This window comes from Mycobacteriales bacterium, assembly GCA_035533475.1.
Taxonomy (GTDB): Bacteria; Actinomycetota; Actinomycetes; order DATLTS01; family DATLTS01; genus DATLTS01.
The window spans coordinates 1-56857 of record DATLTS010000020.1; the positions used below are offsets into that span (position 1 = coordinate 1).

The 56857-nt window shown below is 69.2% G+C and carries 61 protein-coding genes, 1 tRNA gene and 1 other RNA gene; 40 read left to right on the forward strand and 23 right to left on the reverse strand.

Features of this window, described 5'->3' with window-relative positions:
- Together VNG13_03940 and VNG13_03945 are read right to left on the reverse strand one after the other, a co-directional pair.
- Nucleotides 1-2709: hypothetical protein (locus VNG13_03940; protein ID HVA59674.1), on the reverse strand; the 2709-nt coding region annotated here is incomplete at its 3' end.
- Nucleotides 2710-3181: 472 nt separating this feature from the next.
- Nucleotides 3182-3475, reverse strand: a complete 294-nt coding sequence (locus tag VNG13_03945; GenBank protein ID HVA59675.1) for an SIMPL domain-containing protein — start codon at nt 3473-3475, stop codon at nt 3182-3184.
- Between the two features lie 574 nt (nt 3476-4049).
- Between VNG13_03945 and VNG13_03950 the strand changes: the two genes are divergently transcribed.
- Genes VNG13_03950 through prfB form a run of 8 tightly spaced genes read left to right on the forward strand, consistent with a single transcriptional unit; the run spans nt 4050 to nt 8960 of the window.
- Nucleotides 4050-4418 (forward strand): hypothetical protein, encoded by a 369-nt coding sequence (locus tag VNG13_03950; protein HVA59676.1) that lies wholly within the window; start codon nt 4050-4052, stop codon nt 4416-4418.
- Nucleotides 4418-5278 (forward strand): type II secretion system F family protein, encoded by an 861-nt coding sequence (locus tag VNG13_03955; protein HVA59677.1) that lies wholly within the window; start codon nt 4418-4420, stop codon nt 5276-5278. The genes VNG13_03950 and VNG13_03955 overlap by 1 nt, the downstream gene beginning before the upstream one ends.
- Complete coding sequence (locus VNG13_03960) at nt 5275-6213, forward strand: type II secretion system F family protein (protein ID HVA59678.1); 939 nt, start codon at nt 5275-5277, stop codon at nt 6211-6213. The genes VNG13_03955 and VNG13_03960 overlap by 4 nt, the downstream gene beginning before the upstream one ends.
- Before the next feature lie 46 nt (nt 6214-6259).
- The gene (locus tag VNG13_03965) at nt 6260-6460 is read left to right on the forward strand and encodes a hypothetical protein (GenBank protein ID HVA59679.1); all 201 of its coding nucleotides are present in this window, start codon (nt 6260-6262) and stop codon (nt 6458-6460) included.
- Entirely contained in the window at nt 6445-6831 is a 387-nt protein-coding gene (locus VNG13_03970; GenBank protein ID HVA59680.1) for a TadE/TadG family type IV pilus assembly protein, read from the forward strand. Before VNG13_03965 ends, VNG13_03970 begins: the two co-directional genes overlap by 16 nt.
- On the forward strand, nt 6828-7310 hold the full coding sequence (locus tag VNG13_03975; protein HVA59681.1) for a hypothetical protein: 483 nt from the start codon (nt 6828-6830) through the stop codon (nt 7308-7310). The genes VNG13_03970 and VNG13_03975 overlap by 4 nt, the downstream gene beginning before the upstream one ends.
- A gap of 14 nt (nt 7311-7324) precedes the next feature.
- On the forward strand, nt 7325-7798 hold the full coding sequence (locus tag VNG13_03980) for a pilus assembly protein TadG-related protein (protein HVA59682.1): 474 nt from the start codon (nt 7325-7327) through the stop codon (nt 7796-7798).
- A 52-nt stretch (nt 7799-7850) separates the two neighbouring features.
- Nucleotides 7851-8960, forward strand: a complete 1110-nt coding sequence (gene prfB / locus VNG13_03985; GenBank protein HVA59683.1) for a peptide chain release factor 2 — start codon at nt 7851-7853, stop codon at nt 8958-8960.
- Between the two features lie 33 nt (nt 8961-8993).
- Here the strand turns inward: prfB and VNG13_03990 are convergent, their stop codons facing one another.
- On the reverse strand, nt 8994-9182 hold the full coding sequence (locus tag VNG13_03990) for a hypothetical protein (GenBank protein HVA59684.1): 189 nt from the start codon (nt 9180-9182) through the stop codon (nt 8994-8996).
- A 154-nt stretch (nt 9183-9336) separates the two neighbouring features.
- Between VNG13_03990 and ftsE the strand changes: the two genes are divergently transcribed.
- The 8 genes from ftsE (at nt 9337) to VNG13_04030 (ending at nt 14668) form a co-directional block, all read left to right on the forward strand.
- Entirely contained in the window at nt 9337-10026 is a 690-nt protein-coding gene (ftsE, locus tag VNG13_03995; protein ID HVA59685.1) for a cell division ATP-binding protein FtsE, read from the forward strand.
- A gap of 82 nt (nt 10027-10108) precedes the next feature.
- Nucleotides 10109-10984 (forward strand): permease-like cell division protein FtsX, encoded by an 876-nt coding sequence (ftsX, locus tag VNG13_04000; protein HVA59686.1) that lies wholly within the window; start codon nt 10109-10111, stop codon nt 10982-10984.
- Nucleotides 10985-11009: 25 nt separating this feature from the next.
- On the forward strand, nt 11010-12182 hold the full coding sequence (locus tag VNG13_04005; GenBank protein ID HVA59687.1) for a S41 family peptidase: 1173 nt from the start codon (nt 11010-11012) through the stop codon (nt 12180-12182).
- Nucleotides 12183-12215: 33 nt separating this feature from the next.
- Complete coding sequence (smpB, locus tag VNG13_04010; protein HVA59688.1) at nt 12216-12695, forward strand: SsrA-binding protein SmpB; 480 nt, start codon at nt 12216-12218, stop codon at nt 12693-12695.
- A gap of 77 nt (nt 12696-12772) precedes the next feature.
- Nucleotides 12773-13134: a transfer-messenger RNA gene (ssrA, locus tag VNG13_04015) on the forward strand.
- Nucleotides 13135-13225: 91 nt separating this feature from the next.
- Entirely contained in the window at nt 13226-13438 is a 213-nt protein-coding gene (locus VNG13_04020) for a hypothetical protein (GenBank protein HVA59689.1), read from the forward strand.
- Nucleotides 13439-13531: 93 nt separating this feature from the next.
- Nucleotides 13532-13882 (forward strand): hypothetical protein, encoded by a 351-nt coding sequence (locus VNG13_04025; protein ID HVA59690.1) that lies wholly within the window; start codon nt 13532-13534, stop codon nt 13880-13882.
- Between the two features lie 45 nt (nt 13883-13927).
- Nucleotides 13928-14668 carry a hypothetical protein gene (locus VNG13_04030; GenBank protein ID HVA59691.1) on the forward strand — a complete coding sequence of 247 codons (741 nt, stop codon included), beginning with the start codon at nt 13928-13930 and terminating at the stop codon, nt 14666-14668.
- 78 nt (nt 14669-14746) lie between these two features.
- Here the strand turns inward: VNG13_04030 and VNG13_04035 are convergent, their stop codons facing one another.
- Together VNG13_04035 and VNG13_04040 are read right to left on the reverse strand one after the other, a co-directional pair.
- Entirely contained in the window at nt 14747-15265 is a 519-nt protein-coding gene (locus tag VNG13_04035) for a hypothetical protein (protein HVA59692.1), read from the reverse strand.
- Nucleotides 15262-16071: a DNA methyltransferase gene (locus VNG13_04040; protein HVA59693.1), complete on the reverse strand. Its 810-nt coding sequence runs from the start codon at nt 16069-16071 to the stop codon at nt 15262-15264. The genes VNG13_04035 and VNG13_04040 overlap by 4 nt, the downstream gene beginning before the upstream one ends.
- 598 nt (nt 16072-16669) lie before the next feature.
- Between VNG13_04040 and VNG13_04045 the strand changes: the two genes are divergently transcribed.
- Nucleotides 16670-17680 (forward strand): hypothetical protein, encoded by a 1011-nt coding sequence (locus VNG13_04045; GenBank protein HVA59694.1) that lies wholly within the window; start codon nt 16670-16672, stop codon nt 17678-17680.
- 370 nt (nt 17681-18050) lie between these two features.
- On the opposite strand, the gene VNG13_04050 is transcribed toward VNG13_04045, so the two are convergent.
- Nucleotides 18051-18971, reverse strand: a complete 921-nt coding sequence (locus tag VNG13_04050; protein HVA59695.1) for a toll/interleukin-1 receptor domain-containing protein — start codon at nt 18969-18971, stop codon at nt 18051-18053.
- A gap of 3732 nt (nt 18972-22703) precedes the next feature.
- Nucleotides 22704-22979, reverse strand: a complete 276-nt coding sequence (locus tag VNG13_04055) for a hypothetical protein (protein HVA59696.1) — start codon at nt 22977-22979, stop codon at nt 22704-22706.
- A 351-nt stretch (nt 22980-23330) separates the two neighbouring features.
- Between VNG13_04055 and VNG13_04060 the strand changes: the two genes are divergently transcribed.
- Nucleotides 23331-23954 (forward strand): nucleotidyltransferase domain-containing protein, encoded by a 624-nt coding sequence (locus tag VNG13_04060; GenBank protein HVA59697.1) that lies wholly within the window; start codon nt 23331-23333, stop codon nt 23952-23954.
- A gap of 57 nt (nt 23955-24011) precedes the next feature.
- Entirely contained in the window at nt 24012-24398 is a 387-nt protein-coding gene (locus VNG13_04065; GenBank protein ID HVA59698.1) for a hypothetical protein, read from the forward strand.
- Nucleotides 24399-24669: 271 nt separating this feature from the next.
- Here VNG13_04065 and VNG13_04070 read toward each other — a convergent pair whose 3' ends face one another.
- Nucleotides 24670-25320: a helix-turn-helix domain-containing protein gene (locus tag VNG13_04070; protein HVA59699.1), complete on the reverse strand. Its 651-nt coding sequence runs from the start codon at nt 25318-25320 to the stop codon at nt 24670-24672.
- 80 nt (nt 25321-25400) lie between these two features.
- On the opposite strand from VNG13_04070, the gene VNG13_04075 reads away from it, so the two are divergent.
- From VNG13_04075 to VNG13_04090, 4 genes are all read left to right on the forward strand, one after another.
- A complete protein-coding gene (locus VNG13_04075; protein HVA59700.1) occupies nt 25401-27074 on the forward strand; it encodes an MFS transporter in 1674 nt (557 codons plus the stop codon).
- A gap of 35 nt (nt 27075-27109) precedes the next feature.
- Nucleotides 27110-27589: an alpha/beta fold hydrolase gene (locus VNG13_04080; protein HVA59701.1), complete on the forward strand. Its 480-nt coding sequence runs from the start codon at nt 27110-27112 to the stop codon at nt 27587-27589.
- Between the two features lie 114 nt (nt 27590-27703).
- A complete protein-coding gene (locus VNG13_04085; GenBank protein HVA59702.1) occupies nt 27704-27892 on the forward strand; it encodes a type II toxin-antitoxin system HicB family antitoxin in 189 nt (62 codons plus the stop codon).
- 656 nt (nt 27893-28548) lie between these two features.
- On the forward strand, nt 28549-29112 hold the full coding sequence (locus VNG13_04090) for a dihydrofolate reductase family protein (protein HVA59703.1): 564 nt from the start codon (nt 28549-28551) through the stop codon (nt 29110-29112).
- A gap of 506 nt (nt 29113-29618) precedes the next feature.
- Here VNG13_04090 and VNG13_04095 read toward each other — a convergent pair.
- Genes VNG13_04095 through VNG13_04105 form a run of 3 tightly spaced genes read right to left on the reverse strand, consistent with a single transcriptional unit; the run spans nt 29619 to nt 32748 of the window.
- Nucleotides 29619-31472, reverse strand: a complete 1854-nt coding sequence (locus VNG13_04095; protein ID HVA59704.1) for an FtsX-like permease family protein — start codon at nt 31470-31472, stop codon at nt 29619-29621.
- Between the two features lie 5 nt (nt 31473-31477).
- Nucleotides 31478-32221 carry an ABC transporter ATP-binding protein gene (locus VNG13_04100; protein ID HVA59705.1) on the reverse strand — a complete coding sequence of 248 codons (744 nt, stop codon included), beginning with the start codon at nt 32219-32221 and terminating at the stop codon, nt 31478-31480.
- Nucleotides 32218-32748: a PadR family transcriptional regulator gene (locus VNG13_04105; protein ID HVA59706.1), complete on the reverse strand. Its 531-nt coding sequence runs from the start codon at nt 32746-32748 to the stop codon at nt 32218-32220. Before VNG13_04105 ends, VNG13_04100 begins: the two co-directional genes overlap by 4 nt.
- A 160-nt stretch (nt 32749-32908) precedes the next feature.
- Here VNG13_04105 and VNG13_04110 point away from each other — a divergent pair, with 160 nt between their 5' ends.
- Together VNG13_04110 and VNG13_04115 are read left to right on the forward strand one after the other, a co-directional pair.
- Nucleotides 32909-33319, forward strand: a complete 411-nt coding sequence (locus VNG13_04110; protein ID HVA59707.1) for a nuclear transport factor 2 family protein — start codon at nt 32909-32911, stop codon at nt 33317-33319.
- Nucleotides 33320-33490: 171 nt separating this feature from the next.
- Complete coding sequence (locus VNG13_04115; protein ID HVA59708.1) at nt 33491-35251, forward strand: dihydroxy-acid dehydratase; 1761 nt, start codon at nt 33491-33493, stop codon at nt 35249-35251.
- A 244-nt stretch (nt 35252-35495) separates the two neighbouring features.
- Here the strand turns inward: VNG13_04115 and VNG13_04120 are convergent, their stop codons facing one another.
- The 6 genes from VNG13_04120 to VNG13_04145 form a co-directional block, all read right to left on the reverse strand.
- Nucleotides 35496-35750 carry a hypothetical protein gene (locus VNG13_04120; protein HVA59709.1) on the reverse strand — a complete coding sequence of 85 codons (255 nt, stop codon included), beginning with the start codon at nt 35748-35750 and terminating at the stop codon, nt 35496-35498.
- A 29-nt stretch (nt 35751-35779) separates the two neighbouring features.
- The gene (locus VNG13_04125; protein HVA59710.1) at nt 35780-36214 is read right to left on the reverse strand and encodes a hypothetical protein; all 435 of its coding nucleotides are present in this window, start codon (nt 36212-36214) and stop codon (nt 35780-35782) included.
- Nucleotides 36215-36292: 78 nt separating this feature from the next.
- Entirely contained in the window at nt 36293-36580 is a 288-nt protein-coding gene (locus VNG13_04130) for a glycosyltransferase family 39 protein (GenBank protein HVA59711.1), read from the reverse strand.
- 359 nt (nt 36581-36939) lie between these two features.
- Entirely contained in the window at nt 36940-38439 is a 1500-nt protein-coding gene (locus VNG13_04135) for a DUF885 family protein (protein HVA59712.1), read from the reverse strand.
- Nucleotides 38440-38528: 89 nt separating this feature from the next.
- Entirely contained in the window at nt 38529-38876 is a 348-nt protein-coding gene (locus VNG13_04140; protein HVA59713.1) for a Rieske (2Fe-2S) protein, read from the reverse strand.
- On the reverse strand, nt 38873-39880 hold the full coding sequence (locus tag VNG13_04145; protein ID HVA59714.1) for an NADP-dependent oxidoreductase: 1008 nt from the start codon (nt 39878-39880) through the stop codon (nt 38873-38875). Before VNG13_04145 ends, VNG13_04140 begins: the two co-directional genes overlap by 4 nt.
- A gap of 345 nt (nt 39881-40225) precedes the next feature.
- Here VNG13_04145 and VNG13_04150 point away from each other — a divergent pair, with 345 nt between their 5' ends.
- The 4 genes from VNG13_04150 (at nt 40226) to VNG13_04165 (ending at nt 44331) form a co-directional block, all read left to right on the forward strand.
- The gene (locus VNG13_04150; protein HVA59715.1) at nt 40226-41551 is read left to right on the forward strand and encodes an FAD-binding oxidoreductase; all 1326 of its coding nucleotides are present in this window, start codon (nt 40226-40228) and stop codon (nt 41549-41551) included.
- Between the two features lie 77 nt (nt 41552-41628).
- Nucleotides 41629-42876: a class I SAM-dependent methyltransferase gene (locus VNG13_04155; GenBank protein HVA59716.1), complete on the forward strand. Its 1248-nt coding sequence runs from the start codon at nt 41629-41631 to the stop codon at nt 42874-42876.
- Between the two features lie 10 nt (nt 42877-42886).
- Nucleotides 42887-43420 (forward strand): YqgE/AlgH family protein, encoded by a 534-nt coding sequence (locus VNG13_04160; GenBank protein ID HVA59717.1) that lies wholly within the window; start codon nt 42887-42889, stop codon nt 43418-43420.
- Entirely contained in the window at nt 43417-44331 is a 915-nt protein-coding gene (locus tag VNG13_04165) for an aldose 1-epimerase family protein (protein ID HVA59718.1), read from the forward strand. The genes VNG13_04160 and VNG13_04165 overlap by 4 nt, the downstream gene beginning before the upstream one ends.
- On the opposite strand, the gene VNG13_04170 is transcribed toward VNG13_04165, so the two are convergent.
- Nucleotides 44332-44583, reverse strand: a complete 252-nt coding sequence (locus tag VNG13_04170; protein HVA59719.1) for a hypothetical protein — start codon at nt 44581-44583, stop codon at nt 44332-44334.
- Between the two features lie 55 nt (nt 44584-44638).
- Here VNG13_04170 and VNG13_04175 point away from each other — a divergent pair, with 55 nt between their 5' ends.
- On the forward strand, nt 44639-46273 hold the full coding sequence (locus VNG13_04175; GenBank protein ID HVA59720.1) for an AMP-binding protein: 1635 nt from the start codon (nt 44639-44641) through the stop codon (nt 46271-46273).
- Here the strand turns inward: VNG13_04175 and VNG13_04180 are convergent, their stop codons facing one another.
- Genes VNG13_04180 through VNG13_04190 form a run of 3 tightly spaced genes read right to left on the reverse strand, consistent with a single transcriptional unit; the run spans nt 46274 to nt 49142 of the window.
- A complete protein-coding gene (locus VNG13_04180) occupies nt 46274-46843 on the reverse strand; it encodes an isochorismatase family protein (protein ID HVA59721.1) in 570 nt (189 codons plus the stop codon).
- Entirely contained in the window at nt 46840-48162 is a 1323-nt protein-coding gene (locus tag VNG13_04185; protein HVA59722.1) for a nicotinate phosphoribosyltransferase, read from the reverse strand. The genes VNG13_04180 and VNG13_04185 overlap by 4 nt, the downstream gene beginning before the upstream one ends.
- Complete coding sequence (locus VNG13_04190) at nt 48159-49142, reverse strand: EamA family transporter (protein HVA59723.1); 984 nt, start codon at nt 49140-49142, stop codon at nt 48159-48161. Before VNG13_04190 ends, VNG13_04185 begins: the two co-directional genes overlap by 4 nt.
- A gap of 69 nt (nt 49143-49211) precedes the next feature.
- Here VNG13_04190 and clpS point away from each other — a divergent pair, with 69 nt between their 5' ends.
- The 9 genes from clpS to rdgB all read left to right on the forward strand — a co-directional run bounded on the left by clpS (nt 49212) and on the right by rdgB (nt 54935).
- A complete protein-coding gene (gene clpS, locus VNG13_04195; protein ID HVA59724.1) occupies nt 49212-49523 on the forward strand; it encodes an ATP-dependent Clp protease adapter ClpS in 312 nt (103 codons plus the stop codon).
- 3 nt (nt 49524-49526) lie between these two features.
- A complete protein-coding gene (locus VNG13_04200; GenBank protein HVA59725.1) occupies nt 49527-50102 on the forward strand; it encodes a DUF2017 domain-containing protein in 576 nt (191 codons plus the stop codon).
- 9 nt (nt 50103-50111) lie between these two features.
- Nucleotides 50112-50543: a M67 family metallopeptidase gene (locus VNG13_04205; protein HVA59726.1), complete on the forward strand. Its 432-nt coding sequence runs from the start codon at nt 50112-50114 to the stop codon at nt 50541-50543.
- A 72-nt stretch (nt 50544-50615) separates the two neighbouring features.
- Nucleotides 50616-50891, forward strand: coding sequence for a MoaD/ThiS family protein (locus tag VNG13_04210; protein HVA59727.1), 276 nt, complete (start codon nt 50616-50618; stop codon nt 50889-50891).
- A gap of 38 nt (nt 50892-50929) precedes the next feature.
- On the forward strand, nt 50930-51877 hold the full coding sequence (locus tag VNG13_04215; protein HVA59728.1) for a cysteine synthase: 948 nt from the start codon (nt 50930-50932) through the stop codon (nt 51875-51877).
- 47 nt (nt 51878-51924) lie between these two features.
- Complete coding sequence (murI, locus tag VNG13_04220; protein HVA59729.1) at nt 51925-52737, forward strand: glutamate racemase; 813 nt, start codon at nt 51925-51927, stop codon at nt 52735-52737.
- A complete protein-coding gene (locus VNG13_04225) occupies nt 52737-53483 on the forward strand; it encodes an MBL fold metallo-hydrolase (GenBank protein HVA59730.1) in 747 nt (248 codons plus the stop codon). The genes murI and VNG13_04225 overlap by 1 nt, the downstream gene beginning before the upstream one ends.
- Before the next feature lie 19 nt (nt 53484-53502).
- Nucleotides 53503-54261: a ribonuclease PH gene (rph, locus tag VNG13_04230; GenBank protein HVA59731.1), complete on the forward strand. Its 759-nt coding sequence runs from the start codon at nt 53503-53505 to the stop codon at nt 54259-54261.
- Entirely contained in the window at nt 54258-54935 is a 678-nt protein-coding gene (rdgB, locus tag VNG13_04235) for an RdgB/HAM1 family non-canonical purine NTP pyrophosphatase (protein ID HVA59732.1), read from the forward strand. Before rph ends, rdgB begins: the two co-directional genes overlap by 4 nt.
- On the opposite strand, the gene VNG13_04240 is transcribed toward rdgB, so the two are convergent.
- Complete coding sequence (locus VNG13_04240; protein HVA59733.1) at nt 54853-55557, reverse strand: glycosyltransferase family 2 protein; 705 nt, start codon at nt 55555-55557, stop codon at nt 54853-54855. The genes rdgB and VNG13_04240 overlap by 83 nt on opposite strands.
- On the reverse strand, nt 55554-56621 hold the full coding sequence (locus VNG13_04245) for a UDP-glucuronic acid decarboxylase family protein (protein ID HVA59734.1): 1068 nt from the start codon (nt 56619-56621) through the stop codon (nt 55554-55556). The genes VNG13_04240 and VNG13_04245 overlap by 4 nt, the downstream gene beginning before the upstream one ends.
- An 18-nt stretch (nt 56622-56639) precedes the next feature.
- On the opposite strand from VNG13_04245, the gene VNG13_04250 reads away from it, so the two are divergent.
- Nucleotides 56640-56712: transfer RNA gene (locus VNG13_04250), tRNA-Leu, on the forward strand.
- The last annotated feature ends 145 nt before the right edge of the window (nt 56713-56857 follow it).

A 56857-nucleotide genomic window follows, 5' to 3' on the forward strand; every position in this document is an offset into this window, starting at 1 on the left:
GACCACGTTGAGGTTCGAGCTGTTCGGTCCGCGGGTGTCTCCGGTCGGGTAGGCCGACAGATAGCTGATCGAACTCACGTCCGTCGCGGTCAGGTTGAGCGTGACCGCGTTCACCCCGCTGGCCGGCAGCCCGCCGACCCCAGCGACGGTGAGCATGACTGTGCCGTGCGGGCCGACCTTGGCCCGGGGCGCTCCCAGCCCGTAGCGGGTGTCCAACGCCCGGTAGGGCGCCACCGCGTGATAGGTCGCCGGGCCACCGGGCGGCGGACCGAGCACCGCCAGGTTGTGCCAGAAACTGGCCGCGACTTGCGTCGCCGTACCGTTCCCGGGCAGCGACACGAGCACCGGCGTGTCGCTTTGAGCGCCCACCTGGCCGTCGCCCAACTGAGCGTCCTCGTTTCGGCCCCAGGCATAGACCTGCCCGGTGTCGCTGAGCGCCAGACTGTGCCCGTTGCTGGCGACCACCTCGCTGATCGCTACCCCTGCTGGCAGCTCAGCGTAGGCGGGGGCGGAGCCCGACTGGTTCGTCCCGTCGCCCAAGTCGCCCCAGTAGTTGTAACCCCACCCGATGACCTGCCCGGTGGAGGTCACGGCAAGTACGTACAGGTCACCGGCGGAGATCTGGGTAAGACTCACCCCGGCTGGAAGAACGATCTGGACGGGGGTGGTCGGATCGCTGGCTGGCGCCTGCCCGAGGAACTGGGCGGCCCCCCACGCGTACAACTGCCCGGTCGAGGTGAGTGCGTAGCTGTCCTGCCAGCCGGCGCTGACCTGGGTTACGCTCACTCCGGCCGGCAGTTGCACGAGGACCGGGGAGGCCCTGGACGTGGTCGAGCCGTCCCCGAGCTCGCCGGAGGCGTTGTCCCCCCAGGCATAGACCGTGCCGGCGCTGCTCAGCGCCAGCACATGATCGAGCCCCACAGAAGCTTGCACGATCTGTACGCCCGCAGGGAGTGCGACCCGAATCGGGACGGGCTGGTCATCGGTGTTGGCGTTACCGAGCTGACCCGAGGCGTTGTCCCCCCAGGCGTAGACGCTGCCGTCGGTCATGACGGCGACGCTCGTGTTGCCGGTACCCAGCTCCCGACTGGTGTCGGCGAGCGGATCGGTGGCCACCTGATGCACCTGCGCGCCGGCGGGTAACGCCACCGGCACCGGTTGGCTGTTCGCGGCGAAGGTCCCGTCGCCCAGTTCGCCCTCGTTGCCGTAGCCCCACGACCAAACCGAACCGTCGCTCGCCAGCGCCACTGCATGCAGGAACCCGGCCGCGGCCTGTACCGGTCGTAGACCGGCGGGGAGCGGGGAGAACGCACCGCTGGTTTGCGGCGACGGCGCGCTTGCCGGCGTCGGCGTGAAATACGGCTCCCCCCAGGTCGCGACGCCGCTGGGTGGGGTCGTGTTGCCAGCCGAAGCGATCGTCAGGACGACCGCGTCAGTGCTGGTGCCGGCCGAGTTGCTGGCAGTGACGGTGAAGGAGAAGCTTCCCGCAGCCGACGGTGTGCCGGAAAGAGTCCCGGCGGTGGACAGCGACAGGCCGTCGAGGTTGCTACTCGATGCGGTGCTGTAGGAGGGACTCGGCTCCCCGCTCGCGAGGAAGGGGTAGGAATACCCGCTGCCCGTGACACCGACCGGCGGAACCCTGTCGAGAAACACCGGAGCGGCTGCCGCCGTCCCATCCACCAACAGCGTGTCGTCCGCACCGGCGACAACCCCCACCGGCGACAGACCCGCCGGCTCGGCCACCGGGGTGGGCAGATCGCGGTCTCCCTGGGCGCCGTCTCCCAGCTGACCCGCGTACCCGCTGCCCCAGCCATAAACCACCCCGGACGAGCTCAGGGCCCCTCCGTGCGCGCTACCGGCCGCAATATCGGTGATCAGCGCGCCGGAGGGGAAGAGGACCTGCGTCGGCTGTGTGCTGATCGCCGAGCTGACGGTGCCGTTGCCGAGCTGTCCGTGGCTGTCCGCTCCCCAGGCGTAGGCCTTGCCGTCTTGGGTTCGTACTAGACCCACGCCCCCATAAGCCACCTGGACCGCGAGTTCCCCCGTTGGCAGCGGCACGGGGCTCACCGTCCCGGTTTGCCAGCTGTAGAGCCCCCCGGCAGAACTCACGGCGAAAAACGGCGCGACCTGAACGATCGTGACGTCCGGGGGAAAGACGATCGGCACCGGTGTGGCGGACTGGCCGGTCGGCTGCGTCGGCACCTGCCCCCAGGCGTAGACCGTCCCGTCCGCGGCAAGTGCCACCGCCTCGCCCAGGTCCGCAGCCACCTGCGTGATCGTCGCGGCGGCGGGGAAGCTGACCGGCGTCGGTACGTTGGATGCCCCCGATCCCCACTGGTACAGCGATCCGTTGGTCGCGGTCGCGTAGCTTGCGCCGTTATCCGCCGCCACCCCGGTCGCGATCACGCCGCTGGGCATCTCCACCTGAACCGGACTATCTGTGTCGGCCGTCTCGCCGTCACCGAGTTGACCCGAGCCGTTCAACCCCCAGGCGAAAACGCTACCGGTCGAGGTCACCGCCAACCCATGATCGAGATTGACCGCGGCCTGGCGTACCGCAGTTCCAGCCGGCAATGACACCGGCACCGGACTGTCGGCCGGCATCGTTCCGCCCGTGCCGAGCTGTCCATTGACCCCCTCTCCCCAGGCCCAAAGCGCTCCCGCGGAACTCGCCGCCTGTGCCGCGGGAACTTCCGTGGCCGTCGTCACGACGGCTAGCACAAGGCTGCCAGCACTCAGAGCAATCCCCAGCGCCCGCGCGCACATTCCCAAGCCGACGCCGAGTTCACCGCGCTCCTCGGCATGGTCTCCGCTGGAGAACAAAGCGCGGGCTCCCAACTCTCGGCGGGCTGAGCCACGGTACCTACCAAGCTGGCAGCCTGTTCAACAATGTCCCACCCCGACCGTACTGGGCCGCGCGTCCCGGAAAATGCTGACACGGAAACCGGTTATCTCCGCAGCCAGGAGTCCGCTCGTCTCGCCGTCTGGTGGCGGAAGAGGGTGGTGTACGAGAGCCGCGCTGACCGCTGCCGCGACGAAGAACGGCGCGCTGTCCCCCCGCGCCGCCTGGATCGCGAATAGTTACTGTAGCTATTCCGCCCGCGCGGGCACCCCTCGAAGACGACCGGTCAGCTGCCCGAGCTCTGGTGCTTGGTGTGCCCCAGCCGCGGGGAAGGTATGGCTAATCGGTAAGTTGCCACGTCGCCAAGACGTGCGCCGTCAACTCGAATTTGCCGGCTTCAACCGGCATCGAAGCGGTCGGAGCCCGAGACGACATGGCGGCTCGGACCGGCCCGCCCACGTCGCGGGACACCTCGCTGAGATCCAGCAGACCCCCGAGGCGCAGCACGCCCAGACCAGCGTACTGGTCAGCCCGTGCCTGCGCGTCGGTGAAGGCCAGCTCCCGGGCCGTCACCTCGGCCGGGCCGCGATCAGCGACCACCAGGCCCCGCGGGACGGACGACTCCCGCCTCACCGGTAGCGCCGAGCGCGGCCGCCGCGAGATGCCCGGCGGCATCCAGATCCGGGCTACGCACCCGCAGCGTGCTTCGGCGACGTAGCCGAGATGGCGCCGTCCGTCCGGCCCGTGATCAAACTCCGGACCCACCCTGAGCTGGCCAGACTGCACAGCGGTCGCGTCGCGTCGACCCCGTGGCCACGCACCGCATCGATGACCGCTCGCCTCGTAGCGGCGCGCGACTCCAGAGCCTCGCCCGGGCGCTCACCCCTCGTCTGGACACCCAGGGTGAGAACCGCAACGTCGGGCGCGATGGGCACGCTGCCCGCCCCGACCACGGTCACGCGGCGAATGGCTGCCTTCGGCACACCGGCGACGATAGCCGCCGCGACACGCCCTGGCGCCCGGCCAGCAGCCGGCATGCGCTTTAAGGCTGGCGTCGGGCCGGCCCCGGGCAGCGCGCCCCCGATCGGTTACGGATGGCATCAGGGCTCGTCCTTCAGCGTGAAATGCACGCTTGCGTCGGTTACCCCGGAGGCATTGACGCGAATGCCTCGATCTGCTGATCGCGCTGAACTCCGGGATCCCGGGCATGTGCACGATCCATGCGAACTCGGCCCGGGAAGCGATCACGAAGATGTGCACGTTGCCGTTGCTCGCCGGGGAGAACGTCGGTTACCAGTTCGTCGTCCCGACCGTCGCGGCGAGCGTCGACCTCGTCGTGCACATGGAGAGCGACCCGCACGGCCGGCGGCGCGTCCGGGAGATCGTGGGCGTGCCGGGTCGCGTCGAAGGCGACGTCGTGGAGTCTGCGGAGCTGTTCACGACTCGCGGGGGTCGTCTGGTGCGTGGCGACGGGTGGCCGCCTCGGCGGGATCGGTTCGAGTTGGCCGGCATCGATCTCGGCCGGTTGCTGTCACCGCTGGACACGTCCGTGCGGCCGGACCCGGCGGTGCCGTGATGGGGGCGTTTCTCGGGCTGGTGCTGGGGGTCGGCCTGGTCCTGATCTGGTGGTCCGGACCGCGCCGCCGGCCGCCTCGGCACCCACCGGGCCGGCCGGTAGCCGACCGGCTCGCGGAGTTGCTCACCCAGGCGGGATACCCGGGCATCTCGCCGAACCGGCTGCTGGCGCTTAGTGCCGCGCTGGGCGGTGGCGGGTTCGTCCTGGTCGCTGGCGTCTCCGGCTCGGCGCCGATCGGCCTCGCCTTCGCTGGCTTCGCCGGGTATGCACCGCTGGCGTTGGTCCGCGCCCGGCGACGTCACCGGCGGGTCGAGCTGCGTGAGCTGTGGCCCGAGGTGGTGGACAACCTGGCATCGGCGGTCCGGGCCGGGCTCAGCCTGCCGGAGGCGCTATCCGCGCTCGCCACCCGGGGCCCCGAACCGCTCCGCCCGACATTCGCCCGGTTCGGTGAGGATTACCGGGCCACCGGGCGTTTCGGCGACAGCCTCGACCGGCTGAAGGCTGCCCTAGCCGACCCGGTGGCCGACCGGATCGTGGAGTCGCTGCGGATGGCCCGCGAGGTCGGCGGCAGCGACCTGGGCCGGTTGCTGAGGACCCTGGCCCAATTCCTCCGCGAGGATGTGCGGACCCGGGCGGAGATCGAGACCCGGCAGGGGTGGACCGTCAACGCCGCCCGGCTCGCGCTGGCCGCACCCTGGCTGGTCCTCGGCCTGTTTTCGCTGCGACCCGAGGCGGTACGGGCTTACAACTCGCCGTCCGGAGTGGTCGTGCTCGCCGTCGGGGGTGGCGTGTCCCTTATCGCCTACCGGCTCATGATGAGGATCGGGCGCCTGCCGATCGAGGATCGGGTCTTGCGGTGAGCCCGGGCTGGGTGGGCGCCGGGCTTGGCCTCCTCGCCGGGCTCGGAATCGTCGGCGCGGTCGCCGCCAGCCCGCCGCTGCGCCGACCGCGCCTCGACGCACGGCTAGGTCCCTACCTGCGAGACTCGAACCGGCCCTTCCGGGCGCCCGCGGATCCCCCAACCCGAACGCCGTTCCCTACGGCCGAACGGCTCCTCAGGCCGTACCTGGATGGTCTCGCTCGGGGCGTCGATCGGGCGGTGGGTGCCAGCCCCTCCGTGCGGCGTCGGCTCGACCAGGCCGGCCGGGGCCAGAGCCTCGAGCAGTTCCGTGCCGAACAGGTGCTCTGGGGTGCCGCCGGCTTCGGAGTCGGGTTGCTCGTGGTCGGGCTGGCCGCGATCCGCGGCCAGGGCAACCCGGTTGCGCTCCTCCTGTTCTGCGTTCTGACCACGACTCTTGGCGTTCTGGCGCGTGACCGGTGGCTCAGCCGCGAGCTACGCCGGCGGGAGAGCCGAATGCTCACCGAATTCCCGACCGTGGCCGAGCTGCTGGCGCTCGCCGTGTCAGCCGGAGAGAGCCCGCTGGCTGCCCTCGCCCGGGTGAGCCGGCTCTCCCGCGGAGAACTGGCCCAGGAACTGGCCCGGGCGCTCGCGGACGCCCGGGCCGGCGCGCCTCTCGTCGTCGCGCTCGAAGGGGTCGCCCGGCGGACCTCGTTGCCGTTGCTTGCGCGCTTCGTCGATGGAATCGCGATCGCGTTGGAACGTGGAACGCCGCTCGCCGACGTCTTGCGGTCCCAGGCCGCGGACGTCCGGGAAGCCGGCAAACGCACCCTGCTCGAAGCCGGGGGCCGCAAGGAAATCGCCATGCTCGTGCCGGTCGTGTTCTTGGTCTTGCCGGTCGTCGTCCTGTTCGCGCTCTTCCCGGGGTTCTACACGCTGAATCTCACCGTCCCCTAACCCACGGCGGGGCCCGTCCGCCGCCTAGACGAAGGAGCTGGTCGCCGTGTTTACGCGACTCCTCGGCGCAGTTTGCGCCGCCCACGCCCGGCTGGCCGCCGGTGGCCGCGACCGGGGCGACGTCCCCGGCTGGGTCATGATCACCCTTATGACGGCCGGCCTCGTCGTGTTGCTCACCGGGTTGGCGACGGCGGCATTCGGCAACATCTTCGACAAGGCCGTGAAGTCGGTGTGCTCGAGCTGTTGAGGTCGGCCCGGGGCTCGGCAGCGGTCGACTTCCTGCTCGTCGGCACCCTCGTCACGGCGATGTTCCTCGGGCTGCTCCAGCTCGGTTTCGACCTGCATGTCCGCAACGTCCTCGCCGCGGCCGCCGCGGACGGTGCCCGGTTTGGCGCCAACGCGGACGCCACCCCACAGGACGGTGCGGACCTGGCGAACAGCCTGATCCGTCATGCGCTCGGGCCGCGCTACGCCCAGGCCGTCGTCGTGTCCGGGCAGGCGATCGACGGGGCGCAACTCGTGACGATCCGGGTAACTACCCAGCTGCCGTTGCTCGCCGGGTTTCTCCCTGCCCTTCAGATCAGCGTCGTCGGCCGCGCCCTGGCCGAGTCGCGATGAGCCGGCGGGCGCCGTGGCGACGGTTCGAGCGCGCGATCCCGGAGGACGGCAGCGCCCTCGTTGAGTTCGTCGGCTTGGCTGTAGTGCTGATCGTGCCGGTCTTCTATCTCGTTCTCGTCGCCGGTCGAGTGGAAGGCGCGGCTTTCGCGGTCTCCAGCGCCGCCCGGGCAGCCGGCCGGGCCTACGTCACGGCTGGTTCCGATGCGGTGGGGCGGCTCCGGGCGGAACTGGCAGCGGAGCTCGCGCTGGCTGACGACGGAATCTCTGCCGGCCCGGCGACGACGACCATCGACTGCGGGACATGTACCTACGCCCCCGGCTCCCCGGTGACCGTGACGATTCGTGTCGACGTGCCGCTGCCGGGACTCTCGGCCGCCTTCTGTGGCGGAGGGCATTGCGTGGCCGCAGTTCCGGTCACCGCTCGCCACGTGGAGCAGATCGGCTGCTTCGTCCCCGGCGGCGGGCCATCGGCGTGCTGAGCCGGCTGTCTCGGGTGCACGACGCGTCGGGGCAGGTGACCCTGCTCATCATCGCCTACATGATCATTTCGCTGTGTTTCGTCTTGACCGCGATCGACGCGGCCGAGGTCTTCCTGGCGCAGCGGGCGTTGGCCAATTTGGCCGACGGCGCAGCCCTGTCCGGTGCGCAGGCCGTCGACCGGTCGGCGCTGTACGCCGGGACCGCCGGATGCCGCCTGCCGTTGTCCCCGTCCGGGGCGGTTGCGGCCGTCGAGGGCTATTTCGCCACGGGCGGCCTGCCGGCCGGCTACGGAGACGTTCTCCCGGCTGGGGTCACGGTCGACCCCGCGTCGGACACGGTGACCGTCACCCTCGTGCATCGGGTCCGGCTGCCGTTGCAGGGCATCCTCGGCGGGATCGTCTCCCAATGGGCCGGCGGCGTTCCGCTGACCGTTTCGGCGAGTGCCCGGTCGCCGCTCATCTCGGCCGGTGGCGCCGCGGGCTGTTGACCGCTCAGGCTGTCGGCCGCCCGCGTCTGTGCCGGCGGTTACCCTCGACCCCATGGCCACTGATCCGCTCGAGGAGGTGAAGGCGCTCGACGCGACCCTGACGAGCATCGAGACCGTCCTCGACCTCGACCGGATGCGCCGGCAGGTCGCGGAACTCGAGCGGCAGGCGGCAGCCCCGGACCTTTGGGACGACCAGGTCCGGGCCCAGCAGATCACCACCCGGCTCTCCGTCCTTCAGAGCGACATCGCACGGGTCGAGGCCCTTCGTCGCCGACTGGACGACCTGCCGGTGCTCTACGAGCTCGCCGAAGCCGAGGCCGACGAGGTGGTCCGCGCTGAGGCCGATGCCGAACTCGCCGACTTACACCGTCTGGTCGGCGAGTTCGAGGTCCGCACGCTGCTGTCCGGCAAGTACGACGAGCGGCAGGCGCTCGTCACGATCAACTCCCAGGCCGGGGGCGTCGACGCCGCGGACTGGGCGCAGATGCTGCTCCGGCTGTATCTGCGCTGGGCCGAGCGACGCGGCTACCCGACCGATGTCTACGACATTTCCTACGCAGAGGAAGCGGGGATCAAGTCGGCGACCTTCGCGGTCAAGGCGCCCTTCGCCTACGGGACGCTGACCGGCGAGCACGGCGTTCACCGCCTCGTCCGGATCAGCCCCTTCGACAATCAGTCCCGCCGGCAGACCTCGTTCGCGGGGGTCGACGTGACCCCCGTCGTGGAAGCCAGCGACCACGTAGAAATCGACGAGGGCGATCTGCGGATCGACATCTTCCGATCCAGCGGCCCGGGCGGGCAGGGGGTCAATACGACGGACTCGGCGGTCCGGATCACCCACCTGCCCACCGGGATCGTGGTGACCTGCCAGAACGAGCGGAGCCAGCTACAGAACAAGGCGAGCGCGATGACCGTCCTTCAGGCCAAGCTGCTCGAGCGCCGGCGCGCGGAGGAGCGGGATCGCATGCAGGAACTGCGCGGGGAGGCCACGTCCAGCTGGGGGAATCAGATCCGCAACTATGTGCTGCACCCCTACCAGTTGGTGAAGGACCTGCGGACTGAGGTCGAGACCGGCAACGTGCAAGCCGTGCTCGACGGGGAGATCGACTCGTTCATCGAAGCGGAGATCCGTTGGCGGCAGCGGGCTGCGGGCACCGGCTGAGCCCCGCCCGGTGCGGCAAGCTGACGAGCGCGCTCAGCCGCCCAGATGTAGGGCCGCCAGCGCGGCGAATGTCGCGAGCAACAGGGCGAGCAGTGTGATCGCCTGCGTCGAGAGTGGGATGCCGTGGCGATGCAGGTTGGTGCGGGCGGCGCGGCAGCTTGGGCATCGTCCCTCGACGACCGGGGCCGCGCACTGGGCGCACACCAGGTGCTCGCACGACATACGGCCGTCCCCTTCCCGGTAGCGCGCCGTCGGGTGCGCGCCTGTCTTTCAACGTCTCGGCACCGATCATTGTGCCCTGGAATTCCGACCGGATACACCTGGGTGGCCCCGGGTGGGGTTCCGAGCCGGTAAACTGGCGTCCCGTGATGTCCCCGTGATCCGGTTCCAGGCCGTAACCAAGGTCTATCCCACGAGTACCCGCCCCGCCCTGGACGCGATCAGCCTCGAGGTGGAAAAAGGGGAATTCGTCTTCCTGGTCGGGCAGTCCGGGTCGGGCAAGTCGACCTTCCTACGGCTCGTGCTCAAGGAGGACAAGCCCAGCTCCGGGTCGATCCACGTCGCGGGAAAGGACCTGAGCCGGCTCACCTCCTGGAAGATCCCGACCCTCCGGCGGCAGATCGGAACGGTGTTCCAGGACTTCCGACTGCTGCCCAACAAGACGGTCAGCGAGAACGTCGCTTTCGCCCTGGAGGTCATCGGGCGGCCGAAGGCGACGATCGACAAGGTCGTTCCCGAGGTACTGGACCTGGTCGGCCTCACCGGGAAGGGCGCGCGGATGCCGCACGAGCTCTCCGGCGGTGAGCAGCAGCGGGTGGCCATCGCTCGCGCCTTCGCCAACCGGCCGATGATCTTGTTGGCCGACGAGCCCACTGGCAACCTCGACCCGACGACCAGCGTCGGGATCATGAAGTTGCTCGACCGGATCAATCGAACAGGCACCACCGTGCTGATGGCGACGCACGACGCGGCGATCGTCGACTCGATGCGCCGTCGGGTGATCGAGCTCGACGGCGGGAAGCTGATCCGCGACCAGACCCGAGGCGTCTACGGCTACTCGCAGTAACCGATCGAGGTCGACCGGCGAGATCTTGACGCAACGGTCACGAGGGTGTGGGGCCGTGCCCCGCTCCAGATAGGCAGGGCAGATGCGCGCGCAGTTCGTGGTCTCCGAGGTCGCGATCGGCCTGCGGCGCAATCTCACTATGAGCATCGCTACCGTCATCACCGTCGGGGTGGCGCTCGTCCTTGCCGGGGTCGGGTACTTCATGTACGACACCGTGCAGCACACGAAGGCCTACTACGACACCCAGCTCGACGTGCAGGTCTACCTCACCAGCGACGTCACCCAAGCCGACCGGGACGCCATCGGCGCGAAGCTGGCATCCCTGCCCGGCGTGGAGTCGGTGCACTACGTCTCCCAGCAGGAGGCGTACCAGATCTTCGTGAAGGACTTCGCCGGCGAACCCGAGCTGGTTCACGCCACCGTGCCGTCCTCGTTGCCAGAGTCGTTCGACATCAAGCTCCAGGACCCGAGCCGGTTCGACATCATCGTGAGCGCAATGCAGAACCAGCCCGGAGTGCAAGAGGTCGCCACCCAGTCGAAGGTGCTCAAGCAGATCTTTCGGCTGTTCAACGCGCTGGAACTGTCCTCCTGGATCGTCGCCGCCCTCGGCCTGCTGGCCGGCATCTTGTTGGTGTACAACGCGACACGGGTGGCGGCGTTCAGCCGACGGCGCGAGACGGGCATCATGCGTCTCGTCGGGGCGTCCAACGCCTACATTCAGCTCCCGTTCGTGCTCGAGGGAGCCCTCGCCGGCGCGGTCGGCGCGCTTCTGGCCGACGCCGGTCTGGCTCTCGTCAAGGCACAGCTGCTGGATCGGGTGCTCAAACCCTCGCTGAAATTCATCATCTTCTTCGATTGGGGTGCCGTAGCCGGGACGGCGGTGTTCCTCCTCGTCTTCGGCGTCGTCTTCACGTCGCTGGCCTCGGCACTGTCACTCCGCCGCCACCTCGCGGTCTGACGCCGACGCCACCTATCCTTCGGGGATGCTTCGGATGCCGAGCCCGGCGCGGACCCGGCGGGTTGCCGGGCTCGTTGCCGTTGTCGCACTTGGCTACGTCGGCGGGATCCTCACGATGACGCTGGCCCGACCCTCCGGGCGCGCGCTCGACCCGCTGGTCGCCCAGGCCGAGCGTCAGATCGCCGCCGACGCCGGGCGGCCGATCAGTCAGGCCGTGCTGGACCGGGCTGCCGTCCAGGGCATGCTGGCGGCGCTGGACGATCGGTGGGCGAGCTACTACTCGCCGAGCGCCTACCGGCAGTTTCAAGGGATGCTCGCCGGCCATTACAGCGGAGTCGGGATCTGGGTCGGGCGGGACGCCCTCGGGGTGGTCCGGGTGGTCAGCGTGCAGCCGGGATCGCCGGCGGCCGGGCAGGCGGTCGCCGTCGGGGACGTGTTGATCGCGGTGGCCGGGGAGCCGGTGGCCGGCCGGTCGATCGCCGACATCGTGGCCGGATTGCGGGGGGACCCGGGGACGAAGGTCGTGCTGCTGATGGAGCGGTCCGGCGTTACGCGTCGGGTGACGCTGCTCCGGGCCCCGGTCATGGATGATGACGTCTGGGCCCGCCAGCTCACGCCGGGGGTGGAGCTGCTCCGGATCACCGCCTTCACCGGAGGCGTCGGCCGTTGGGTGCGCGATCAGATCGCCTCCGCGCACGCACACCATGTCTCCGGGATCGTGCTCGACCTGCGTGACAACCCCGGCGGCCTGCTCGACGAGGCGGTGGAGACCGCGTCGGTTTTCCTCGACGGGGGCCCCGTCGTGTCCTACGTCCACCGGGGATCCCCGCCGCAGGTGCTCGACGCGCTGGGCGTCGGGGACACCTCGATCCCCCTCGTCGTCCTGGTCGACGGCGGAACGGCGAGTGCCGCTGAGATCGTTGCCGGCGCGCTCCAGGACCGGGGTCGGGCGGTCATCGTCGGTTCGCGGACGTTCGGTAAGGGATCGATTCAGCGGCCCACTGAGCTGCCCGACGGTTCCGGCTTCGAGGTCACGGTGGGGCAGTACCTCACGCCGAGCGGCCGGGCCCTCGACGGTGTGGGCATCGAACCCGATGTCGAGGTGGCGGGCAGCGCGGCGCCTGGCGTTGCCGAGCAGCGTGCCGTCCAGGTGCTCTCCGGCATGGTCGCGGACACCGGGTCGAGCGGCGGGGGCTGATCGTCGGGCTACCGTGGCCCGGTGGCCAAGGATGTGCAACGGGACGGTGGGCGCAAGCTGATTGCCCAGAACAAGCGGGCGCGACACGATTACCTGATCGAGGATGTCTACGAGGCGGGCCTCGTGCTAACCGGCACCGAGGTCAAGGCGCTGCGCGCCGGCCGCGCCTCGCTCGTCGATGGATATGCGCGGGTCAAGGAGGGCGAAGTCTGGCTCGAGAACGTCCACATCCCGGTCTACGCGCTCGGCACCTGGACTAACCACGAGCCGAGACGTCCCCGAAAGCTGCTCCTGCACCGCGGGGAGATCCTTCGACTGATCGGGAAGACCAAGGAGGGCGGACTCACGCTCGTCCCGCTTTCGCTGTATTTCAAAGACGGCCGAGCCAAGGTCGAGATCGCGCTCGCTCGCGGACGGCGGGCTTACGACAAAAGGGCAGCGCTCGCGGAGCGTCAGGCCGGCCGCGAGATCGCCCGGGAACTTGGCCGTCGGGCTAAGGGGCGGCCCAGATGATCGGCCGGTCGGCCGCGGTTTCGACCGACCCCGGACTGTGGGAGAATGCCGGTGGAAGATCGCTGGGATCTTCCAGAGGGGGTGACAGGTTTCGACTTCGGATGTTGATGCAGGGGAAGCGGGCCGAGGAAGGCGACGATGATCTCGTTAACCACCCGTCGCACAACAAATAAGCGCCAATAACAACGCGCACGCTCTCGCTGCCTGATAGGTAGCTAGGGCTGTCAGCCCGGGATGCTCCCGACCCGGAATCTGGCATCGACAGGGAGCTCACCGGAAGACCCGGCTGCGGGGTCGTCCGGAACATCTCACAGCAGCTGGGCCCGTCACCGGCTCGCCTGCGAGACCGGTGGGGCCGAGAAAAGCACAGCAGGATGCGCCCGGAGAAGCCCTGTTTTAATGCCGAAGGACGCGGGTTCGATTCCCGCCACCTCCACATGATGTGACCCATTACGAACCGGTGTCCCGTTGGCCCGGTCTTGTGAGGGTTTCGATAGTTGCCCGTCCGGCATGGGGACTCTGTAGAACGGGTGCGCCTGCCGGTCCGGGCCGATGTCGACGCGGTCGATGAGGGCGCGCAGGAGTTGCTTGATGGTGTCGCGGGAGCCTTCAGCGACGGCTTCTCGGATGGCGGTCCCGATGGCGTGCAGTTCGTCGCGGCTGGGCAAGGTGGGTGTGGTGGTGGCGAGTTGGACGGCGAGTTGGTCGCGGTGGGCGTTGAGTTCGTCGCGGCGGGCGGCTAGTTCGGCGACTCGCGGTGCGCACAGCGTGTCGGGCATGCTGCCGGCTTCGAAGGCTTTGAGGTAGCGGTCGATCGCGGTGGTGGCCTCGCGCAGTTGTGCCTCGGTGCTGGCGAGTTCGGCTTCGATTTGGGGTCGTTCGTCGTCGTGATGCCGGTAGGCACCGGTGATGGCTTCTTCGAAGAGGTCGACGTCGTCGTAGAGGGTGAGCAAGCCGGCGACGACGGCTTCTTCGAGGTCTTCGGCGGGGACGGGTTGGCTGTGACAGCCGCGGGCGCCTCGGACCTGGCGGGTGCGGCAGGCGTAGTAGCGGTACTGGCCGCCCCGTCCGTGCGCGCTGACGCCGAGGTAGGCGCGGCGGCAGGTCAGGTAGCGCAGCAGCCCGGTGAGCAGGTAGTCCGAGGTGCGGGGGGTCGCCGCGGCGGCGTCGGCGCCGCGTTCGTCTAGCAGGGCTTGCGCGGCGGCGAAGGTGGCCGCGTCGACGATCGGTTCGTGTTTGCCGTCGTGCACCTGGTCGTCGTGGCGGATCTTGCCGACGTATGTGGGGTTGCGCAGCAGCCGCAGCACGGCCTGGTTGCTCCACAGCCGGCCGTTGCGGGAGCGCCGGCCGGTGTCGTTGAGCCGGTGCGCGATGGCGGTGGCGCCAAGGCGCTCCTCGACGTAGGCGGCGAAGATGGATTGCACGACGGCGGCTTCCTCGGGATCGGGGAGCAGGGTTTTGCTGGCCGGGTCGTGGGTGTAGCCGTAGGGGCCGGGGCCGGTGAGCCACTCGCCGCGGGCGGCCTTGCGGGCGAAGCCTTTGGTGATCCGGTCGATGAGCAGACCGCGTTCGAACTCGGCGAAGATGCCGAGCAGTTGCAGCAGCATCCGACCGACCGGGCCCTGGGTGTCGATCGGTTCGGTGGCCGAGCGCAGCGCGAGCCCGAAGCCGTCGAGGTCTTCGACGATGGACATCAGCCCGACGATGGAGCGGGTGAGCCGGTCGATGCGGTAGACCAGCAGCACGTCGAACTAGCCGGCCCGGGCCGCGGTCAGCGCGGCCTGCAGGCCGGGGCGCGCCAGGGTGGCGCCGGAGGCTTGGTCGACGAAGCGGTGGCTGATGACGTGGCCGGGCTGGGAGGCGACGAAGGCGTCCAGTCCGCTGGCTTGGGCTTCCAGCGAGTAGGGCTGGTTGACCTCGTCGGTGGAGATCCGGGTCAAGGTGGCGACCCGCACCGGCCCGGGCCCGGCTAGGCTCGGCCGGGCCGGTGCTCGGCGTCGGGTGTTGGCTGGCATGGGCTGGCTCCTGGGCTTCGCTGGCGTCGGTCGGGATCAAGGAGCGCTCGATCCGGCTGCGAAGTCAAGGCCGGCCGCCGGCCGGCCCCGGCGGCGCGTCCGCGGCGCAGGTAAGGGATGAGTAGCGCGCGCAACGCGGCGACCGCGCGGGCCCGCTCCTCGGCGCCGAGCGGCACGTACTGCGGCGGGTGCACGACCAGCGGAGGCCGCGACGCCGGGGTCGGCCGGCCCGGTGGCTGGCCGTGGACCCTGTCTGCCTGGGGATCGCTCACCGCTTCGGTGGTGGCGGTCCGGCCGGCACGGCCGGCTCGGCGTCGAGGCGGCCTTCGACCCGGGCCAGCCGTTCCCGCACACCGCCGACGGCGACTCGACCCGGCCGATCGCGGTCTCCATGCGCCAGCCTGCCTGCCCGAGCAGGTTCACGGTGGCGGCCAGCCCGGCCAGGTCGGTGCGTTCGCCTTCCCGCCGGGCCGCGCGGGCGTTGGTGTAGGCGAGCAGCGCGGCCAGTGTGGGCGGGGTGGCGCCGACCGCGGCGGCGAGCACGGCCGCGCTCATCGCCGTCTCCACACCACGACGTCCTCGTGCCCGACGACCTGGCGGGGCAGGCCGTTGGCGCGGGCCCGGCGGACCTGGTCGAGGGCGAAGAACGACACCCGGGGGACGAGCGCGTCGTCGCGCAGCCCGGCGAGCAGCGCGACGTTGCGCTCGTAGAGCACCAGCCCGGCGTCCTCGCCGACGCGGGCGAGCAGGCCGGGCAGGTCGACCAACTCGCCGGCCCGCCAGTACGGCCGCACCGTCATCGCGACCACCCCGCCGGGACGCAGCAGCTTGGTCGATCCGGCGAGCACGTCGCGCATCGCGGCGAGCAGCGCGCCGAGGCCGACGTGGGCGAGGTTGGCCGGGTCGCTGCTGTAGCGCCAGTGCGCCTTGCGCACCCCGGCGCCGGGGCGGGTGGTGACCTGGCCGTGCACGCTCGGTCCGTACGGTGGGGAGGTGAATACGAGCGCGGCGAGGCCAGCCACCGCCGGGTCGAGCAGTCCCGGCAGATGACGGGCGTCGCCGCAGACGACCTCACCGTGGCCGCTGGCGCCGTGCTCGCGGGCGCGCTCGACGTTGGCCCGGGCCAGCTCGGCCCACACCGGCTCGTACTCGACACCGATCCCGTCCCGGCCGAGGTGGACAGCTTCGACGACGGTGGTACCGATCCCGCACATCGGATCGACGACGAGGTCCCCTGGCTTGGTGTAGGCGGCGACGACGGCGCGGGCGATGGCCGGCAGCATCTTCGCCGGGTGCCGGCCGGAGACGGCCAGGTAGCGCTCGGCCCGTTGGGCTCGGGCGGTGTGCTGGGCGGTGCCCACACCGAGATTCCTAGCTCGACGCTCACCGGCCCACCGCCGCGCTCGGGCGCAGGAACGCGCACACGTCCTCGTGCACGACGAGGTGGGCGGGCTCACCACGGGCGCGGGCACGGCGAGCCTGGCACCTGTTGTGACCGCTACCGCACAGCGTCAGAGCAGGCCCCGAATCGAATCCCGGGGCGCCGCAGACGTCCGGGCGTTCATTCGACGATCGCCGGCGAGCCACCCGGCGTGACATTGTCGACCTATGAGTCAGGCAGAGGAAGGGGCCGTGCCAGAACCGTTGGGTTGGCCGTTCGGTATGGGCGACGTGGCGGACGGACAGCCGGGCGCGCCAGAAGACTTGTGGTCGGGCCCGGGAACGGTGGAGCTACCGCCGGCGAAGCCAGGCGATCCCATGGTGGCTTATACCTCCAACATGACGCTTCAGAGGCGATGGTCAAGGGATGCCGATCTGCAACTCACATCAGTGGGAGATCAGCCCTGGACCGGCGGTCCTCGAGACACGAGCGGGCTCCCCAGCATCGACGGAGGCACACTCGTTGACCCCACGTGTTGGCGGGTCTCCGGTCACGCGCCTACCACCCGGATATTCACGGTGAGTGAGGTCCTGCTTGGCGACACCAACGCTGTCGCCACGGCCGTCCGCTTCGGGCTCGCCAACTGGGTCCACTACGTCGGCGGCCCTGTCCAAACCGATACGCGGTCATACGCCTCGCGCCTTGAATTAACTGCTGGCGCGCACAGACTGCGCCTCGATCAGGTGGCAGACGATTGGACGCCCGACTGGCAAGAAGTCGGCTACAGAGCGGGCATTACTCACATTGGAGAACTTACTCGGGCGGACGGCACGGTCATGAGCTACGCCGAGGCCAGGGGGATGTTAGAAGCGATCTTCTTCTGGGCGAGCCTGTTGCGGGGGGCTTATTCGGCACCGATCACTGCCATTGGCCGCGGCCCGGACTCAGAGGCATTGTGGACGCAGCACGCCGCCTGGCACGTCGACCCCTGGTCGAACGATCATGGCGCTCTACCTTGGCCAATTGCAACCGAGCTTGACGAGTCCAAGCCGACCGTGGAAGCACTCGGTAGGTCGCTCAACAGGGTCGCCAAGCTATTGGAAGACGAGCAGTGGAAAGAGACGCTGGGTCGAGCAATCTTGTGGCTGTGTACCGCCAACACCGGCCAGACGGATGGCGACTTGATCCTTGCCCAGGCAGGACTAGAACTGCTTGCCTACGTCATCGGCACGCGCCGGGGTCTTCTCACAGACGAGGCGTTTACGAAGCTCACTGCGGCCGACACGATCCAGCTGGCACTGACGACGCTGGGTATCTCTCTTGACATCCCCGTCGCAATGCAGCAACTCTCGACGTACGCAGCGGGTCGACAACTCAATGCTGCCCAGGCTGTCGCACAGATCCGAAATACGGTCGTTCATCCCCCGACGAGCCAGAAACAGCGGCACAAGGACCTGCGAGATCACCGGTTGAAAATCCAGGCCAAACGGCTGGCGTTGACACTTCTCGAACGTGCCCTTCTGAGGATCTGCGACTACGACGGTGCCGTCTGGGACCGTGCCGTTGGCCGAGCGACCGTGTCCTGGTGACGTCCAGCCGGGCGTAGTGCACGTGATCGTTGGGGGCGGTGGCGAGGTGATCCTTTAGCGAGGGCCATTGACATGCGCGGGCGTTCAGGCCGTCGGACATTGTGGCTGGTCATTGCCCTATCGGGTAACTGAACCCCACGGGCGGGGAAAACCGTGCCATTACGACGACGACGGTCTGTACCTACATGCTGCGGTGCTTGGAGTGGAGGTGCTTCGGGCCCCGGAGAGTACCTGCGTCGGCGCTCGCCGGGGGAACCGGGCTGAGCGGCTACCTGGCAGAACCGTCGCAGCCGGTCTCCGGCAGACCGGTAATTGATGACGGCAGTTTCTCGGTCGCGCCGGCTGCTAGCACGGGAACTCTGGTGACTCGCTACTCGGCCTCGTCGAACCGGAGGCGCTCGGCTATCTCGCGGATCTGTCGGTCGTGCTCGGCCGCGGCTTGCTCAGCGGCTTCGGCACGCGCGCGTTCGGCCCGCAGGTGCTGTGCAGTCGTTTCGTTGAGCTGCCGTACGACCAGCTGGAGCGTCTGGAGGTGGTAGCGCTCCAGTTCATCGATGGTCGTACTGTCGAGCACGATCCGATCGCCATGTACCGAGGCAATACCGGGCCGGTGCATGGATGTCCACGCAGGCGGCGAGTTCCAAGCGTCGGCGAACCTCGCCGACCACACTTCAGGCGGGACTCTGTTGAGCACCAACGGAACCCGATAGAGCCCGCTGCCTCGCGTCACGTCGTTTCGCGGACGACCGACGCCCTCGGTGTCCACACCGACGATCCGGACCGGCTCGTCGTTACTCACGACTCGCGCTGCCGCCGTCCAATCACGGCTACTGCGGCGGGCGCCGTGCCCAGGCGTTGGAGGTGCTGCGGTAAGCCCAAGATGCCGCGCCGCATCCTTGACAACTCGCACCGCGCAATGATCGAGAGCCTCCGGGTCGAGTTGCAACCAATTCACGTCGGCGAGCGACGGCGGCATCGCGACGTCCGCAACGCGCAGTGGCAGCACCGTCACCCGCCGAGGGCGGCGCCGCAGTTGTTTGCTCATGGCTAGCGCCCTCTCCTTGCGGCACCAGTTCGACTCCACCGATGCCGGACTGACGAGTGCCGCGACAAAGTCGAACTCGGCAATCGCTTCGGAGATCCGGTCGATGAGCGAATCGCCAATCAGCAATTCACCCTGGTCCAACCAGACCCGGGCCCCCGCCGCCTCAAGTGCCGCTGCCAACGCATGCGCGAGGCCGGCGTCCTCGTGCGCATAGCTGATGAAGATCGAAGGCTGCAGGTCTGCCATATCGTCACGGTAACCGGCCGCCACTCGAGATGTTCGGTGATTTGTCCTGACTCGACAGCGTCCGCGGCACTCAGCCCGTCCACCCGGTCACCCTGCCCTCCAGCAGCGCGCTGATCCGCCGGAGTCGGTTCAATACCTGCTCAAGGTTGCGGCCGGCGAGCACCGCACCGGACACGGATTGCTGCGCCGGCACCAGCCCGTCGGAGACGCGCTGCTCCAGGCCGGAGACATCCGGCAGGCCGCACGCGCGGGCTGCGCCCCTCCGAGTAACGCGCACACGTGACGGGAGTGGGCGGAGAGCTTCGCGCTCAAGCCGTTCGCGAAGGCCACGACGTTGTGCGAGCCCACGCATAGAAACTAGTGCCTGCTGAACACGCCCGCCTCGGCTCAGTCCAACCTCGCTACGGAGAGGATGAGCATCCGACGCTGTCCGAGGACATCGCTCGCCACCTTGGCGGTGGGACGTTGCGTGAGCGGACGCGCGCTGTCCGTGATCCGTGCGGGCGTGGCCCGGCATGTTCACTGACGTGAGAATCGGCGGGTGACCAGCGGTTTCGCCCTCGTCGGCGTTGCGCATCGGATCCACTTCCAGCCGCAACCGGTCCCCGCCATCCCGATCGTGTGCTCCACCCATGCCGTACTCCCTTCTGCTCACGACGCTCGCCACCGGCACCATGCCGGCGGCGCAGGCACACCGGCGGACGGCTCGCCCGGCGGCGTGGTGACGCAGGCAGCGCGAAGCCGCGTTCCGGGATCCGGCCGCGACACGCGCCACGACACTCGTTCGGTTACCTCGGTCAGCCGCCCTCGCGGCGTAGCTCGGTGGTTACACGGGGACGCTGGACCGTCGATGGACGCTCCATCTCGCCGCGAGGTCAAGGGCGTCCTATAACGGTTTGGTAACGGCTCCCCCGACTCGGCTGGCGCCCGGTCACGGTTTACGGCCCGCCGGGTCTTCTACACGACATAGCTGTTTCACCGGCGCAGCGCTGGGGCGGCCCTCATGACGCTGCGCTGGTGCTACCGGAGGGGAGAACTCTGATGGGCTGGACTCGGAGGATGAGCGCGATCGGCGTCATTGCGACGGTCGCCGTCTTTGCGTGCTCAGTGGCGGTACTGCCCGCATCGGCTTCGACTGGTGATACCGCCACGCCTCCGCAAGGCGGCAGCCTGACCGGTAGCACTGTGAGCCTGATTGTCCCGGGGCTTTCCGCGACTTGCACTGTGTACCAGCAGGGTCATGGGTTGGTCACGGTGTACACGAACGCGAACGTTCAAGAGGAGTCCCTGAACAACTCCTGGTCTACCTGTGGTTCGTTCCTAACGCGGCTGGTGACATTCGCCGAAGTGGAAAACCTCAACCCTGTGTACTACCGCGCTGCGTCCAATTCGAAGACAGGGTCCGGAGATGGTCCGGTGTCTGTGGTTGCCAGTACCAACGTCCCAGCGACCTTCTACGGCCCCTCGTTGCGATTCACCTGGACCACGAACGCATATTTCTCGAACGGAACATCGCTCAGAATCTGCCAACAAACCACGACGAACGTGGCCTTGGAAGCTACTTCATATACCGCCTCGTGTTGATGATTCGTCTCAGCCGTGGGAGGTCTTTACGGCCATAGAAAGGTTCGACTATGAAACGAAGGATCTAGGCCTTGGTGGGCGTTGCGTCGCTGCTCGTCGCGGCCGCCTGTGGTAGTTCGCTTGATACCGCCAAGGTCACCACTGACAAGAGTTCATACAACCTTGGGCAACCGGTGGTTTATACATTGCAAGTCATCGCGGCGGGGACCCCGGCGACAATCACCTACTACGCCACCGCGAGCGACACATGGCAAATCAGTTGCTACTCGATCCTGTTCATACACGAGTGCAACAACGCAGAATTCGACTTCGCAACGAACGTGCCCATTGGCCCCATGACAGTCCCCGGCTTCGGGGGGCAGATTGTCCTAACTGTGGCCGAGCACTCCGGGCCTCATGAAGCTGGCGAGGACATCACGTCATGTCAAGTCGACAGCGGGACGCAGAAATGTGTGGTGAGCGGAAACAGCACGGATCAAAGTGCCTTCGATGTATCCTCGACTGGCATTGGTGGAGGATCCGTGGTCCAGTTGGGTGTGCACGTTTCTACCTCGGGGGAAGCACGGGTGACCTCGAGGCCTGGGCGCAGTTCGGGGAACTAGCGTGACGAAGAGGGACCGGGCGGTCGGCTTCGCCGTCGCGATGTGCGGGGCGCTTTTGCTCGCCGGTTGTGCCTCATCGTCGGGCACCAAGGGGGGAGCGACCCCCGGCACCACGGCTCGGCCTGCACACTCGTCCGTTCGGGGCGGCAGCAAGGTCGCTCAATCGGCGACGGCTTCCCAGTTGGCGGCGCCGGATGGAACGAACGGATCGGGCAATTCGTCGCAGGCATGTTCCTCCCTTCTCTGTGATCGCGTGATCGCCCCTTCGACCACAGCGGACATACACGGTTGGGCTGAGGGATTCCTAGGTCAGGGATGGGCACGAGCCACGGGTGCGGAATCAGGTTCGTTCGGTGTTCCACGGTTTTGGAACAGCTCTTATTCCGAGGCGACACACGAAGTGGACTTCTCGGGGACCAACTCCAATGGCTCGTCCATGGGATTCGGCATCGAGTTGAATAATGCTGGTGCCGCTCTTTTTGAGGGCTTCTTTGTCACCGTGCCCTATTCGCCTCCGCAGGGTGGCGGCGGGTCAATCACCTATACGTTTACGACTGTGGCAGCTGCTCGTTTCCTAGGCGCTCCGGTCGGCTCGAACTGGCAGTCCCCAACGCAAGACCACCGATATCTCGTCACCCTCCAGCACCCGAATAGTGCGGAGTGGGAAATGTCAATTCGGCCAAACCCCGGAGGCCCGGGACCACAGCCCGAGTTGACCAGCGGTTCTTTAAGTCTCTCAACCTCAAGTGTTCGCCCGCCGTGGTCCGAGGTTCAGATGCAACTGACAGCTCGCTCGCCGTATGGGCTGGTGCAGGGCTCGGTAAAGCTAAGTCGACATAGCGGCCCGTTTACCTACACCACGAAGACGTCCTCGTCTGCCAGTCCATAGTGTTCACTTCAGCAGGGTGGGCCATTGCGGCGCGTGCGGGGTAGGCGGGGGCGTTGGCTTGCGGGAGCCGCCTTCCTACTATTGGTCATTTTTGGCGGGCTGATCCTGCGCACGGTCTTGCAGGATAACCAGCGGGCGTCTATTACTGCGAACACCCTTATAGCGTTGGCTCGGCACGCAGGCCACGTGCAAGTCGTCGCGAACCAACACTATGTTGGCACCAATAGTGATGGCCTGTCTGGGCCGGGGGGACAATATTGCTTCTTCTTTGCGAACGTAAGATTCCGGACATCGACATCGCGCGCGAGCCTAATTGACGGGGTAAACGCGCAGATCCGCCAGGGCCTTGCCAAAGCCGGGTACCTGGTCAGCGCCGCCGCCGTGCAAATCGCCCCTGACTTGATTGAGCTGGAGGGCGTCGGCATTGGATCTGGTGGTCGCTTCGACCCGCGATGCTGGTAGCGGCCCGACAGGTCCGCTAGCACCTCCGCTCCGATTCCGTTGCCCATGGAGATCATCGGACCCCTGACCAACGGACGGCGGTTCGGATTGCGACACCAGGACCAGGAGGGCCGTTTTTCCCGGCCGGTATGTCGCGAGTTACCGGACATCCGATATTCGGCACGTCCGGACGGGTTGGTTCGGCGACACCGCGCTTCACGATGGGTGACGGAAATCTTGGTGCAAGCTCTCGGGGTCGCAGGAGGTGCTGAGGTTAGACAGGTCCGCGCCCACGAGCCGAAAGCCCTCCCTGCCGACCCGTTCGAGGCGGACGAACGGTCGCCGGACCGGCTCCTCTTTCATCCGCTGCATCGTCTTGAAGGCGGTCGCCTTGGCGTACGCAGACCCGGCCGTGACCATCTCGGCGTGAACCTCGCGGACGGTGAAGGTTTCCGCGCCGGTGCGCGCGCGCAAGGTCTGCAGCGCGGTCAAGACGGCCTCACGGCAGGTAGGCGCTGACCATCTGTGCCGTCCCAGGCGCAGACGGTCACCGGGGAAGCTGGGACGGCGGTTCGTATTCGGAGGCATCATCACCACCGTTGATCATGCCTTTGACATGGGCGTACGCGAATTTGTCCGTTTCGGCGGTAAGACCACGGTGTGGCCACGGGGCACACGCCGGCGCCGTCCCGGGCAAAGTGCCTGGTCAGGGGCACCGGCGCTGCCGGTAGTGGAAGTGCGGTTTCCCGCCACTGTGGTGTGACCACCGTTCCCGCCACTGGCGACTTGGGTATCGTGATCAATACTTGAGTATTGTGCACAGTACTACGGTATCGTAGCTCGGTGGACGTTTCTGATCCTGGTCGTGCGCTCGCGACCGGCTTGACCATGCCGATCTTGCGGGCGATGTCGTCCCGCTCGAACCCGACGACCGCGGCGCAGATCTACCGGGTGATGCAGCAGGGGACGGAGGCGGGGGTTCGGCGGGCGATTGAGCGCCTAGCGGCTCAGGGTGTGGTGCTCGGTGAGCCGGTGGGGGATCGGACGGTCTATTCGCTCAACCATGACCACGTCCTCGACCGGGCCATCCGAGCGCTGCTGCGGGCGCCCGAGGAGCTGCCGCGACGGCTGCGCGTGGAGCTGGCCGACTGGAGTATCCAGCCGGTCTCCGCTGCCTTGTACGGTTCGGCGGCACGCCGTGACGGGGACGCGGACAGCGACATCGACATCCTGCTCGTGCGTCCGGTCCTGGGTCGGTCCGCGACACGGGACCAGTGGGTGCGGCAGGTGCATCAGCTGCGTGAGGCGGTGCGCCGTTGGACGGGTAACCGCGTTCAGATCACCGACCGCTCCAGAACGACGCTTCGGCGGTTGGCCGCGGCGCGCGAGCCGATCGTTGACCAGTGGCTCACCGATGCAGTTGTGATTGCCGGCCAGCCGCTGGATGAGCTTGTTGACGTGGCATGAGTCCGGCTGGGCGGCGCCAACGATGCAATACCAACGACGCCCGATTGCGGCTCGCGCATGCCCGGGCGTACCTGGAGGACGGCGAAGCTGATAAGCGGCGACCCGGCGAAACCCGAGGAGGTCGACTTCAACCATGTCGCAGCCGGTAATGCTGTGCTCGCGGTGATCGCGGCCGGTAACGCGCTGTGCTGCCGTCTGCTCGGGGAACGAGCGCGCGGTCAGGACCACCGGGAAGCCGTGCGCCTGCTCGAGCAGGTCAGGTTCGGCCCAGGGGCGGCGACGGAGCAGACGCGCCGAAGCCACGCCTTGGCTGCCGCACTGGCCACCGCCTTGGACCTCAAGGACGATTCCCACTACGGCACCCTCATGGTCGGCGCGGCAGAGCTGCGTCGCCTGATCCGTGCCGCGGACAAGCTGGTATCCGCCGCAACATCGGTCATGTAACCCGCGCCCGCTGACGAGAACGGCCGCCGTGGCATGCTCTTCTGGGCGGGTGAGGCGCTGTCAAGATCGGTGCTTCGGTGTGGCCTGTGGCCACACCGAAGCACCCCGAATGCGTCCGAGAGGCGGTGAAAGCAGCCGAGTTCCTTGATACTTTGAGCGGGCGCGGCGCCAAGAGCGTGAATCCGTGGGGTTCGATTCCCGCCACCGCTACCGCCACCGCCACCGACGAATTGCGACAAATTATTTCCGCCAACTTATCGCTACCCGGCGACTAGTTACCGGCAAGATTCGGGACGCGGAATCGCAGACGGCGCAGAACTGTCGTCGAGCCCTCGGTTCGCAGCCCGAGCTGGCGGGCGTCCGCCAGCTTGAGCATGCCCGACAGAACGCCGAGGACCATCGGGGGGTCGCCGTCCAGAACGAGGTCGGGCGACGGCGCGGTGCCGAGGTGCGTGGTGATCGCGCCGCCGCCCACCTCGATGACGACGGGCTGGTCCCCGGTCCGGACCTCGATGGTGGCGGGCGGGCCGTCGGGCTCGCCGTCTTGCAGGAACTGCGACACCGGGAAGGCGAGCCAGTGACTTCGAAACACCTCGTTGCCCGTGGGGTCGGGCATGAACCTCACTCCCCAGCCCCCGAGCGCCTGCAGCACCGGTTCCAGCTCGCGGCCGGCATCGGTCAGGTCGTACAGGGTCGTCGCTACGGGAGGCGGGACCGCCTCCCTGCGCACCAGTCCTTGCTCCTCGAGCTCTTTGAGGCGCTGGCTGAGCAGGTTGGTGGCGATCCCGGGCAAGCCGTGTTGAAGATCGGTGTAGCGGCAGCCGCCTTGGAGCAGCAGCTCTCGGACGATGAGCAGAGTCCACCGGTCGCCAACTACGTCAAGGGCCTTGGCCACTGAGCAGTACTGGCCATACGAGCGCATCTCGGCAGCGTAGCCGCCCCCCACTGGAGTTTCAATAGTTGTAGCTTGACTTTCTAAAGAGCCTGGGTTAAAAACGCGGCATGCGCACCAAGCCCCTGATCCTTGCTTCGCTCCTCCTGGCCTCCTTCGCCATCAACCTGGACACGACCATCGTGAACGTGGCCCTGCCCACCCTGGTGCGGGAGCTACACGCCACCACCACCCAGCTCCAATGGGTGGTGGACGCCTACAACCTGGTCTTCGCCGCTCTGCTCCTCACCTCAGGGAGCCTGTCGGACCGCTTGGGTCGCAAGGGGATGCTGCTCGGGGGCCTGGCCGTGTTCGGGCTGGCCAGCCTGGCGGGCGCATTCACCACCATGCCGTCGGCGCTCATCGCTGCCCGGGCCGTGATGGGCCTCGGGGCGGCCATGATCTTCCCGGCCACGCTGTCCGTCATCGCCAACGTCTTCACCGAGCGCCGGGAGCGGGCCCTGTCGATCGGCCTGTGGGGCGCCAGCGCCGGCGTGGCTATCGCCGTTGGTCCCATCGTGGGGGGTTTCCTGCTGGAGCACTTCTCGTGGGCGAGCATCTTCGTGTTCATGGCCCCGGTGGCCGCTGTCGGCGCGCTGCTGGTGGCGCTCAGCGTGCCAAGCTCGAGGGACCCAGCCGCGACGCGTATCGACGTGCCCGGCTTCGCCATGTCCACCGCCGCAATGGCAGTCGTGGTCTTCACGATCATCGAGGCTCCCGACGTCGGCTGGTCCAGCGGGCGCAGCGTGGCCGGCTTCGCCGTCGCCGCCGTGTTGTTCGCGCTGTTCATCGGGTGGGAGCGCAGAGTCGAGACGCCCATGTTGGACGTGCGAATGTTCCGCAACATGCGCTTCACCGCCGCCAGCGGGTCGGTCACCATCGCCTTCTTCACGCTGTTCGGCTTCATCTTCCTGATGACCCAGTACTTCCAGTTCATCCAGGGCTTCAGCCCGCTATCCACGGGCGTGCACTTGCTGCCCGTGGCGGCCTCGGTGGCGGTGAGCTCGGTGATCGGCACCCGGCTGGCGGTGCGCGCCGGGAGCAAACTCGTGGTCGCGATCGGGCTTCTCGCCATCACCGCCTTCTACGTGTGGGTGGCAAGCGTGATCACCGCTCATACCACCTACGGGGTGATCGCCGCCCAGATGGTCCTCTACGGCGTTGGCATGGGCTTCACCTCCGCGCCGGCGACCGAGTCGATCATGGGGGCGGTGTCGATCCACAAGGCCGGGGTGGGCTCCGCTGTCAACGACTCGACCCGCCTGCTCGGTGGCACCCTCGGCGTGGCAGTGATCGGCAGTGTGTACGCCTCGCTGTACGGGTCCAAGCTCACCGCCGGCCTGCCGGCCCGTCTCCCCTCGGGCCTGTCCGCTGTCGCCCACCAGTCGGTCGGCGCCGCCATCGCCGCGTCGAACCGCCTGTCCGCGGTCGGCCTGACCCACGTCGGTGCCGCCGTGCACCGGGCCGCCTTCGACGCCTTCCTGCACGGCATCAGCGTGGGGTGCCTGGTGGCAGGCGGCGTGGCCGTGCTGGGTGCCCTCATTGCCATCGCCTTCCTCCCCGCCCAGCCAGCTTCGGCAGCCGCGCCCGAGGCGAGCGGGGTGCTCGAAAGGGCGAGCCAGATCGCCGTCGGCTCGTCTTTCCTGTCGTTCGAGCCGCTGCCTGTCGCAGCGGGTTCCGGGGGGGCTGCCCTCGGAACCGCGAGCCCGGTCGGCCCGACCGCCGGAGGGTGCACCGATGTCTGAGCGATCGAAACACCGAGGTCATGGCCGACACGAAGATGCCTGTCGGGCGACCGGCGTGGGTTGATGCCGAACTCTTCCCCTTTCAGAGCCGTTTCGTTGACATCGATGGGCACACCGTCCACTACGTGGACGAAGGATCGGGGCCGACGCTGCTGTTGCTTCACGGCAACCCGACCTGGTCGTTTGTGTACCGCGACGTGATCCGCACGTTGCGGAACGAGTTCCGCTGCATCGCCCTCGACTACCCCGGATTCGGGCTGTCGACCACCGTCCCGAGCCGAAAGAACAGCCAGCGCCGCCACTACCTCATCGCGGCAGGAACTACCTGCAGGCTCCCGTCCGCCCAGTCCATGAAGCCGGCTGCTTTGCGCGCCCGCCTGATGGCGGGGGCTTTCGCGAACGTCGCTTTCGTCGATGCTCAGCGCCTCGTCGAGGCCCTCGGGTTCGAGCGGCTGCGGGTGACGGGCAGCCACCATGTCTGTGCCCGACCCGGCATCCCCGAGCAGCTCAACTAGCAGGACCGACGCGGGCAGGCGAAGCCTTATCAGCTTCGTCAGCTGGTGGCCCTGATTCGCCAGTACGATTTGGGCATCGAGGAGGACAGGCCGTGACTCCGGGATCCGATCAACGTGTTCTGGAGCGACGAGGACACGGCATGGGTGGCCGATGTCCCCGACCTGCCCTACTGCTCGGCCCTGGGCGATAGCTCGCACGAGGCCGTGGCGGAGGTCGAGGTGGCGATCAAGGCGTGGCTCGACGCGGCTCGGTCCAGCGGCCGGCAGGTTCCTCCGCCGTCGGCTCGAGTAGCGCAGGCATGAATGTCCTGTCCCCGACCGGCATGGGTGATCGCGGCCACCACCGCTGATTACGCGGAACCAAGACCGATCACAGGGCCGACAAGCAGCGGGTAGCGGTTCGGATTGTGTGACATCAGGACCACATGTGATCATGGCCTGAGCATGGCGGTCGCAAATTTGTCCGGTTCGGCGGTGTGACCAGGGTGTGGCCTCGGGCCACACGGCTGTGGGGTCTGGTGCCAGGTGCCTGGTCAGGTGGTGTCGCTGCCGAGGCCGGAAAGCGGTTTCCCGCCGCTGTGGTGTGACCACCGTTCCCGCCACTGGCCGCGTGCGCATCGGCCGGCCGCTGGATGAGCTTGTTGAGGTGGCATGAGTCCGGCTGGGCGGCGCCAACGGTGCAACACCAACGGCGCCCGATTGCGGCCTGCGCACGCCCGGGCGTACCTCGAGACGGCGAAGCTGATCAGCGGCGACCCGGCGAAACCTGGGGAAGTTGACTTCAACCATGTCGCAGCGGGTAATGCTGTACTCGCCGCGATCGCGGCCAGCGACGCGCTGTGCTGCCGTCTGCTCGGGGAACGAGCTCCCGGTCCGGACCACCGGGAAGCCGTACGCCGGTTCGCGCCCCGACCACGGTCGGGTAGTCGGGCCGCGTTTCCCTACCTATGCTCGGGGTCGTGGGCAGACTCCTCTACTCGGCGATCGCATCGCTGGACGGTTACGTGGCGGACGACAACGGAGACTTCCAGTGGGGCGCGCCCGACGAGGAGGTCCATGGCTTCGTCAATGACCTCGAACGGCCCATCGGCACGTACCTGTACGGCCGGCGGATGTACGAGGTGATGCGGTTTTGGGAGGACCCGGCGGCAGGGGGGCGCTCGGTGGTGTCTCGGGACTTCGGCGAGGTGTGGAGGGCCGCCGACAAGGTGGTGTTCTCGCGGACCCTGGAGGTGCCGTCGACAGCGAAGACGAGGCTCGAACGGAGCTTCGATCCAGCCGCGGTACGGGCCATGAAGGCAGATGTGACGCGGGACCTCACCGTGGGGGGCCCGTGCCTGGCCGGCGAGGCCTTCCGGGCCGGACTGGTGGACGAATGTCATCTGTTCCTCACGCCCATCCTGGTTGGCGGCGGCAACAGCGCCCTTCCCGATGGCGTGCGGACGGACCTGGAGCTGCTAGGCGAGCGACGATTTGCGAGTGGAGTTGTCCACCTCCACTACCGGGTGAACGGTCTCGCCTGATCACTGCGGAGCTGCGCAGTGCCCTCGACGGTCAGAATCACCCCGGAGACTTACGAGACTCCAGTCCGTCGGGTGGCTGTGCGGGCTTGCTCGCTCCGTCCGCCGTGGTTGTCTGCTCGATGCCCTGGAGGCCGTGCTTCCGGAGGTAGGTGACGAAGGGCGCTCGTCGGGCTGCGACGGCGCGGGCTCGCCTTCTGCACTCATTGGTGCGACCCCAGGCGGAAGGACGACCAGCGGCGATACGCGCTTCACCCTCGGTCGCTAGAGCTGGCGCTGGAGCTAGCCCTAGCGCCGCCGGCACGGCCGTGCTGGCCTTCGACTCCAACGCGCGTGGGGTTGCTGGCTACCGCCGAACCGCCGGCGTGCTGGATGTGCTTCACATAGACACCCACGCCGCAAGCCGCGGTCAGCGAGGCGATTGCAGCGAGCGGGACCAGCCGGACGGGAGTCCGGGTCGGAGGTGCCGTCGTTGGAGGGCGCCAAGGGGCGTACTCCGCGTGGGGCGGTCACGCCGCCTCCGCCTGGAGCACTTCAGCGACGGGACGACGCGCGCCGATGCGGGTGGCGATCGTCGTCAGCACGGCTATGACCAGCAGCGTCAGGACGATCAACGCGAGAAACCACAACGCGGAGGGGAGTGTCATGGTGCCGGGGCCGCTCTTGACGGCGGCGTAGATACCGATCCCGCCGGGTATGCCGAGCAATGCTCCGAGCAGGGCAGGGACCAGCTGGGCCCCTGATAGGCCGGCGGTGATCTGCCCAGGCGTGGCCCCGAGCGCTTGCGCGAGCGCCGCTGAGTGCCGAACGTCTAGCGCGGTCGTCCAGGCGATGAAGACGGCGTTGACGGCGGCCAGGACGACGAGCATGACCGAGATGATGGTGGTGGCATCGGCCAGGCGGGGACCCAGGGGCCAGCCGGTTGCGGTTGCATGCTGGATCAGTATGGCGACAAGAACGAGACCGCTTGTGGTGACAGCGATGCTCAAGACGCTCAGTAGGAGTCGTCGCGGGCGGCGAGCCAGGAGCCTTGTGCCAAGCAGCAGCGGTGCCGGCAAGCGCGTGGAGAACCGGATAACCCACTCGCGGCGCCGTGGGCGCGGTGCCGAGTCGTTGAGCGCGGCAACCGTGCTCTGACGAGCGGCGCGAACCGCTGGCACCAACGTTGCGATAATCGCCACCCCGAGTGCCAGAGCGGCTACAAACGCGACCGTGGTCCCTGTCACGCTGGGGGCGCCAGCGGCACCCAGGAGACCAGCGGCCGGACCATCGATCAACGGCGCTGCTAGCCATCCGACGACGAGCCCGACGAGGGCGGCGCACAGACCTACTACTACGTGCTCGAAGAGGAGCACGGCGGCGACTAGCCAGGGGGTGCCCCCGACCGCCTTCAACAGACCGACGCGGCGGGTCTGCTCGGCCATTCGTCCACCGACAAGGACGGTCACGCTCGCGAGCGCCAACAGCGCCAAGAACCAGCTGCCCGTCAGTAGTACCGTCCGGATCTTGGCGAGTGTCTGGGCGTCCCCATCTTGGATGTTCTGCCAGGAAACGAGGACAGGAGCGGTGGGCGAGTTACTTGCGTTGTAACGGTTGACGAACGTCGGAGCAACCGCAGCGTCGCGTAGCTTCAGGTTCAGGAAGTAGGCATCGGGGCCGAAGGTCCCCGTGAGCTGCATGACGTCGGCTTGAGTGGCCCAAACCAACCCCGGGTCGTGCGAGGCCACCCCGTTCGCCAGAAAGCAGCCTTCTGCCTGACCGCAGGTATTGGGGTAGGAAGGGATAGCTGCGGTGACCGCCGTCCCTACGACACGGAAGCTGATGCTTCCAAGGTTCAGCAGAGAGCCGACGTGGACGTCGAGTGCGCTCGCGAAGCCGGCCTCGACGACTACGCCGCCGGGGCGAACCCAGCTGCCTTGCAGCAGCCTCGGTTGATCGACGGAGGCTGTTGTGGCGCTTCGGCCTTCGACCTCGGCGCTTCCAGTGGTGCGCCCCGTTCGCAGCAGCCTCCACGTCACCGGGAACGGTCCGCTGTGCGCGACGACGCCCGGAGCGTCCGTAAGAGGTGCGAGGGCGGCGGCATTCGCTTGATCGTTCCCGGCCGTCGGATTGCTAACCCCCGGCGTGGCCGAGGCCACTGGCCCGGCGGGCGAGCCGCCCTGGAAGACGGTGGCGACCACGTCCGGTCCGTTCGTGGCCGCGCGGGTTCTTGCGTAGGGACTGTCGGTCGTGCCGTGAACCGCCAGGCTCAGGGTCAGCGTCGCGGCTCCGGCCGAGATCGCGATCAGCAGAAGAATCGCCTGGGCCGGACGGTGGCGAAGGTCTCTCATTCCGAGCCGGCAGACGAGGAGGAAGCTACCCATCGCGGTCAACCGCCCAGGCCGGCGATGTCCGCGAGATTCCCCTGGGTGCCACCGACCAGGCGGGTCTCGTCGATGAATGCGCCGTCCCGCATCGAGATGAGCCGATCGGCGGTGGCCGCGATCCGCTCGTCGTGGGTGGCGATGACCAGCGTGAGACCAGAGGCATGAAGGGCCTCGAACAGGCGCATCACCTCTAAGGTGGCGGTGCTGTCGAGGTTGCCGGTCGGCTCGTCGGCCAGCACGATTTGTGGTTCATTGGCGAGCGCGCGGGCCACAGCAACCCGTTGACGCTGCCCACCCGAGAGCATCGACGGGAGATGTCCGGCGCGATCGCCGAGGCCGACCTGTTCAAGCAGCTGCCCGGCGCGCCGTCGAGCTTCCTGGGGTGAGCGTCCGGCGAGCAGGGCGGGCAGCTCGACGTTTTCCTGGGCGGTCAGCTCATCCATCAGATGGAACGCTTGGAAGACGAAACCGACCTCATGGCGACGCAGGTGGGCCAGCGCCCGTTCGGAAAGCTGGTCGATTCGCCGTCCGGACAGCCACACCGCGCCGGCAGTCGGCCGGTCCAGCCCGCCGAGCAGGTGCAGCAGCGTGGATTTCCCGCAGCCGCTCGGCCCCATCACAGCGACTGTCTCGCCGCGGGCGAGATCCAGGTCGACATCGTCCACGGCACGGACCAGGGCTTCACCGCTGCCGTAGTCCTTGCGCAGACCTCGGGAGGAGACCAACGTTGCCCCGGACTCGTTCATCGCCGTGCCTTCCTGCGGCCTATCCAACTGCGCTCACAGGCCGCCAACCACCGCAGGTCGGCTTGGAGGCGCAGCGCGATGCCCTCGAGCAGCAACCCGGCATCGGAACCCTCCGGTTCGGCCATCGCCGCCCGCTCGGCGTCCCTCAGCCGGCGCAGCAGTTCCCGGCGTTGCAGGTCGACGATCGAGATCGGATCGGCGAGGCCTGCCTGCGCCGCGGCGATCAGCTTCAAGTGAAACTCGGCCAGGTCGGGCTTCGGCCAGCTGACCTCGGCGAGCCATTCGCTGACCCGCTCGTGGCCTGCAGGTGTGAGCTCGTAGACCTTTCGGTCGGGGCCATCGGAGGTCCGGGGAGCACCCTGGCGGGTGATTAGGCCGGCGTTCTCCAGCCGGCCCAGCGTGACGTAGATCTGGCCGTCGTTCATGCCCTCGCCCAACGGACCGAGGGCATGGCCCAGCCGCGCGCGCAGTTGATAGCCCTGTGCAGGCTCCTTCGCCAGCAACGCCAATACCACTTCCTGCTGCATCCCAGACTCCCGACCTAACCGTTAGGCGAACTATAACGGTTAGGTCTTCAAGGCGCAAGGCCGCCCTTCGTTATCGGGTGGTCCGAACGAATGAGCGGGATTGGTGGCCGATCCGTCGCCTCGGCGACCATCTGCCGGCTCACTCGGTTACGGTGCTGGTGTGGAGCCGGAAGGTCACGCCGCGGACGGTGGGTCGTCTCTGGCGCAGGTTGCCGAAAGGGTGCGCGCGGCGCTGGACTCAGCTGACCTGGAGGCGTTCGGAGACCTTCTCGACCCGAACGTCACCTGGGGCGCTCCGGGCGACCCGTCGCCGTCGTGCCGAAACCGGCGCCAGGTGCTCGACTGGTACCGGCAGGGCCGGGCGGACGGTCGGCGCGCACAAGTCCTTGATGTCACCAGCCACCGAGACAAGATCCTCGTCTCGATGACGGTAACCTCGCCGCGAGCGACCGCCGACCAAGCCCGCGCCGATCGGTGGCAGGTCCTCACGATCGCCGACGGCCTCATCCGGGACATTCGGGGCTACGACCTCCGCGAGGATGCGCTCGCCGCCACCGGGCTCCCGAACTGATCGACCGCTCGGGTGCGCGGGACAAGGTGTCCCCACCCCCGTCCAGGACAGGGTGGGCGGGCAAGCCCGCCAGCCATGGCCCCGCCGGTCCGACGACCCGATGGGGCGTCGGCCTAGGCTGGTGCGCCGGATGAGAGTGGCGCGAAGCCGCGCGGTTGACCTGGAGGGCGCGTGACACAAGCAGCTTTCGTGTCGGCGAACCCTGGTCGCGACGTTCAGCGGGTCGGCACCGCGCGCTTCATCGGTGAGGATCCAGCAAAGATCCACCAGCCGGTATGGGCGGTGACCGGCAATCTTGGCGACAGTCAGTGTTACCTCGGGGTCCAGGCCAAGGTTGCGGCCATCCAGGTCGCACTGTCGAACCGCATCCGTCGCGATGACCTGCCGGCGCGGCTCATCTCGCCGGCGTACACGCTCGGGGTCTCCGACGGGCAGCTGAACGGCACGGACCGGATGCGCTACTCGTTGATCGGCCGCGAGCTCGTCAACGACAGCATCGATATGCACCTGCACGCGAACGAAGTCGCGGGCCTCGTCGCCGTTGTGGCGTGCGACAAGCCACCGGTCGGGACTCTTTCCGCTGCCCTGGAACACAACGCGCCCGCCGTATTCACCTCGGATGGGTCCATCAGGCCAGGCATCGATCCGGAAACCGGCGAGCGCATCGACTTGGTTACGGCCTTCCAGTACGCTGGCGAACCCGACCCGGCTACCCGCACGCGGGTTGCGCTGCATGCCTGCCCAGGCCAGGGGAGCTGTGGCGGGATGTTCACTTACAACACCATGCAGACCTTCATTGGCGTCCTCGGCATGGAGCCCCTGCACATGGTCGCCCCGCCGTCAGACGACCCGCGGCGGTTGACCGACTTCCCAGACCAACTGGTGGACTGCCTGGTCGCGATGACCGATGCGGGCATTCGTCCGCGTGACATCGTCACGCCCGCCTCGCTGCGCAATGCGCTCACCGTCACGATCGCGATGGGGGGCTCAACGAACGTAGCGTTGCACAGCGTCGAGATCGCCCGCGCCGCCGGGATCGACCTGTGGGGCGAGGTATTGAGTCAGAGCGAGTTCAACACGCTTTCTCGGCGGTTGCCCGTGCTGGTGAACATGCGGCCCTTCGGCTACTACTCGATGATCGACATCGACGCCAAGGGCGGCCTACAGGTCATCGTCAAGGAGCTGCTCGACGCCGGCCTGCTCGACGGATCTGCCATCACATGTACCGGTGAGACGCTCACCGAACAGGTGCACCGGCTCGATCCATCCAAACCGGATCATGACGTGATCCATGCGGTTTCCAAGCCGTTCAAGGACACTGGCGGCCTGCGGCTATTGAGCGGCAACCTGGCACCGGCTGGAGGGGCGATCCTCAAGGTCGCCGGCGTGGAAGGCGGTATGACGGATGGCGTCTTCACCGGCCTGGCACGTATTTTCAACGGCGAGCGGGCGCTGATCGCGGCACTCGAAGAGCGCCCCGATTCGTTCGCCGACAAAGACATGGTTGTGATCCGCTACGAAGGTCCGCGCGGCGCACCCGGCATGCCCGAGCTGCTCGATCCCACATCGCGCATCACGGCGCTGTGCCGGCGTAAGGACATCACGGTCGCGTTGATGACCGATGCCCGGTTCTCGGGAGGATCGGTAGGGCTCGTGATCGGTCACGTGGCGCCGGAGGCCTACCTCGGTGGTCCGATCGCGCTGATCGAGGACGGAGACACCGTCGTCGTCGACATCAACACCGATCGCATGGACTGCATCGAGCTCGAGGACCCGGACGTGTACGCGCGCCGCGCGGCGGCGTGGCAGGTGGCCGCGGACGCCAACGGAGGCCTCCACCCCGACGTGGCCCCGGTTACCAGCCGAGTCCTCACGCGGATGCGCGCTACAGCACGTCCTGCCCTGTGCGGCGGGGGAATGTCGGCCGGGTAGGCGCCATGCGGCGCGGCCACCCCCGCTAGGCACCCGCCCCCCGGCCAGCACATGGTGGCCACATGGTCACAGCGGCGAAAACCCGGCGCCGGGGCGTCACTCCAGACGAGCCGCACCCATGCCGGATACAGGCAGGCGACCTCACCGAGGCCGTGGACCTGTTCGTGACTGCGGCCCGCTCGGCACCGGGTACGGGCGAACCCGACCAGCTGCTTCGCCGCGCCGCCCCCCGGTCGCTGGGCGTTCAGCCTGCTTCGATGATGGTCGAGGGTGGTGCCGGGCGGGGAACTGAATGACGCTGGATCGTCAGGGCGAGGCGTCTGCCAATACGCACCAGGGCCAGGGCGGCCAGCACGATCAGGAATGGGTCCGCGGGAACACGGTACCGAAAATCGTCCAGCGCGATGACCGCGCTCGCGACCAGTAGCAGCGGCGTTAGCCAGATCAGCAGGGCGGCATCTCGTCGTGCCTCCGGCCAGGCTAAACCGAAGAGGGCCAAGGACCCGAGAACCCAGGAGCTAAATCGCTCTAGCTCCGCCCACTGATGAAGCCCATCGAGCGAAACCCCGATTGAGTATAGAAAAGTGGCGCGATTCCGAGAATGCGGGCAGAGTTGCGAACCACCTCGAGAGCTACGTAGTCGGGGTGATGCGCCATATAGGCTTCGGCGTAGCTGGAGAGTTGTTGGCTCAGTTGCGCCTCGTCGAGTCGGCGGTTTGCCAAGAGGGGCTGGAAGGTTGTGACGAGATTCTCTGGCCGCCAGGCGCCTGGAAATCGATGATCCAACCGAGCGGCGTCATTGTAGGTGCCCGCGAGGACTGGCTCCGATTGATCGGTGATCGGGATGAACCGATGAAAGGCAACAGCATCCCGCGCTAGCCATGGGGCCAGGCAGATGGCCGAGCAAACGCCGGCAAGGGCAAACGCGCCCCACTTCTGCCGGCGCGCCGTGACTATGATCAAGCCGGCTGGGACGGCTACGAGTAGTCCATTCGGTCGGGTGAGTCCAGCGCATGCGACCAACGCCCCGGTGGCGACGGCCTAGAGCAGGCCGCCCGCACGGCGAAAACGCAGAGCCGTCAGCAATGCGCCGAGCATCAGCGGGATGAACAGACTCTCGGTGAGTAGAGCCGCATCGACCAGAATCAGGGCTGGATAGACGGCAGCCACGCCGAGCGCGACGAGGCCTACGCTTCGGCCGAACAAGCGGTAGCCGAGGAGACTGATCAGAGCCACGGTGACCGTTCCCAGGACCGTCTGAGTCAGCCGTGGAACCAGGATTGCGTGGCCGAGTGCCAGATACTCACCGGCCAGCAGGATTGGGTACATCGGGGCTCGAAGGGTCGTTGGGCCACCCGATCGAGCAAGCCTCGAAACGCCGAAGCCGTGCCCGGAAGCGATGGAGATGGACAGGCGACGGTAGTCGGCGCCGTCAGCGAGGCAAGGTAGTTCTTGGTCACAAAGACGGTGGCCAACCGCAGGCCCCAGGCCAGCGCGAGTAGCCCCGCGATGAGGTAGAGGTCCCGCCTTCGCCTGTTGTTACAGAATTCCGCGATGCGTGAATCCCGGCCCGTCACCGAGGTAGTCAACATCGTGGTTGCGGACCTGACAAGTTCGCTCGGGCTCCGGAGCTTCTTCGCGGGGGCTCGACCCCCAAGCCGGATCTGTCGGCTGCCGAGAATCGACGGTTAGGCGAGGGCGTCGCCGATCAGTCCGAGCGGCGGGGCCCCCAGCGCCAGCAGGGCCTCGTGGAACCGCCGGTGCGAATACCCGTCCCGCCAGCTCGCCCGGGCTTGCTCGCGAAGATCGAGGATGAGCAGCTTGCCCCAGGTGTAGCGACCGTAGGTCGGGTCGAACGTGGCTCTTACCGCCTCGCTGCGTGCAGCCGGCCCGCGCAGGAACGCATCGGTCTCGAACGAGCGCACTACCTCGTCCAGCGTCATCGCCGACGTGTGCAGCCCGATCGCGGCCCGCAGCCGGGTCACCCGGAGCAACGCCTCGATGCAGACCCCGATGCAGTAGCGCGGGTCTTCGGCACGGAAGCCCTCTTCGAGCAGCAGTTCCTCCGCGTAGTGCGCCCAGCCCTCGACGAAGGCCGCCGAGAACAGGCTGCGCCGCACGTCGCCGGCCACCGTGCGCAGCATCCGTCCGTGCGCGTAATGCCCGGGGGTCACCTCGTGCACGGTGATCGCCGGGAGCGTGGTGCGGCTGAACACCGCCAACCACTCTTCCTGCTGCTCGGCCGGCCATGCGTCGTCGGGCGGGGTGACGTGGTACCAGGACGGCGCATCCGCCTCGAACGGCGCGGACCAGGACATCATCGCCATGGCGTAGCGCCGTGATCCGGGGGCCGGGCCGACGAGACACCTTCCCCCGGGATCGGCGAGCAGACCGTGGTCGATGGTGAAGGCCGTCGCCTCCTCGATCAGATCCCCCGCGGCGGCGTAGATGCCGTCCGCGTCCGGATGGTCGCGGAGCAGGCTGTCGATGAGCTCCGGCTGCGGAGTGCCGGCGGACAGCGCGGCGCACGCATCGGCGAGCAATCCCTTGAGCCGGGCGGACTCGGCGTCCGCATGCTCGGCCAGCCGACCCAGGTCCACGCTGATCGCTTCCCCGTCGGCCATGAGCGAGGCCAGCACAGCGGAGCCGAGTCCGGCTTCGATCCGCCCGGACGTGGCCGCGGCCTCGAAATGCGCGGTCAACCGATCGACCGCCGCCCGGCCCTCGGCGGCACCCGGTTCGTCTTGGCTCAGGGCAGCGGTCAGCCCACGCGCCGCCGGCAGCAGCGCGCTCGCAACCGGTGCCGGGACCGCGTCGAGCGAATTGATCGAAGCGTCGACTGCGTCCGGCCAGGCAGCCAGATGCCGGCGCCTCGCGGCGAGCCGCTCCTCCGCCGGTGCGTATTCCCGGTCGTAGCAAGCCAGATCGAGGTTGGCCAGATGAACCATCGGGTTCCACCGGTGAGCCTCGGCGACCCCGAAGACCGTCCGCAGCCCGGCCTCGGCCGCCACCAGGTGCGCCTGGTCATGCGGATCAGGCTCGGCCGGCCCGACTCCGAGCCGGGCCAGCCCGGCCGATATGCCGCTGGGTGACAGGTCCTGGACGATCCCGTCGTAGCGATGTAGCCCGGCGTACTCGCGTGCTTCGGCGATCTCGAGTTCGTGTACCGCCGACAGTCTGGAGTTCACCGCCCGAGGTTATCGTCGGCGCGGTGCGGCCGGATCGCTGCCGCCGAGGCCACGCTGCGTGCGGTCGGTGCGGTCCCGGAGGCGCCAGCTCAGCTCACGTAGACGTCGCCGTCGCGCCGGGTAACCCGGCCGCGGCCCAGCGGTAGCACGTGGGTGAGCATCCGGAACATCAGGCCGAGGCCCGGCACCTTGGCGAACATCCCCTGCGGGCCGCGGACCATGTGGCCGGTGGTGACGTCGTAGGCCGCCCGGTGCCAGGGGCAGACCAGGCAGCCGTTCTCGTCGATCGTGCCGCCCGCCAGGTCGGCCCGCAGATGCCGGCAGCGCCGGGTGACCGCGAAGTACTCCCCGTTGTTGCCGACCGCGTACGGACCGGCGCCGAGCACCGTGCCTGGCGGCAGCTCCGCCACTGCCGCCACCCGCAGATCCTCGTTCATTCCGCTACCGCAAGCACCAGCTTGCCGTGGTTCTCCCCGCGGAAGAGCTTGAGCAGCGTGTCCGGGAACGTGTCGAGCCCGACGACGATGTCCTCCCGCGAGGTGAGGTCTCCGCTCGCGATCCAGCCGGCCATCTCGTGGATGGCCTCGGCGTAGCGGGCGGCGAAGTCGAATACGAGGAACCCGGTCATGCTCGCCCGGTTCACCAGCAGCGACATGTAGTTCGACGGCCCCCGCATCGGCGTCGTGTTGTTGTACTGCGAGATCGCGCCGCAGATGACCACCCGGGCCCGCATGGCGAGCTGGGCCAGGGCGGCGTCGAGGATCTCCCCGCCCACGTTGTCGAAGTACACGTCGATACCGTCCGGGCAGGCCGAACGGAGGGCCGGGCCGAGGTCCTCGCTCTTGTAGTCGATGGCCGCGTCGAACCCGAGTTCCTTCGTCAGGTACTCGCACTTGTCCACCCCGCCGGCGATCCCCACCACCCGGCAGTCCTTCAGCTTGGCGATCTGACCGACGACCGAGCCGACCGCGCCGGCGGCGCCGGAGACGACGACGGTCTGCCCCGGCTGGGGGTGGCCGAGATCCAGGAGTCCGAAGTAGGCGGTCAGCCCGGTCATGCCGAGGGTGCTGAGGAACACGGGCAGTGGCGCGACCTGCGGGTCGACCTTCGTCACCTCCTCGCCCCGGGCGACGGCGTATTCCTGGACGCCGAACGCCCCGGACACGTGATCCCCGGGGGAGAAGGCCGGGTGCTTCGACTCGAGCACCCGCCCGATCGCGAGGGCCCGCATCACTTCGCCGATGCCGACCGGGGGAGCGTAGGAGCGGCCCTCGTTCATCCATCCGCGCATGGCTGGGTCCAGGGAGATATAGCGGACCTGGACCAGCAGCTCACCCTCGGCCGGCTCCGGCACGGCCGCCTCGGTGTAGTTCCAGTCTGTGGGTTTCGGCAGGCCGACCGGGCGGGCCGCCAACTCGAACCGGTGGTTGACGGCGCTCATCTGGGTCCCCGCCCTTTGCGCCCCGACCCGGACGGTCGAGGATGTCCCCGCACCCTAGACAGGCCCGGTTTCGGCGTCCAATCGCGGACCGGGCCCCGCCCAGGTCCCCGCGCCGGCGCGAGTGTGCAATTTCCGACAGCTTTCGCCCTCGGCTGAGCGTGGCCCCCGTCGGAAATTGCACACTCGCTGGTCGATCGGGCCGGCCCCGGTCGGGCGGCCGGCCGGCGCGCGGGGGACGATTGTCGGGTGAGCATCGCCACCCGGACGCCGACGGACCCGCGACGGGTCGACGGGTCGACGGGTCCCGCCGCCGCCCCCGACTGGTTCGCAGCCGCCCGCGACCGGCTGCGGGCCGACCTGGACGCCATCCCGGCGGGGGCGCCGGTCCGGCTCGCGAAACGCACCTCCAACCTGTTCCGGCCCCGCCAGCCGGTCGGCCGGGGGCTCGGTGTCGGCGGTTTCGACCGCGTCCTGTCGGTCGACCCGCAACGCCGGACGGCGGATGTCGGTGGCATGACGACCTACGCCGACCTGGTCGACGCGACCTTGCCGCACGGTCTCATGCCGCTCGTCGTCCCGCAGCTGCGCACGATCACCCTCGGCGGTGCGGTCACCGGGCTGGGCATCGAGTCGACGTCGTTCCGCAACGGGCTGCCGCACGAGTCGGTGCTCGAGGCGGAGGTGCTGACCGGGGCCGGGGAGATCGTGATCGCCGATCCGGCCGGGGAGCATGCCGAGCTGTTTCGCGCGCTGCCGAACTCCTACGGCACGCTGGGTTACGCGCTTCGCCTGCGGATCGAACTGGAACAGGTCCGGCCGTATGTCCGGCTCACCCATCTGCGGTTCGCGGACGCGGACTCGTGCATGGCGGCGCTGGACGAGCTGTCGGCGACGCGCCGGCACGGCGGCGACAACGTGGACTTTCTCGACGGCGTGGCATTCGGCCCGGACGAGCTCTACCTGACGATCGGCGCGTTCGCCGACACCGCGTCGAGCACCTCGGACTACACCGGGCGGCAGATCTACTACCGCTCGATCCGGGAGCGCCGGGCGGACGTCCTGCGTGTCCACGACTACCTGTGGCGCTGGGACACCGACTGGTTCTGGTGCTCCCGGGCTTTCGGAGCCCAGCATCCGGTCCTGCGCCCGCTGTGGCCCCGGCGCTGGCGGCGTTCGGACGTGTACTGGAAGCTCGCCGGCCTCGACGAGCGGTTCGGGGCTTCCCGCACCCTGGACCGGCTCCGCGGCCGGCCGGGGGTCGAGAAGGTCATCCAGGACGTCGAGATCCCGATCGAGCACGCGGCCGGCTTCCTCCGGGACCTCGACCGGATCACCGGACTGCGACCGGTGTGGCTCTGCCCGGTCCGCCAGCGCGACGGCTCGCCGCGCTGGCCCCTGTACCCGCTCGAACCGAACCGCCGCTATGTGAACGTCGGTTTCTGGGGAGGGGTGCGGCTCGGGCCGGGGGAGGTGGCCGGGAGCCGGAACCGGCAGGTCGAGGCTGCGGTGGACCGCTTCCACGGGGCGAAATCGCTGTACTCCACCGTGTTCTACGAGCGGACCGACTTCGAACGCCGCTACGGCGGCCCGGCTTATGCCGCGGCCAAGGCCCGCTACGACCCGGACTCCCGGCTGCACGACCTTTACGCGAAAGCGGTTCAGGGGTGCTGAGGAAACCAGGGACACCGAGGCAACCGAGGCAACCGAGGACACTGGAGACTGCTATTACCGATCGGGAAGGAGGGCCCGTGCAGCTCGCAACGCTGTTCGCCCGGCTGGTGGGGGCCGACCTGGGCGTCCGGTTCGAGGCCTACGACGGGAGTGTGTCCGGCCCGGCCGCGGACGTCGCCGACGTGACCATCACGGTGAACACGCCCCGGGCGCTGGGGCACCTGGCCCGCGCGCCGGGCAGCCTCGGGCTCGGCCGGTCCTACGTCGTCGGCGACCTGGACGTGCACGGGGACATGCGGACCGCGCTCGGGGCGCTGTCTTCGGTGGCTGTCGACCGGCTGGACCCGGGAACCCGCCGGGACCTGTTCCGCGCGCTGGCGCGGAGCGGGGCGGCGCTCATCCAGGCCCGGCACCCGTCGGTGGAGGTGCGGCGCCTGCCCGGTCGTCGGCATTCCCGGCAGCGGGACGCGCAGGCCATCGCGCACCACTACGACGTGTCGAATCGGTTCTACGAGCTGGTGCTCGGCCCGTCGATGGCCTACACCTGCGCGGTCTACCCCACCGAGGAGGCCACCCTCGAGCAGGCCCAGGCGGAGAAGTTCGACCTGGTCTGCCGCAAGCTGGGGCTGGCGCCGGGGATGCGGTTGCTCGACGTGGGTTGCGGTTGGGGCGGGATGGTGCGCCACGCCGCCGAGCATTACGGAGTCACCGCGGTTGGTGTCACGCTGTCCCGGCACCAGGCTGAGTACGGCGCGAAGCTGATCGCCGATGCCGGGGTCGCGGATCGGGCCCGGGTCCTGCACCTGGACTACCGGGACGCCCCCGGGGACGGCTACGACGCGGTGTCTTCGATCGGGCTCACCGAGCACATCGGCCGCCGTCAGCTCGGACCGTACTTTCGGAGCCTCTACGACCGGCTGCGGCCGGGCGGCCGCCTGCTCAACCACTGCATCATGCGCCCGGACACCCGGGGTCCGGCTCTCGTCCGGCGCGGCTTCATCAACCGGTACGTGTTCCCCGACGGGGAGCTGTCCGGGTTGGGCCCGATCGTGTCGGTCATGCAGGACACGGGTTTCGAAGTGCGGCACGAGGAGAACCTTCGTGAGCACTACGCGCGAACCCTGACCGACTGGGGGCGCAACCTCGACACGAACTGGGAGGAGGCGGTCGCCGAGGTGGGCGAGGAGAAGGCCCGGGTCTGGCGGTTGTACATGGCCGGATCGCGGCTCGGCTTCGAACGCAACCAGATCCAGCTCCACCAGGTGCTCGCGGTGCGGCCGGACGCCGACGGGGCCGCTTGGATGCCGCTGCGCCCGACCTGGTGAGGAAACGGCGATGGACGAGCTGCTGACCGGGCGCCTGCTCGTCGCCGCACCGGTGCACCGCGACGGGGTCTTCGACCGCAGCGTGGTGTTCGTGCTCCATCACGACGACGAGGGTGCGCTCGGCATCGTGCTCAACCGCCCGTCCGAAGTCGACCTGCTCGCCGTGCTGCCGCGCTGGTATGCCACCGCCAGCTCGCCGAGCGTGCTGTTCAGCGGCGGCCCGGTCTCTCCCGGGCAGGTCCTCGGCCTGGCCCGGTTCCAAACCGACCCGGAAACCGGGTCCACCGCGGTGGGCACCGTGGACCTCGAGACCGATCCGGAACCGGGACGGGTCGACGCGGTGCGGGTGTTCTCCGGTTACGCCGGCTGGTCCGCCGGGCAGCTCGAGACCGAGATCGCGTCCGGCGGCTGGTACGTCGTGGCTGCGGACGTCGACGATCCGTTCACCGCGGACCCGGTCGACCTGTGGCGGCGGGTGCTCCGCCGACAGACCGGTCAGCTCGCGCTGGTCGCCAGCTACCCGGATGATCCGGCGATGAATTGACCAGGCCGCCGTCCGGCGAGCAATTCGTCATCCATAACGACACCCACGCGGTCACCGTGGTCGAGGTCGGTGCCGGACTGCGGTCCTACTCGTTCCGCGGCCGCCCGGTGCTCGACGGCTATGCCGAGGCGGCGGTGTGCGACGGCGCGCGGGGACAGACCCTGCTGCCCTGGCCGAACCGGATCGCCGGCGGGAGCTACGAGTTCGATGGCGTCGCGCATCAGCTGGCATTGACCGAGCCGGACAACGGCGCGGCGATCCACGGCCTGACCCGCTGGGTGAACTGGCACCGCACGGAAAACACCGAGGACCGGGTGGTGCTGCGCTATGTGCTGCACCCCCAACCCGGCTGGCCCGGCCTGCTCGAGTGCGAGGTCGAGTACCGGCTCGACGATCGCGGACTGACGGTGTCCACCCGGGCCCGCAACGCCGGCGCGGAGCCCTGCCCCTACGGAGCCGGCGCGCATCCGTATCTCACGGTGGGCACGCCCCTGATCGACCAGGCGACGCTCACCGTCCCGGCGGATCGGTACTACCTCAACGACGAGCACAAGATCCCGTTCGGGGTCGAGGCCGTGGACGGGACCGGATTCGACTTCCGCGAGCCCCGTCCGCTCGGCGACCGCCAGCTGGACGTGGCGTACACGGCGCTGCGCCGCGACCCGGATGGGCGGGCCCGGGCCCGCCTCGCCAACCCGGACGGCCCGACGGTGAGCCTGTGGGTGGACGCGGCGTACGGCTATCTGGAGATCTTCACCGGCGACTCGTTGCCCAACCCGGACCGGCGACGGACCGGCCTCGGGGTCGAACCGATGACCTGCGCCCCCAACGCATTCCGCTCGGGGGACGGGCTGATCGTCCTGGCGCCGGGGCAGAGCCACGTGGCCGGCTGGGGGATCGAGCCGGGCTGACTACGCGGACTCGGTCCGCGCGACGACGCCGTCGGTGACCAGCGCCTCGCCGAGCGCGGCACCCAGCGCGCCGACCAGCCGAGCCGCGTCCGCCGGGGCCAGCCGGGCGCTGGCCACGCAGGTACCGGCCTGCCAGAACGAGAGCACGACCAGGCCGACCTCGGTGTGCCACGACACCCGCAGGGACCGGTCCGCGCCACGGACGTCCGGGAACACCGCCCCGGAGGCGGGCAGCGGCGCGACGGTGGGCATGCTGAGAGCGTCCTCGTCGTCCCCGCACCTGTAAAGAGCCTGAGGTTGCGCCGTGATGCTGCCGTCGGCCCTGGATCCCGGGGTCAGCCCGTGGCTCGCCGCCCGGGTGCTGGTGCGTTCCGGGCTGATCCGCCCGGTGCGCCCGGACAAGCTGCTCGGGATGTGCCTGTCCCTCGCCCAGTGGCGGACGACACCTGCCGCCGCCTACGCGGCCGCCGCCGCACACGTCCCGGACCGGTTGGCGGTCATCGACGAGCACGGGGCGTCGACCTTCGCCGAGATCGACCGGCGCAGCAGCCAGGTAGCGGCCGGGCTCCGTCGCCGCGGCGTGGTCAGCGGCGATCGGGTCGCCCTGCTGGTCCGCAACAGCGCCGACTTCGTCGTAGCCGAGGCGGCGCTGTCCAAGCTCGGCGTCGACCTGGTCTATCTCAACACCGGCGCGGCCCCCCCGCAGATCGCCGACGTGCTCGACCGCGAGCGGGTCGTCGCCGTCATCGCCGACCGCGAGTTCGCCGACTCGCTGCGAGCCGCGGCCGGCGAGCGACTCGTGGTGCTCACCGGCTCGGGGGACGACGGCCGGCCGACGCTCGCCTCGCTCGTCGAGGACACGTCTCGGGAGTCCGGGGCGGCGCCCCTGCCGCCGGTGGCGCGGGCGGGGCGGCACGTCATCATGACCAGCGGCACCACCGGGCGGCCCAAGGGCGCCGAGCGCGAGACGCCGGGTGGCGCGGCCGGGATCGGCTCGCTGGTGGCCCTGCTCTCGGCGATCCCGCTGCGGGCCCGTGAGGTGACGGTGCTGGCCGCACCGATGTTCCACTCATGGGGTTTCGCCAACTTCACCCTGTCGATGGTGCTCGAAACGACCCTCGTGCTCGACCGCAAGTTCGACCCGGAGCGCACCTTGGCCCGGGTGCAGGAACACCGGGCGCAGGTCCTGGTCGCGGTGCCGGTCATGCTCCAGCGGATCCTCGAGCTCCCGCCCGAGGCCCGCCGCCGCTACGACACCTCGTCGCTGCGGGTCATCGCGGTGAGCGGGTCCGCCGTGCCGGTCGGCCTCGCCGAGCGCGTCCGGGACGAGTTCGGCGATGTTCTCTACAACCTCTACGGCTCGACCGAGGTCGCCGCGGCCAGCGTGGCCACGCCCGAGGACATGCGGGTCGCGCCGGGCAGCGTCGGCCATCCGCTGTCCGGTGTGCAGGTCTCGATCCTCGACGGGTCCGGTGCGCCGCTGCCGACGGGGCAGTCCGGGCGGATCTTCGTCGGCAGCTCCCTGGCCTTCCGGGGCTACACCGGCGGCGGAGACAAGGACCGGGTCGGCGGCCTGGTCGCCACCGGGGACGTGGGTCATCTCGATCGCGATGGGCGGCTGTGGGTCGACGGGCGCGACGACGAAATGATCGTCTCGGGCGGGGAGAACGTGTTCCCGGCCGAGGTGGAGGAGTGCCTGCGCGCACACCCGGAGGTGGCCGACGTCGCGGTCGTGGGCGTGCCGGACGAGAAGTTCGGGGCCCGGTTGGTCGCACACGTCGTCTTCGCCGGCGGGGCCTCCGGTGCCGACGGGGACGCGCTGCGCGACTACGTCCGCCAGCGGCTGGCCGGGTACAAGGTGCCCCGCGACGTGGTGCTGCACGACGAGCTGCCCCGCAACGAGACCGGCAAGGTGGTCAAGCGCCAGCTCACCGGGCCGTGATCAGCCGAGCCGCGGCTGGCCGACCAGGCGGACCCCCGCGGCGGCGAGCTCGGCCAGCGCCGAGGCGGTGCTGGCCTCGGCGACCCCCGCGGTGAGGTCGAGCAGGACGGTGGTCGCGAACCCGGCGGCCACCGCGTCCAGCGCCGTCGCGCGCACGCAATGGTCGGTGGCGAGGCCGACCACGTCGACCGCCGTCACGGCCCGGGCGGACAGCCAGTCGGCGAGGCGGGTCCCGGTCTCGTCCGCGCCGTCGAAGCCGCTGTAGGCGGCGGACCGTGCGCCCTTGCTGAAGACCGCCTCGACGCGCTGGGTGTCGAACGCCGGATGGAAGGCCGCGCCCGGGGTCCCCACCACGCAGTGCGGCGGCCACGAGTCGGCGAAGTCGGGCGTGGCCGAGAAGTGGTCGCCGGGATCGCGGTGATGGTCCCGGGTGGCGACGACGTGGTGGTAGTCGGAGGTGGCCAGGTGCGCGCTGATCGCCGCCGCCACGCCGGCCGCGCCGGCGACGGGCAGGCTGCCGCCGGCGCAGAAGTCGTTCTGCACATCGACCACGACCAGGGCGCGGATCACGGCGGTTCCGGCAGGTAGCGGGTCTGGAGCACCGGGTCACCGGGGGACAGCGCAAGAGCCGGCGGCGGCAGTTCGGCGCGGACCCGCAGGCAGTGCTCCCGGGCCTCCGGCAAGCCGGCCAGTCGCACCGGCCGGCCGGCCCGGATGACCGGGACGTGCAGCGGGCGGGACCCGGGCGCCGCCGGTGGCGGGCGCCCGACGAAGACCAGCTCCTCGGAGGCCCGGCCGGTCGGGTCGTACCCGCGGGCTGCCCACTTGCGACCGCCGGGGGAGACCTTGCCCGGCGAAGCCTTCTCCACCGGCTCGAGCCGGGCGCCCGGGTCGGCCGAACCGGCCCGTGCCACGAGCTTGTACACGAACCCGGCGGTCGGGACCCCGCTGCCGGTGACGACCGAAGTGCCCACGCCGTAGGCGTCCACCGGGGCCGCGGCGAGGGCGGCGATCGCGTGCTCGTCGAGGTCGCCGGTGACGACGATCCGCGTTCCGGTCGCGCCGAGCTCGTCGAGCAGCGCCCGGGCCGTGTGCGCGAGGCTGCCCAGGTCGCCGGAGTCGAGCCGGATCGCGCCGAGGCCGGGGCCGGCGGCCGCGACGGCGTGGCGGATGCCGGCTTCAACGTCGAACGTGTCCACGAGCAGCGTGGTGCCGGTGCCGAGCGCGGCGACCTGGCCGGCGAATGCCGCCGGTTCGTCGTCATGGACCAGCGTGAACGCGTGCGCCGCGGTGCCGGCGGTCGGGACGCCCCAGCGCAGCCCGGCGGCTAGATTCGAGGTGGCGGTGAAGCCGGCTAGGTAGGCGGCCCGGGCCGAAGCCACGGCGGCCGCCTCGTGCGTCCGCCGCGACCCCATCTCTATGCAGGGCCGGTCTCCGGCTGCCTGCACCATCCGGGCCGCCGCACTGGCCACCGCGGAGTCGAAGTTGAGGATGGACAGCACGACGGTTTCCAGGACCAGGCCCTCGGCGAACCCGGCCTCGACGACGAACACCGGCGAACCGGGGAAGTACACCTCGCCCTCCGGGTAGGCGCGCACCGAGCCGCGGAACCGGTAGTCCGCCAGCCAGCGCGCGGCCGCGGCGTCGACGACCCCGGAGCGGGTGAGGAACTCGAGGGTCGGCGGGTCGAAGCGGAAACGGCCGATCGCGTCGACGATCCGGGCGAGCCCGGCGACGACGCCATATCGACGACGTCCCGGCAGCGACCGGGCGAACACCTCGAAGACGGCCGGTCGCTCGGCGACGCCGTCCTCGAGGGCGGCGCGCAGCATGGTGAGCTCGTAGTGGTCGGTGTACAGCGCCGTGCTGTGCGTCGGCTCGGCGGTCACGTCGGCCGGGTGGCCAGCTCAGCGGTTTCGCTCTGCCCGGCGGTCGCGCCGCTTACCTGGGCCCGCCGGGTGACGATGAGCAGCACGCCGCCAATGATGCACCCGGTCGCGACCGCGGTCCGCCAGGTCAGGGGCTCCCCGGCGAGCAGCGCCCCGAGGAAGACGGCGACCAGCGGGTTGACGTAGGCGTAGGTGGTGGCGAGGCTCAGCCGGGCGTTGGCGAGCAGCCACGCGTAGGCGGTGTACCCGATCATCGCGCCCGCGACGATCAGGTACGCCAACGACGCCCATGCGGACACCGGGACCGCCCCCGGGTGGAACTGGCCGATCTCCCCGGTCAGGGCGGCGACGACCAGCAGCGCAGCCCCGCCGCAGAGCATCTCCATGCCGGTGAGGACGAGCGGCCGGCGGGGCAGCGGCGCGGTCTTGGCGTAGACCGAGCCGAGTGCCCAGGTGAGCGCCGCGATCAGGGTCAGCCCGACCCCGAACGGACCCACCCGGCCACCGCCCTGGCCGACGACGAGCGTCGCCACCCCCGCGAAGCCGAGGAGCAGGCCGGATCCGATCCGTCGGGTGATCCGCTCCCAGCCGCGGAGCGCGGCGAAGACGGTGGTCCAGATCGGCACCGTGGCGATGACGACGGCGGTCGCGCCGGACGCGATGTGCTGCTCGGCCAACGTGACGAACCCGTTGCCGCCGAGGAGCAGTGCCGTGCCGACGACCGCCGTGGCGAGCCACTGGCGCCGACCGAGCCGGTCCGGGAGGCCGTCCGGCGCGGGCCGGCGGGCGGTGAGTGCGAGCATGACGGCCCCGGCGCTCGTGAACCGGACGCCCGCCATGAGCAGCGGCGGGAGACCGCGGCCATGGGTCGGCGCCACGGCGAATCGGATCGCCAGGTAGGTCGATCCCCAGACCAGGTACACGGTCCACAGCGCCAGCCAGAGCCGGGCAGCCGAGACCGGGCGTGGCGTCTGGGGCATGCCCCACCTAAGCACGTCCGGGCCCGGGGTCCCCACGCCTTTTCCGCCGCGATGCGGGAAGATGGGCGAATGGACATCGGGCTGGCCGCGGGCGCCACCGTCGCCCCCGAGCGGGTCGATGCCCCGCGGGACGAGGAGACCATCGAGCCGCAGCGCCCGTGGATCACGATCGTGTGGAACGACCCGGTGAACCTGATGTCCTACGTGACCTACGTCCTCCAGAAGCTGTTCGGCTACCCCCGGGAGAAGGCCCACCGGCTGATGCTCGACGTGCACCACAAGGGGAAGGCGGTCGTCTCGAGCGGCCCCCGGGAGCAGATGGAGAACGACGTCACCCGGCTGCATGCGGCCGGGCTTTGGGCGACCGTGGCGCAGGACTGAGCGGTGGTTGGGCGCTTCCGCCGGTCCGGGCGTGGGGTGCGGGCCAGGTTCGACCCACTCCAACGCAACCTGCTGCTCTCCCGTTTCGACCAGTTGCGCCGGCTGCTCGAAACCGCCGGTGCTGACCAGCCGATGCCGCCGGTCGACGCCGATCCGCTCGAGGCGCTGGTCGGGGGAGCGGGTTCGACCGCGCCGTTCGAGGATCCGGCCCTGGCCCGGCTGTTCCCGGCGGCGTATGCCGACCCGCAGGCCGCCGCGGAGTTTCGCCGATTCACCCAGGACGACCTGCGGCTCGGCAAGATCGCCAACGCGATCGCCGCGCGGGATCAGCTGGCGGCCGCGGAGGATGGCCGGGTGGTGCTGGATCTGCCCGCGGCGGAGGCATGGCTCTCGGCCCTCAACGATCTCCGTCTCGGGCTGGGCGCCCGGCTGGACGTCACGGAGGAGACCGAGCGGGAGCTCGACGACCTCGACCCCGAAGCCCCGCGATCCGCCGAGCTGCTCGAGTACTTCTGGCTGGGCTACGTGTTGGAGACACTGGTCGAGGCGCTGGCCGGTTCCGGGCGGGGGTCCGACTAGTCTGCGGCCATGCTCACCGTGGGTCGCGACGTCTACGAGGCGTTGGTGACGCACGCCCGGCGGGATCATCCGGACGAGGCCTGTGGCGTGGTCGCCGGCGCGGCCGGCAGCGACCGGCCGGTGCGGGTGATCCCGATGACCAACGCCGAGCGTTCCCCCACGTTCTACCGGTTCGACTCGCTGGAGCAGCTGCGGGTGTGGCGGGACATGGACGACCGTGACGAGGAGCCCGTCGTCATCTACCACTCGCACACGGCCACCGCCGCCTACCCGTCGCGCACCGACGTCTCCTACGCCGCCGAGCCCGCCGCCCACTACGTCCTCATCTCGACCCGCGATCCGCAGACGGTCGAGTTCCGCTCCTACCGGATCGTCGACGGGGAGGTCACCGAGGAGCCGGTGCGGATCCTCGAGGAAGGGCTGGAATCAGCGACCGGCTGAGCCGGTTGCGACAATGGGGCGAGGGACGGCGCGCCCGAACCCGCCGCGTCGAGGAGCAGGAGAGGCCCCCGGATGGCGATCGAGGTCAGGATTCCGACGATCCTGCGCAGCTACACCGGCGGTGAGAAGTCGGTGGAAGGCAAGGGCGAGACGCTCGGCGGCCTGTTCGACGATCTCGAGGGGCGTCACCCCGGGCTGCGGGAACGGCTGATCGGAGCCGACGGCACCCTCAACCGTTTCGTCAACGTCTACGCCAACGACGAGGACGTCCGCTTTCTCGGCAGCCTGGAGACCGTGCTCGCCGACGGGGACACGGTGACCATCCTTCCGGCCGTCGCCGGCGGCTGACGGACCGGCGCGGACCCCGAGACGACCGGCAGCCCGGCATGCGCTTCGACTCCTTGCTGGACGCCGTCGGTCGCACGCCGCTGGTCGGTCTGCCCCGCCTGTCCCCGTCGGCGGAGGTCCGGCTCTGGGCGAAGCTCGAACAGAACAACCCGACCGGTTCGGTGAAGGATCGGCCGGCCTTCTACATGGTTGAGCAGGCGGAGAAGGAAGGCCTGCTCCGTCCGGGAGCCACCGTCCTCGAACCCACCTCGGGGAACACCGGGATCTCGCTGGCGATGGTCTGCAAGCTGCGCGGTTACCGGCTGATCTGCGTCATGCCGGAGAACACCTCGGTGGAGCGCCGCCAGTTGCTGGAGATGTACGGCGCGCAGATCCTGTCCTCGCCCGCGGCTGGCGGCTCCAACGAAGCGGTGGCGGTGGCCAAGCGCCTCGCCGCGGAGAATCCGGACTGGGTGATGCTCTACCAGTACGGCAACCCGGCGAACGCGCTCGCGCACTACGAGACCACCGGCCCGGAGATCCTCGAGGACCTTCCCACCGTCACGCACTTCGTCGCCGGGCTCGGCACGACGGGGACCCTGATGGGTGTCGGCCGGTTCCTCAAGGAGCGGGTCCCGGGGATCACCGTGGTCGCCGCCGAGCCGCGCTACGGGGAGTTGGTCTACGGCCTGCGCAACGTCGACGAGGGCTTCGTCCCGGAGCTGTACGACCCGACCTTGCTCGACACGCGGTTCTCCGTGAGCGCCGAGGACGCGTTGCGCCGCACCCGCCAGCTCGTCGACGAGGAGGGGATGTTCGCCGGGATCTCCACCGGGGCGATCCTGCATGCGGCGCTCGGGCAAGCCGATCGGGCGGTTCAGGCCGGCCGGCGGGCCGACATCGCATTCATCGTCAGCGATGGCGGTTGGAAATACCTGTCCACCGGGGCCTACGCCGGGACGCTCGAAGAGGCCGCCGCCCGGCTCGACGGCCAGCTGTGGGCCTGACCGCGGCCGCTCCGCCGCCGGCCCACCCGAGCGGTACGTTGTCGCCCATGGACGACCGGCCGATCGGCATCTTCGACTCCGGGGTCGGTGGCCTCACCGTTGCCCGGGCGATCCTCGACCAGCTCCCGCACGAGCCGCTCGTCTATGTCGGCGACACCGCCCGCTCCCCGTACGGGCCGCGCCCGCTCGCCGAGGTCCGCGGGTTCGCTCTCGACATCCTCGACCATCTCGTCGCGGAGGGCGCGAAGCTGCTCGTCATCGCCTGCAACGCCGCGTCGGCGGCCTGCCTGCGCGACGCCAGGGAGCGCTATCCGGTGCCCGTCGTCGAGGTGATCACCCCAGCCGTGCGACGGGCGGTGCGGGCCACCCGAACCGGCCGGGTGGGGGTCATCGGCACCGCCGTGACGATCGCCAGCCGAGCCTACGATGACGCGTTCGCGGCCAATCCCGATCTCGTCGTGACCACCGCGGCCTGCCCGCGATTCGTCGAGTTCGTCGAGCGGGGGGACACGTTCACCCCTGAGCTGCTCGACGTGGCCGCCGAGTACCTGGAGCCGATCCGGGCGGCGGGTTGCGACACCCTGGTGCTCGGCTGCACCCACTACCCGTTGCTGACCGGTGTGCTCGCGAGCGTCCTGGGCGACGGGGTGACGCTGGTCTCGAGCGCCGAGGAGACCGCGAAAGACGTCTATCGAGAGCTGGCCCGGGACGGGCTGGCCCGCGGCGAGTCGCTGCCCGCACCGGAGCACCGTTTCCTCGCCACCGGAGACCCCGCGCCGTTCGCCCAGCTAGGCCAGCGTTTTCTCGGTCCGGAGATCGGCACCGTCGGGCGGGCCGCCGGTCTGGTGGGGAGCAGATAGTGCGGTTCACCGTTCTCGGCTGTTCGGGGACGTTCCCGGGGCCGGACTCGCCCTGCTCCGGGTACCTGTTCGAGTCCGAGGGCTACCGGCTGCTCGTCGACCTGGGCAACGGGGCCACCGGGGTGATGCAACGCTGCATCGGCCTGCTCGACGTCGACGCCGTCATCGTCAGTCACCTGCACGGCGACCACTATCTCGACATCGTCACCTACACCTACGCCCGCCGATACAACCCGGCGGGACGCCCACCCCGGCTGCCGGTGTACGGCCCGCGCGGAGTCGGCGAGCACGTCGCCGGCGCCTTCGGCCGGCCGGTCAGTTCGCTGCTCGACGAAGTCTTCGACTTCCACACCCTGACCGAGGACCGGCTCGACCTGGGCCCGTTCAGCGTCGACTGCGCCCGGGTCAACCACCCGGTGGAGACCTTCGCCCTGCGGATCGGCGCCGGGTCGAGATCGGTGGCCTACTCGGCGGACACCGGTGTGTGCGACCGACTCGTCGAGCTGGCCGGCGGGTCCGACCTGTTCCTCTGCGAGGCGTCCTATCTCGACGGCGAGGAGAACCCGCCCGATGTCCACCTGACCGGAGGCCAGGCGGCCGAGCACGCCAGCCGGGCCGGCGTGGGCCGGCTGCTGCTCACCCATCTGGTCCCCTGGGGCGACCCGGAGCGGACCCTCGCGGCCGCCCACGACTCCTTCGCCGGGCAGATCGAGCTGGCCCGCACGCAAGCGTCGTTAGAGATATAGGCACAGGAAGGTGGAGCAGGTGCTTCGTCCCGACGGACGTGCCGGCGCGCAACTCCGGCCGGTCGCCATCACCCGCGACTGGCTCGACCACGCCGAGGGTTCGGTGCTCGTCGAGTTCGGCCGGACCCGGGTGCTCTGCGCCGCGTCGGTGACCACCGGGGTCCCGCGCTGGCGGGCCGGAAGCGGCCGAGGGTGGGTGACCGCCGAGTACGCGATGCTGCCGCGGTCGACGAACACCCGCAACGACCGGGAGTCGGTTCGCGGTCGGCTCGGCGGGCGGACCCAGGAGATCTCCCGGCTGGTCGGCCGCAGCCTGCGCGCGTGCGTCGACCCGGCAAAGCTGGGCGAGAACACGATCGTCCTCGACTGCGATGTGCTCCAGGCCGACGGGGGCACCCGCACCGCAGCCATCACCGGTGCCTACGTCGCGCTCTGCGATGCGGTCGGCTGGCTCCGGGCCAAGGGGGCGCTGGCCGGCGAGCCGCTGATCTCGTCGGTGTCGGCGGTGAGCGTCGGGATCGTGGCGGGCGAGCCGCTGCTCGACCTGTGCTACCAGGAGGACGTGGCCGCCGACACCGATATGAACGTCGTGTGCACCGGGGATGGGCGTTTCGTCGAGGTCCAGGGGACCGCCGAGCAGGAGCCGTTCGACCGCGCGCTGCTCGACCGGCTGCTGGACCTGGCGGTGGCCGGCTGCGCCGAGCTCACCAGGCTCCAGAAGCTCTCCCTCGAAGCGGCTCGACGCCACCCCGGAGGCACCCCGCCGGAGCGGATGTGAAGGCGGTTCTCGCCAGCCGCAACCCGGGCAAGCTGGCGGAGCTTCGTCGGATCCTCGCCGGTCTCGGCATCGAGCTCGTCGGGCTGGACGACTACCCGGAGGTCGGCGACGTCGAGGAGACCGGCGAGACCTTCGTCGACAACGCCCGACTGAAGGCGCACGCGGTGGCGGCGGCGACCGGTCTGCTGGCGATCGCCGACGACAGCGGGTTGGAGGTCGACGCGCTCGGGGGCATGCCGGGCGTCCTGTCCGCCCGGTGGTCGGGGCGACACGGTGACGATGAGGCCAATCTGGACCTGCTGCTCGGTCAACTCCAGTCGGTGCCCGACGACCGGCGCGGGGCGGCATTCGTGTGCGCGGCCGCGGCCGCGATGCCGGACGGGACCGAGCGGGTCGCGTTGGGTCGCCTCGAGGGCAGCGTGATCCGCGAGCGCCGGGGCAGCGGCGGCTTCGGCTACGACCCGGTCTTCCGGCCGCTCGGGGAGACCCGCACCACGGCCGAACTCGACGCGGCGGAGAAGGACGCGATCAGCCATCGCGGGCTGGCCTTCCGGGCCCTCGCCGCGGACATCGCGACGTTGGCCGACGCCCTCACGCGCCCCGGCCTCCACGGTTCTGCCGGATCCGGATCTGGACGAGAATCCGAAGCGCCTCCACGCCGTCCCGCCAGGTGATCTTCTTGCCCTCTTCGTGGCTGCGCGCCTTGTAGCTGATCGGAACCTCGTAGGGGCGGATGCCGCGGCTGAGCAGCAGGCCGGTGATCTCGGTGTCCAGACCGAACCGGTCCTCGCGTGGGGCGAGGTCGCGGAACAGCTCCAGTGGCATCAGCTTTAGGCAGGTGTGCAGGTCGGTGATCCATGAGTTGAAGAGCGCGTTCGCGACAAAAGTCGTCAGCTTGTTCCCGATGACGAACCAGAAGGAATGCGCCGTCGAGCTTCCGAAGGTCCGCGCGCCGTAGACGACTGCGGCATCGCCGCGAAGCACCGGCTGGAGCAGCCCGGCGACGTCGTCCGGCGAGTACTCCAGGTCGGCGTCGAAGATGAGCAGGTAGTCGCCGGTGGCGAGCTGGGCGGCGGTCTTGACCGCGGCGCCCTTGCCACGGTTTCGCTCGTGGCGGCCGCGGACGATCCGCGGGTCGTCGAGGGATTCGAGGACCTGGCCGGTCGCGTCGACGCTGCCGTCGTCGACGACGACAAGTTCGATCTCGCACGGGTACCTGGCGTCGAGGACGCGCTTCACCGCGGTGTCGAGGGTCGCGGCCTCGTTGTAGACCGGCATGAGCATGGACAGCTTCACAGGTGCTCCGTTCCGGCTGGTGCGTCGGGCCGCGGCTCCAGGGTAGCGGGCCGTCCGCCCGGTGCGGACCAGACGATTTCCGGGTGTTGCCGGAACCAGTCGATGGTGCGGGTCAGCCCGTCTTCGAGGGAAACCTTCGGCATCCAGCCCAAGACGCGGCGGGCCTGGGTGATGTCCGGCTGCCGCACGGTCGGATCGTCCTCCGGCCGGGGGACGTGTTGGATCGGGCTGCTCGAGCCGGTCAATCGCCGGATCGTTTCGGCCAGTTCCAGGACGGACAGCTCGTGCGGGTTCCCGATGTTCATCGGCCCGGGATGCCCGGAGCGCAGCAGCAGCACCACCCCGTCGACGAGGTCGTCGACGTACTGGATCGAACGGGTCTGGCTGCCGTCCCCGGCCACCGTGATCGGCTCGCCCTTGAGCGCCTGCCGGATGAACGTTGGGATGGCCCGGCCGTCCTCCGGCCGCATCCGCGGTCCGCAGCAGTTGAAGATCCGCACGATCGAGGTGTCCAGGCCGTGGTAGCGGCGATAGGCCATCGTCATCGCTTCGGCGAACCGCTTGGCCTCGTCGTAGACCCCGCGCGGGCCGACCGGATTGACGTGGCCCCAGTAGCTTTCGGGCTGCGGGTGGATCTGCGGGTCACCGTAGGTCTCCGACGTGGACGCCAGCAGGTAGCGCGCGTTCTTCTCCTTCGCCAGGCCGAGCGTGTGCAACGTTCCGATCGAGCCCACCTTGAGCGTCTCGATCGGGAGTTGGAGATAGTCGATCGGCGATGCCGGGGAGGCGAAGTGCAGCACGTAGTCGACCGCGCCCACGACGTGGACGTAGTCGGTCACGTCGGTTCTGACCAACCGGAAACCTTCGTGTTCGAGCAGATGGGCGACGTTGTGCGGTGTGCCGGTGACGAAGTTGTCGAGGCAGACGACGTCGAGGCCGTCGGCGAGCAGCCGCTCGCACAGGTGGGACCCCAGGAAGCCGGCACCCCCCGTGATCACAGCACGTTGCCGGTCCATCCACACCTCCTGCGGGTCGGGCGCGCCGTGAAACGTTAGCGTGAGCACTCAGGAAATATCCTGACAGGGGCCGTAGCCCAACGGCAGAGGCACGTGCCTTAGGAGCACGCCAGTGTGAGTTCGACTCTCATCGGCCCCACGTCGTCGTCTTCGTGAATGCCGAGGTCCGCCTGGTGTCGGTTCTCGGTGAATCGCCCGAATCGGCCGGTTGGTTGCAGAAACGTTCACGATCTTCGTCGGAACTGAAGAAGAGCGCGGCCTATTTGCTCCGCAGCGTCCGCGTG

Bases quoted from the DNA above. Each gene is read 5' to 3' on its own strand.
- VNG13_03950 (HVA59676.1), top strand. From the start codon at position 4,050: ATGTGCACGATCCATGCGAACTCGGCCCGGGAAGCGATCACGAAGATG.
- VNG13_03955 (HVA59677.1), top strand. From the start codon at position 4,418: ATGGGGGCGTTTCTCGGGCTGGTGCTGGGGGTCGGCCTGGTCCTGATC.
- VNG13_03975 (HVA59681.1), top strand. From the start codon at position 6,828: ATGAGCCGGCGGGCGCCGTGGCGACGGTTCGAGCGCGCGATCCCGGAG.
- prfB (HVA59683.1), top strand. From the start codon at position 7,851: ATGGCCACTGATCCGCTCGAGGAGGTGAAGGCGCTCGACGCGACCCTG.
- VNG13_03990 (HVA59684.1), bottom strand. From the start codon at position 9,182: ATGTCGTGCGAGCACCTGGTGTGCGCCCAGTGCGCGGCCCCGGTCGTC.
- ftsX (HVA59686.1), top strand. From the start codon at position 10,109: ATGCGCGCGCAGTTCGTGGTCTCCGAGGTCGCGATCGGCCTGCGGCGC.
- VNG13_04005 (HVA59687.1), top strand. From the start codon at position 11,010: ATGCTTCGGATGCCGAGCCCGGCGCGGACCCGGCGGGTTGCCGGGCTC.
- VNG13_04035 (HVA59692.1), bottom strand. From the start codon at position 15,265: ATGAGCGCGGCCGTGCTCGCCGCCGCGGTCGGCGCCACCCCGCCCACA.
- VNG13_04050 (HVA59695.1), bottom strand. From the start codon at position 18,971: ATGGCAGACCTGCAGCCTTCGATCTTCATCAGCTATGCGCACGAGGAC.
- VNG13_04065 (HVA59698.1), top strand. From the start codon at position 24,012: ATGCCCGGGCGTACCTGGAGGACGGCGAAGCTGATAAGCGGCGACCCG.
- VNG13_04070 (HVA59699.1), bottom strand. From the start codon at position 25,320: ATGCGCTCGTATGGCCAGTACTGCTCAGTGGCCAAGGCCCTTGACGTA.
- VNG13_04075 (HVA59700.1), top strand. From the start codon at position 25,401: ATGCGCACCAAGCCCCTGATCCTTGCTTCGCTCCTCCTGGCCTCCTTC.
- VNG13_04080 (HVA59701.1), top strand. From the start codon at position 27,110: ATGCCTGTCGGGCGACCGGCGTGGGTTGATGCCGAACTCTTCCCCTTT.
- VNG13_04095 (HVA59704.1), bottom strand. From the start codon at position 31,472: ATGGGTAGCTTCCTCCTCGTCTGCCGGCTCGGAATGAGAGACCTTCGC.
- VNG13_04100 (HVA59705.1), bottom strand. From the start codon at position 32,221: ATGAACGAGTCCGGGGCAACGTTGGTCTCCTCCCGAGGTCTGCGCAAG.
- VNG13_04105 (HVA59706.1), bottom strand. From the start codon at position 32,748: ATGCAGCAGGAAGTGGTATTGGCGTTGCTGGCGAAGGAGCCTGCACAG.
- VNG13_04130 (HVA59711.1), bottom strand. From the start codon at position 36,580: ATGTACCCAATCCTGCTGGCCGGTGAGTATCTGGCACTCGGCCACGCA.
- VNG13_04140 (HVA59713.1), bottom strand. From the start codon at position 38,876: ATGAACGAGGATCTGCGGGTGGCGGCAGTGGCGGAGCTGCCGCCAGGC.
- VNG13_04145 (HVA59714.1), bottom strand. From the start codon at position 39,880: ATGAGCGCCGTCAACCACCGGTTCGAGTTGGCGGCCCGCCCGGTCGGC.
- VNG13_04160 (HVA59717.1), top strand. From the start codon at position 42,887: ATGGACGAGCTGCTGACCGGGCGCCTGCTCGTCGCCGCACCGGTGCAC.
- VNG13_04170 (HVA59719.1), bottom strand. From the start codon at position 44,583: ATGCCCACCGTCGCGCCGCTGCCCGCCTCCGGGGCGGTGTTCCCGGAC.
- VNG13_04175 (HVA59720.1), top strand. From the start codon at position 44,639: ATGCTGCCGTCGGCCCTGGATCCCGGGGTCAGCCCGTGGCTCGCCGCC.
- VNG13_04190 (HVA59723.1), bottom strand. From the start codon at position 49,142: ATGCCCCAGACGCCACGCCCGGTCTCGGCTGCCCGGCTCTGGCTGGCG.
- clpS (HVA59724.1), top strand. From the start codon at position 49,212: ATGGACATCGGGCTGGCCGCGGGCGCCACCGTCGCCCCCGAGCGGGTC.
- VNG13_04205 (HVA59726.1), top strand. From the start codon at position 50,112: ATGCTCACCGTGGGTCGCGACGTCTACGAGGCGTTGGTGACGCACGCC.
- VNG13_04210 (HVA59727.1), top strand. From the start codon at position 50,616: ATGGCGATCGAGGTCAGGATTCCGACGATCCTGCGCAGCTACACCGGC.
- VNG13_04215 (HVA59728.1), top strand. From the start codon at position 50,930: ATGCGCTTCGACTCCTTGCTGGACGCCGTCGGTCGCACGCCGCTGGTC.
- murI (HVA59729.1), top strand. From the start codon at position 51,925: ATGGACGACCGGCCGATCGGCATCTTCGACTCCGGGGTCGGTGGCCTC.